The organism is Paenibacillus sp. FSL L8-0494, from assembly GCF_038003695.1.
GTDB lineage: Bacteria > Bacillota > Bacilli > Paenibacillales > Paenibacillaceae > Paenibacillus_AQ > Paenibacillus_AQ odorifer.
Genome location: NZ_JBBOPQ010000002.1, coordinates 1 through 57,671, shown reverse-complemented (window position 1 = coordinate 57,671; position 57,671 = coordinate 1). Strand labels below are relative to the sequence as shown.

The following is a 57,671-nucleotide window of genomic DNA, read 5'->3' as shown; positions in this document are numbered from 1 at the left end:
AATTGCTATGAGATCGATTGTATATATGTTCTGGTAGTGGCAAAGGGTTTGCAGTCGTTCCTATTATGAATTTTTCATATAGTGCGAAATTATAAATAGCAAAGATCTTAAGCCAGCGCATTCATACGTAGTCCTATAAATCTACTTCTAACGCACACCGTGGAAAAAAGGATCCTTTGCATGGTTTAGATGAATTACCCCTCTAATAGATGGATTTTAATTGTTTATGAATACAGAAAAAGCCCACGATCTGCCTGTACAAAGACAAATCGAGGGCTTGTAAACACTTGAAAAATAGATGACACTATGGTAAATTAATATATATCAATACCATAAATAAGGTATTAAGAAATACCCCAGGTCATTGTTAAAGCACTGATTCACCGATGTCCAGATCGGTTGATTCGGCACCTAGTATCAGAGCTCCAACTCTTCTACTAGAAGCTTTTTCAATGGCTATTTCTTTGTCAAAAGAACAATTTAAGTTATCCACATTTTAGCACATAAGGTTATAAAAAAGAAGAGAAAAGTTGTTCACAGCCTTGCTCCACACCTATATTTTGTCGGAATTTTGCTTATTTTTTCTAAACATGCACCATAAAAACGCAAGCCCTGATTCTACTAAAAATACCCAACCTAAAACTGGTGTTGTCAAAATTTCCATTCTACTCTCTCCCTTTGTATGTTATTCTGGAGAGGCGTGGTACCGGCAAAGTTTCACGCCTCTTACAAGTCGATTGCTCCTACGCATTCGGCTTTTTTGTTTTATTAATAAGATTGTGTACCTGATCTAATTGCTGTGACTTAGATACGACTACATAAGAATTTAACGCATAAAGGTTACTTAGTTCATACATTTCAGATTGAAGTGCCTCAAATTGATCGTAAAGTGATTCAAGTGAAACCTCGGCCATGTAATCACCTCCTCTTTTATTTTATTATACCATCAAAACATCTTTTGTAAATGGTTTTAGGTATAAAAAATAAAAAAAGCTTTGTATTTAATAAATCATACATACAAAGCTTTTTAAGGTTATATTTATGGCTCTGGATTGTACTGTCTGCTGGTACTTATGTACATGCTCCAACTACTAGAATCTAGCTGCTCATACTCAGTTGTTTATCATAGTGACCTAGAAATATCGACTTATTCTGTTTCAAAATTTTGATTACAATCACCACATAAAATGTTTAAGTCTTTTTTATATGATCTTACTGAAATCCCACATGATGGACAGGTCCATTTAATAGATTTTGAGCCTGACTCATAACCCATATTAGTACTGCTAGAACTGGCTATTTCATCCGTTCCCCCCCCCTCTGCTAAAGCTTTGAAATAACTATATCCATGACGTGCGATAACGAATATTTCTTTTCTAATCGGCATTTCTCCTATTTTTCGTTTTGCCTCATCTCCAAGTCTCGCATAAGTCCATCCATGTTTAGGATCTGGTTTATCCTCCTTGTATTCAAATCCTAGCTCTAAAACCTTTTGTTTAAAGCGTTTATTATGATATGTACCTTTACGACTGGTATCCTGTATACCTGCGTGAAGGTGGTAGAGATGGACCATTTCATGCAAAACAGTATCCATCGTTTCATAAAAGTCCTGATCCATAAACTCAGCTGATAGATTTAATTCATACATTTGCAATGTCCCATCTTGTGTGCCCCAAACGGGTACTACTGAACACCATCCCATAGAAAGCCTTTGATGCCCGTTTGATTGTATAGTTATAGCTGGTGTAGGTAATACCCCATCAAAATAAGTTTTATTAAACAATTCAAATACGTGATGAAGCTCTTTCGTTATATCACTTAATGTTAAAGATTTTATATCAAACATAGGCTCCTCCTTTTTTTGAGGCATATGCCTCAAAAATATTATTTATAATAGCATATTGATCTATTACTATCAATTTTTCTTCTGCAGGTTCCGGATCTGAGCATTGTTCATGGCTAATTGCTACCGCTCACCGCTGGATCCCCTGCAGCTGCTACTCACGCTCTCCTGGATGCGGTCCAGCGCCCAGGACCAGCTACCGCCGGCGCATCGATCAGCAGCTCACTTATGTGTCTGCAGGTTCCGGATCTGAGCATTGCCCTGGCAATTGCTACCGCTCACCGCTGGATCCCCTGCAGCTGCTACTCACGCTCTCCTGGATGCGGTCCAGCGCCCAGGACCAGCTACCGCCGGCGCATCGATCAGCAGCTCACTTATGTGTCTGCAGGTTCCGGATCTGAGCATTGCCCTGGCAATTGCTACCGCTCACCGCTGGATCCCCTGCAGCTGCTACTCACGCTCTCCTGGATGCGGTCCAGCGCCCAGGACCAGCTACCGCCGGCGCATCGATCAGCAGCTCACTTATGTGTCTGCAGGTTCCGGATCTGAGCATTGCCCTGGCAATTGCTACCGCTCACCGCTGGATCCCCTGCAGCTGCTACTCACGCTCTCCTGGATGCGGTCCAGCGCCCAGGACCAGCTACCGCCGGCGCATCGATCAGCAGCTCACTTATGTGTCTGCAGGTTCCGGATCTGAGCATTGTTCCTGGCTAATTGCCACCGCTCACCGCTGGATCTCTTGCAGCTGCTACTCACGCTCTCCTGGATGCGGTCCAGCGCCCAGGACCAGCTACCGCCGGCGCATCGATCAGCAGCTCACTTATGTGTCTGCAGGTTCCGGATCTGAGCATTGCCCTGGCAATTGCTACCGCTCACCGCTGGATCCCCTGCAGCTGCTACTCACGCTCTCCTGGATGCGGTCCAGCGCCCAGGACCAGCTACCGCCGGCGCATCGATCAGCAGCTCACTTATGTGTCTGCAGGTTCCGGATCTGAGCATTGTTCCTGGCTAATTGCCACCGCTCACCGCTGGATCTCTTGCAGCTGCTACTCACGCTCTCCTGGATGCGGTCCAGCGCCCAGGACCAGCTACCGCCGGCGCATCGATCAGCAGCTCACTTATGTGTCTGCAGGTTCCGGATCTGAGCATTGTTCCTGGCTAATTGCCACCGCTCACCGCTGGATCTCCTGCAGCTGCTACTCACGCTCTCCTGGATGCGATCCAGCGCACAGGACCAGGTATCGCCGGCGCATCGATCAGCAGCTCACTTATGTGTCTGCAGGTTCCGGATCTGAGCATTGCCCTGGCAATTGCTACCGCTCACCGCTGGATCCCCTGCAGCTGCTACTCACGCTCTCCTGGATGCGATCCAGCGCACAGGACCAGGTATCGCCGGCGCATCGATCAGCAGCTCACTTATGTGTCTGCAGGTTCCGGATCTGAGCATTGTTCCTGGCTAATTGCTACCGCTCACCGCTGGATCCCCTGCAGCTGCTACTCACGCTCTCCTGGATGCGGTCCAGCGCCCAGGACCAGGTACCGCCGGCGCATTGATTAGCAGCTCACTTATGTGTCTGCAGGTTCCGGATTTTTGTTTTCTTACGCTCTTCCCAAAAAAAACCTAATTAAGTGGCTTTTGAGGCCAAATAATTAGGTTTCCACTTGTTTAAAGTCGTGAGGGATCTATAGTTGAGTAAAAGTTATCTTTCTCTGAGTTTACGTCCTTTTTTGCTTCAATGCTAGTCACAGCAGAACTTGTATCTTGGTTCTTTTCATCACTAATTTCTGGATCTACGCTTAACTCTGTAGAAGAATTTGAAATCGATAATTTATTTTTCAAATCATCCATAACAGCAATGATATTTTGAAAATCTTTGGAATATGGCTCTAAAAACATTGTTTTTTGAATATCAATATCCGTAATATCTCTATATCCAAAGCGATCAATCATATGTCTAACCAACGTTGTGAGTGAAATTTGAATGTTTCCTTGTGCATTAACCCATTTATTTAGAGACTGAAAATCATTGAGTTTATTAATACGCCAGGACACAAGATCTCGTTTACTGACCTCTTTATTATCCTCGTTCACGACTTAACAACCTCCGAAGGAAAAAACACTCTATCATGAAGTATTGATAAACCTTCAAGATTCATATCTACCGCATACTCTGCAGGAATCCAAAGTACAAAGCAATGCACTTCCTCTGCGAAAGCGACTAGCTCGGAATAAAGTTCCGATTCAAATGTTATACTACCGCCTCCAAGCACCATAAAGTACTCAATGTCCCCACCTATTACTATGTAACGTTCTTTAATAATCTCTAAAATATTCTGCGCCTCTACATACTTAGCATCATCCATAAATGCTATAGCAGATTCATGTAAATTATCATCAGTATTTAACAACAAATCATCAAATCGCTGTCTATTAATTTGTAGGTGACCTCCGAGATCACTTGATAGCGCTTTAGCTGCCTCTTCTGCTGCATGACCCACCCCACGCTGTACACCGGTACAGTTATCTATAACAGGATTAGCACCATGAAGATGAATTAATTCCGTTGTTCCAGAACCTATGTCAGTTAATAAGCCTTTTTTCTGTGCAATTTCAACTTGAGTTAAGTTCGCAATATGTTCTCTGCCCTTTTTCCCTTTATACTCCTTTACTAATTTATCCAGTATTCCAGGGACTTTATTTTCCTTGGGGGTCGGTGCTTCCCTCAATGCATATATTGCAGGTACGCCCTCTTGAGTTATTTTAACGGAAATATAGTTAATTGTAACAGTTACTAAAGAGGTTCCAATATATACAATCACTACATGCGAAGACTTTCCATCTCCGTTATTAGTAAATCTTTTTTCCATCATTGAAGCAGTTGCTGGTTTCCATTCAGAGGCAGGGATTGCTCCTGTCATTTTTGCTTCAATTGATAAGGTTACCGGCAATTTGGCATGTTCTTCGTAGTATTCAGCAATTGCTGCGGCTGCTGTCATTGAGAGATTCATAATCACTGGTATGTCATGCTTATGCTTTTCACCAATTCGTATATTCATATTTTCGGTTTTAGCAATATTTAGATTCGCACGTTTACCTACACTAAAAAATCCCGATCTCTTTAATGCAGGACTTGTAATATTCACGGTTAATTCATCAAATAGATTAGCCATATGTTTTTCAAGATTACCTTCTGCAATAGCTGGTTGTTCAGTAAGCCGTTTTATCGTAGATGGCTGTACCAGTTTTTTACCATTATAATACATCTTGTTAGTAGAGTTTCCAAAATCATTTTTAATATTAGCAACCATTTCACAATCACCTCATTTTTAATTTTTAAATCCTTTCAATTCAAAATGAATTGTATTTGAATTTAATTTGAACACGAAAATGATTCTTCTTTACAAATATATACCAAATCTCAAAAGTAATCAAGTATTTTAAATTCATTTTCAATTCAATTTGAGTTTAATAATGAAATGTATATAATTAAAATCAGTGCTTATCTTAAATATTCTTCATTTATAATTCAATATGAATTCATTTATTCCTATTACTTTTATAAGTTTTTACCACTAATAGACTACAAAAAATATAGTCGGCACTTATTTTCATATTGCATAATTCCCCTCTCAAAAAAGGAACTTTATACCTACAAACAGAGTTAAATCACCTCTTATATTACTTTTAAAGATAATATTCGTCATAATTTATTATTATTTTTAGTAAGTTTTCCATTGCTATCATTGGTTTTATATGGCAATATAACTATTGAAGTTTCATCTAAGCCTATCTAAGTTCATCTATTAAGGTATTTATTAAGCCGGTTTTATCTTACAACATTAAATATGGAGGGAAATAATGGATCACACAAAACTAAAAGGCATCGGAGATTCAAGTTCTATCACAATCCCTAAAAACTATATTGATTACATTTCAGGTGAAACAAAAGCAGTTAATGAATATCACTTGTCTCTGATTAACGAAGCAATTGGAAATCGAAAATTAATACACCTTGTTATGACTGGTATATCACTAGTCGAGAATTTAAAAAGAGGGACTGATTTAATTTCTGTAACACACTGTATTAATCAGGAAAATTACAAAGCTCGGGTAGCAGGATATTTAGAAATAAAAAAAAATGATCAATTACAAATGAATGCTGGGACAATCGCCCATTTGCTAACATCAGTGTTAAATCGAAATTAATACTTAGGAGGTTTTTTTATGATGAATTGCGGAAATTGTAGCCATTGGAACTGGTGTTCAAAAACAGATGGGAAAATCGAAGAAAGTGAGACAGTTTGCAGTTTCTCACCTTCTAGATTCACTGGAAAAATAATAGAAGATCAGTCGGAAGCAGAGATTGACAAAAATTTAATTTCATTTGATGGATTAATAGGAATTATTCGGAGAATCGAAGCTAAAAGCTAAACTATTTTTTTTTGGACATAAGTTTCATAAGTGATAACAAATGTTCTTGATCAGTTGGAGTCAGCTGCCTAAATAAAGTCAGCATGTTAATCTCCGCTGCTGTAGGGGTCAAATCAGAAAAAAATATGTCCCAAAAATCAATACCTACGGCATCTGCCCAACGTTGCAAAGCTGATGTTGTTGGAGCACGCTTATTATTTTCCCAATCAGATAAAGTTCCAACTGATATTCCTGAACGCTCAAATATTTTTTGTTGTGTGAGATTTCTATTTTTACGAATTGCTCTTAATCGTTCACCTATGTATTGCAATAGAGATCCTCCTACAAAATAAGCTGAGAATACGAATTTTAGTTATTTGTAATACATATCTTCTCAAAAAAAGTAATAATGGAACACTGTTATATGGGTAACTTACTATTTTTAGTAATATTCATTGTCATAATTACTTATTTAGATAAGTTTGAGATATGTATTTTTGATATCCATATTAAATCTGTCTATCACGGAAGGAGAAATTAATGCGAAGCGTGCAGATTACCAAAACTAACATCAGTTCGTTACCACTTGACTGGATTTATATACGCTATCAAAGACTTCAAAAAAGTTGTTTAAAATCAGAAGGAGAAACTCACTCTGATGAATTAGATCTAATTAGAGAATACTTTGATTTGAATGGTTACGCTGCGATTTTTGGAATAACTAATAAATCAGATGCTGATCAAATGGAAATGGAAATTCCAACTGCATCACGATCTCAATATGTCCCTATTATAGAAAATCGTTTGCGTGAGCATTATCGATTAACACAAAGAAAACATAATCTTGAGCAGCAGCTGACCGATATTTTGGGTGCATTCTATGTTCTTGATTTACCTAAAATGACTGCTACATATGGAAATATCAGTGGCGTTCAAACAAGGGGGGGAGTATCTTCTCCGATTGAAGATGCAGTAATGAGACCATTTTCTAGAGCTGAAAAAATCAAGGAAGAATTAATGAATGTTGAAGATCGTTTATATGATATGGCTCATGCTCTTAGTGAATTAACTGAGCCACAGCTATCTTTGGTAAGTGCGAAATATTTAGTTAGACGCGAACCCAAAGATGATCAATTAATGAGTGTCTTAGGGTTTGGAAGACAAAAATATTATGAGATTAAAAAAACATCACTAATTAGAATTGCACAAGAACTATCAGTCATATAGTAATTTCCAGTTAAATGGAGGTAGACAGATAATGTACTTTAACAAAGGAGCTTCTTACATAATCAATTATGGAACCTTCGAGAAACTTTCAAAATTCATCCTAAGCGAGAATGGGAATAATCATTTTGTTGATGAAAACGGAGAATTTATTATATCTGACAATTTTTTACTTAAGAAAAAAATCATTGTATCTTCAGCGTTAAAACATTAATTTCCATTGGGGTTCATTACAGAACCCACTCAAAAACACTATATGAGATATCAGATAAGAGATTTAGTCGATACCTCATATAGTGTTTTTTTTGCTGCGTAATAGAGTGTTGCTATTTGAACCATACACCCGATCTAAGAGAGTGTGAGCTGCTGTAGATTCCGGATCGATTCGCCGGCGGTAGCTAGCAGCATCCAGGAGAGCGTGAGCTGCAGGGGATCCAGCGGTAAGCTGCAGCATTTAGCCAGGGCAATGCTCAGATCCGGATCCTGTAGACACTTAAGTGAGCTTCTGATCGATGCGCCGGCGATACCTGGTCCTGTGCGCTGGATCGCATCCAGGAGAGCGTGAGTAGCAGCTGCAGGAGATCCAGCGGTGAGCGGTGGCAATTAGCCAGGAACAATGCTCAGATCCGGAACCTGCAGACACTTAAGTGAGCTGCTGATCGATGCGCCGGCGGTACCTCGTCCTGGGCGCTGTTCCGCATCCAGGAGAGCGTGAGTAGCAGCTGCAGGGGATCCAGCGATGAGCGGTAGCAATTAGCCAAGGCAATGCTCAGATCCGGTTCCTGCAGACACATAAGTGAGTTGCTGATCGATGCGCCGGCGGTACCTCGTCCTGGGCGCTGGAACGCAATCAAGAGAGCGTGAGTAGCAGTTGCAGGGGATCCAGCGGTAAGCGGTGCAATTAGCCAGGCCAACGCTAAAATCCAGAATCTGCAGACAGTTAGGTGAGCAGCTGAAGACTCCGGATCGATACAATGATTTTAATTTATTATGTAATTAAACACTTGATTTTTAATGTCTTGATGGTATAATTAAATCAAGAAACAATTAGAAAAGGGGATATAAAATGGAATGCATTATCGAAATCACAAGAATTACTCAACAAATTGATAAAACAAACTTACCACTCATACGTGTTTGCTCACCTATTGATGCAGTTGAGATCACAAACAAATACATAGTTGACGAAGATAGAGAGGTTCTTCTAATTATGGTTCTTGACACTAAAAACCAAATTATTGCTATCCATCGTTGTCATATGGGATCCTTAAGCGCATCAATCGCTCATCCAAGAGAAATATTCAAGGCTGCAATCTTAAATAATGCTGCAAGTATAATCATAGCTCACAACCACCCTAGCGGCATTGTAACCCCATCTGAAGAAGATATAAAGTTAACACAACGTGTAGCAGAGTGCGGTGAAATAATGGGCATTGAACTTTTAGACCATTTAATAGTAGGGTGGCAAGAAGGCTATTATTCTTTTAAATCCTCTGGTTTATTATAAAGCTGTAAAAGCTATCGGCTTTATAGCCGGTGGCTTTTACTCTAAAATATTATTCGGATAAATTAAAAAATGGAGGTTGAATACTAATGGAGAAATTCACTGATTATTCACATAAAAACCAATACAGATTAATAAAAGCACAACTACCCGCAGGAAAACGAAATGATTGCAATCTACTTCCGGTAGTTTACCTGATGGCAGGAAATGAAGAATTTAGAAACAAGGTAACTCACTTTATAAATTGGAATGAAGGAGAAATTGACTGGAGTAATCTGTTAAATTCAAATGACGATATTGAAGAACTAACAATTTTGATTAAACTATCTGCAGAACTATATAGTCATAAGCAAATGATTTCAATTTATGATTTAATAAATAAGCTAGATAAAAATAATTTTTCTATGGTATTAATGTTGCTGCAAAATATTAAAGAAGGATTCCATTTTAATACCTATGAAATAGATAATCTGGATTCTTATATATAGAAAGGTTGTTTATAATTGATTAAAAAATATGGACTCGCGTTAGATAGTGTTCAATTGGATGAATTTAGAAAGTTAGTCCCAGAAAAAATAAGACGAAAAAGCTTAGAATCATTCATATTGAATGACTATAAATTTTCTCCTTCAAATTCCAACTCCCTTGATGATGAAGATAATGAGATAGATAAAAAACGGGGAAGAGGCAGACCAGCAAAAAAAAACAGCGAGAATTCAATTGCCACGAATATGGCTCTAAGTATCGAAGCAATAACTATTATAGATGACTTAGTTACTAATCTTAAAAATAAAGGCGTTTCGGCAAACCGTTCATCTGTGATGAGAGATGTTATATCCAATTTCAACATTTTCTATAAAGACAAAAGGGACCTTTTCACTTCTCCATCAGAAAGAAAACCAAATACCTTTTATCTGGAAAAAGGTACTCATGAATTTTTAAAAAAATGGACTAAATCAAGAAATCTTAATTATGTAATCGAACAGTTTATTTTAAGCTCCGACTTCACACCATCCTCTATCACTGACGAGGATATAAGTTTTTTGAGAAAGACACCTGAACAAGTAGAACCAATACGAATTAGTATTAGTGAAACAGCCTATTCAGTAATTGATGATATTTTAAGTTTTCTTGATCCTGGGATAACAAGAACCTCAATAATGCGTTTAGTAGTTCAAAGGATAATCCAATTAGATCAAGGAGTAGCTTTACCTAAACTATTAGCTAAGAAGAAACTTGATGCCGCAATAATTAACTATGAAAATATTGTGGGTGTTGACAAAACCCAAGAACTAATTTCAGATTACTTAAACAAAAATTATGATACGGACTAATTCATAAAAGCTAATCATGAAGTCCACATGTAAAGTGTTCTAATGAGCCAGGGCAACACTCAGATCCGGTTCCTGCAGATATACAGGTTTGCAGCTGAAGAAGATTCCGGATCGGTGCGCCGGTGGTGCTTGATCCTGGGCACTTGCAGCATCCAGGAGAGTATGAGCTGCTGCTGTTATGGATTCACGTCCGATTTATGAAAATTCATACCAAAGCCTGAGATTTAAATCGGGCTTTTTTTTTGCATCCCCTCACCTAACCTTTTAATTTTTTTATGCATAAATCCCCCACTAATATAACAACCAATAATCCGCACTACTCGGTATATTCTTAGCCTTTTGTACCTCATCTGGATCCCGGTGGGATGGATTATCTCTTTCCCAACCTGATATAATGCATGCCCTTTCAGGCGGTGTATGTGGGTTCCACTCAATATAGTTTTCTTTCGCTAATTCTTCTAATCCGTTTCTGATATCGACGGGCATACGACCACTTAATCGCTCCAACTCAGGCAATGATGGCAGACATCCAAAATGTCGTGAGTAATGATTAATGATCAACAATAACTTGCGCGGAGTATCTTCTAACATGTTTAACACCTCTCTAAAATAAGAACGTTTGTTTGTATTATATGTGAGCTCTAGATTGTATAGCAAGAGAAATAAACCGTACCTCGTCATAATCAATCAGGTAAATTCCGACTCCGCATCCAGGAGAGCGTGAGCTGCTTCTGCAGGGATTCCAGCGGTAAGTTGCAGCATTTAGCCAAGGCAATGCTCAGATCCGGTTCCTGTAGACAATTAGGTAAGCTGCTGAAGACTCCGGATCGATTCGCCGGCGGTAGCTGGTCCTGGGCGCTGGACCGCATCCAGGAGAGCGTGAGTAGCAGCTGCAGGGGATCCAGCGGTGAGCGGTAGCATTTAGCCAGGGCAATGCTCATCCGGAACCTGAAGACACTTAAGTGAGCTGCTGAAGACTCCGGATCGATTCGCCGGCGGTAGCTAGCAGCATCCAGGAGAGCGTGAGCTGCTGAAGACTCCGGATCGATTCGCCGGCGGTACCTGGTCCTGGGCGCTGGACCGCATCCAGGAGAGCGTGAGTAGCAGCTGCAGGGGATCCAGCGGTGAGCGGTAGCATTTAGCCAGGGCAATGCTCATCCGGAACCTGAAGACACTTAAGTGAGCTGCTGAAGACTCCGGATCGATTCGCCGGCGGTACCTGGTCCTGGGCGCTGGACCGCATCCAGGAGAGCGTGAGTAGCAGCTGCAGGGGATCCAGCGGTGAGCGGTAGCATTTAGCCAGGGCAATGCTCATCCGGAACCTGAAGACACTTAAGTGAGCTGCTGAAGACTCCGGATCGATTCGCCGGCGGTAGCTAGCAGCATCCAGGAGAGCGTGAGCTGCTGCTGCAGGGGATCCAGCGGTAAGTTGCAGCATTTAGCCAAGGCAATGCTCAGATCCGGTTCCTGTAGACAATTAGGTAAGCTGCTGAAGACTCCGGATCGATTCGCCGGCGGTACCTGGTCCTGGGCGCTGGACCGCATCCAGGAGAGCGTGAGCTGCAGCTGCAGAGGATCCAGCGGTGAGCGGTGGCAATTAGCCAGGAACAATGCACAGATCCGGAACCTGCAGATAGTTAGGTGAGCAGCTGAAGACTCCGGATCGATGCCGGCAGTAACAAGGTCCTGGGCGCTAACAGCATCCAGGAGAGCGTGAGCTGCTGCTGCAGAGGATCCAGCGGTGAGCGGTGGCACTTAGCCAGGGCAATGCACAGATCTGGAACCTGCAGATAGTTAGGTGAGCAGCTGAAGACTCCAGATCGATGCCGGCAGTAACAAGGTCCTGGGCGCTAACAGCATCCAGGAGAGCGTGAGCTGCTGCTGTATTGGATCCATGTGTGGTTTTTGAAAAGGGATATGACTTTCTAAAAATAAAAAAAGAGGGTTTGTAATTAGTGGATATTTCGATTAGTTCCGGATATTAGTTCCCATAGATTATCTATAGTGAAATTTTATAAAATCCCTTATTGGTAAAGGGTTCTCTATAGAATTCATTGGGAACTAATATGGGGAACTGATGCGGGGAACTGATTTGGGGAACTAATACGGGAACTAATAATTTTTTATCAATTGATAGTATCTTTTAACTCTGCTGTATGATTTTCAAGATAATTTTGTACTTGTTCTTCATCCCACGCCAGAGTATATCCCATCCTTGGACTAGAAGGAGGAGACAAAAATCCCTCAGCAACTAACTCTTTCATATGCAGTAATATCGTTTCTTTTCGAATTTCAAATATAGAACTAAGATCAGTCGAACTTAATATCCCTGTTCTGCAAATATGATCTTTAATTCCTTCTCTTAATTTTTTTTCTTTGTATAATTCATCTTGCTGACCTGAAATCCATTGACGCATATTTTTGCTAGAATTATATTTTTCGATCAATCCTTGTTCCTGCATTTTAGTTAATATGTTTGCTGCACTCATATATCCTATCCTGAGTTTCTTTTGCAAAATAGCGACGTTAATTCCATTGTTCTCTCTAGCAATTAAAATAGCTTTTTCATATATTTCATCTGGATTATGCTGTCCTTCTGGATTATGCTGTCCTTCTGTATCGTCTGTTTTATCAATATTTTTAGATAGATCAATATCATTTGAGTTGTCCAAAAACTCCTCTTGAACTTTCGCTAATTCCACCAAATCCCCTAATATTTCATTATCTGATGTATCACCAAGATTAGGTTCCGTAAAAATAGATTCGTTACTAGTTACTGTCCTTCTCCAAAATTCCCCTAGTTGCTCAATGAACATAGTGGACTCATCATCGTTTGTACTAATCGCTGCGCTTTGGAATCTCTGTGGACTTCCTCCATTAACAACACATACTCCGTCTCCATTACCAAGTAGTGACGGACCACCAGTATCCATAACCGTTCTATAATCGACACCGCTTTGTAAACGGAAGGCAACTCTTGAGGGTAAATTAGCTTTAATAATACCTGTCACAACATCAACGCTAGGTCTTTGAGTACCCATAATTATATGTATCCCAGCAGCACGCCCCATCTGTAACCCCCGTTGTATTGGTTCCTCAACTTCTGCACCTAAAAGAAGTACTAAATCTGCATATTCATCTATTCCAATGATAATATAAGGCAGCCTTTCTTTTCTTGGATATTTTTTATGGTAATGCGATATATTTCTAACACCTAGCTGTGAAAACAAATCATATCTACGTTCCATTTCTACAATGGTTTGTTGTATTGCCGTTGCAGCACGCCGCATATCTGTGATCACAGGCGTTAGGAGATGAGGAAAACCTGAATACACCGAAAATTCAACTTTCTTAGGATCGATAAGAATTAATCTTAATCTCTTGGGACTTAATATTGTCAATAAAGAAGACAATATGACATTAAAAAAAACGGATTTACCGGAACCTGTAGTACCAGCAACTAGTAAGTGTGGTAGTTTTGCCAAGTCTACAAGTAATGCCTCTCCTTTCATTTTCCTACCATAAACTACAGGTAGTTCAGCATTTTCAGAATAACGTATTAAATCTTGTGCAACATCGCGTAAATATACAAATGCTCTGTCTTCATCTCTATGAGGTATTATGAAAGCAGCCGCACTTTGGTAATCAGATGTTGTGACCTCAAAACTTTGATGTTGTCCTAAATGATTAGCTATATCATCTTTCTTCTTCATTAGCTGGGAAAGTTGAATTTTAGGCGGTAAGCGAAACGAAATTATTTGCAGAGCCGGTCCTGACTCTATACTTAAAATTTCTATATTCCCCTCAAAATTAAAACCCACCAATTCAAGCGCATTAGAAATCTTCTCACTCGCATATTCTCTGGTAAAAACTTTAGAATTGATTGGGCGAGGATTTCGAGGTAACATGTCAAATTGCGGTGGAAAAACCTCACTAAAAGGGATTTCCCTCAAATCAGAGACAGAGGCTGCTACTTGCCCCTCCGCAGCCTCAATAAATATAGTATCATTTGTAGATTTACTGTTAGCTTGATCGCTACCCTGTGAATACTTCTCTTTGCTTTTAAGTACATAATTAAGTATTTGTTTTCTTTTCCTCCAACCTATCCTTGCAACATACGGTAGACCGACAAATAGAATCCAACTCTTTAATGTATAAGATAGGACTTTTTCACTTAACTCATGTAGTGAGGGAGAAAAATCAAATATATAAATTAGACCACATGCCCCAGCTGTTAGCGCTGCTATACGTGTGAAAAACTGTGCGAACGATTCTTTTTGATTAACATCTTTATTGTCCATTTGATTAATCACCTGCTTTCATGTGCTTAAAAAATCCTAACAATCCATTTGCAAGATCATTTGCATTTTCTTTTACCATAGGCCACCATTGGTCTGCCTGAACAACTACAAGATCATAAACATCACTAATGTTACGAATCAGCATTATTAGAAGAAATACACCTATTGCTTTCCACAATAAAGAAGGTACCTTAAATTTGTCTCCATATTTATAAAGTCCCCAAAAAACAATACCAATTATTAATACTAACGTCATACAATCATCCTCCTAATTCTGATAATAACTTGTGAAATTTACGTACACCTATCCACCATCCTCTATGTTCAGCATAATATCCTCGGGGATTATCCATTGCAGACAGCCACTCGATAAAATCTCTTCCATTGGGTCTATCCTGGGACAATTTAATTATTGTTTGAGCTGCAATAGTTGCTGACTGTTCTGTAGTTAGAGTAGCTCCCTTTCCCTTGCACCAACAGCCAAACACATTCCAAGGATTTTTCACAATCTCTGAAGCATGATTATTACTCTCAGGTACGAATGATTGCTCCTGACCGGTAATTGCAAGGAGTAGATATGGATCGACATTCTTTAATTTGGCGGCACGATCAATCATGTTTAGAGTTTCTACGTACCCAAGTGCTGACTTACGCTTCTTTAGATAATCCAATAAAACGGGTATATTTAAAGGTTTATACGAATATTCACCTGGATCCAGCGATGTTCCAGGCGGTTGTACGTAATCAAGAGGGTTCACAGGTTTTCCCGACGATTCAATTTGAAAATGCAAATGTGGTCCCGTTGATCTCCCAACTATTCCCTTGCCTATTCTTGCTATTAGTTGTCCTTTGCTTACGACATCTCCAGTATTCACATACATCAATGCTTCCAAATGACCATATTTCGATACAAGATTATTACCATGATCGATATAAATCACTTGACCGTAGCCGCTAGCCGCACCAGCCAACGTTACAACCCCTGAAGCCATTGCATAAATTGGCTGTAACTCTGTTTTTTCTGCTCCATTAGCAATATCGATCCCTTTATGATACTCAATTCCTCCTAAATCACGGTTTCCAAACGATGAGGAGACACGCGAAATAGACGGCACAGGCCATATATAGGCTGTACCGTCCGTATCTAATTGATTCGGTGCATATAAAGCTGAGTCTGTTGTGGAAGAACTATAAGATAGAGAACCAGGAGTAGAGAATAAGAAAAACGGAAGCAAAACAAATCCGATCACTAGAATCACCAGAGCGATTAATATAATGAGCCCCCAAATATATGGTGCTAGAGATGAAGTAGTTAATAAGATAATCATTCGACGAGTTTTTTTGATCTTATTAATTGTTTCCTGAGTTTTAGCTATCGCATCTGACATAGGCTTATATTGCTTCTTTTAGACCACGAGTTTTGTAAAGAACGTGCTCATCTTCCGGAACATGCATAAACAACTCGTCATATTTCTTGTGATACTCTAATACATAGCAATTCGTATCTTCATTTTCTCTAATCCTATCCTGTACTTCTTCTGGTACATCAGAGTGCTGAGATAACATTCTTACAGCAGAATGTTCCATATAGAAATACACCTTAACATTAGTGTTTTCCCACATACCAACACCTTCAGCTGTGTCAAGAATAATAGCTGGAGTATTTGCCCCTAGTATCATCATTCCATTCCACTTACGTATGGCTGTATACCAATCAAATACAGCTTGTTTTAATTCTCTATTTTTTAATTGCCGTTGACCCTCATCAACTAAAACCGCGCTGAAATATGCCCCTTCGAATCGAAGTTTTTGGATATTAGAATTAACCACATCAAAAGCCATGGACATTTTTAATTGTGCTAATTTAGCTTTTTCATCCTTCTCGTTCCCTTCAGTTTCTCCACTTCCTACCTTATAGACTACTAAAGGAGCATTCTGAAATGTCAAAGGTTCTTCAGACTCGAATACTCCATCATAAATCCCAATAAAATAGATTTTGATTTTGTCATATAAAGATTTAGCATCTTCATTCGTTTGTGCATCTTGCTGTACATCTCTAAAAAACGCCTTAATAGTTGGGCGCTCGCCAGAATATGGTCCGTCCCAAGTTTCTTGTTTATTTTTCTCTATACCAGCATTTTGGAAGACTCGCCTAACAGCCTCACCAGCCTCGAATAGTTCTGTTTTCGTTAAACCATCAGCTAGCATAGAACAAGTACGAATACCAGTATCAATTGCTCTTTGATATCTTGAACGATTATACCTTACGCATTCTTCATCGATTTCTGGTATAGAGGGCATAATTGCTAGTGGTTCAAAGTATCTGCCAACATCAGCAGTATGATCAATGTATACTCCCCCGACTTCTTCGCATAAATCTCTCCACTCGCCGTCAAGATCGAACACAAATACATGAACACCTTCTTCTAACAAAGAGACAACTAGTGCTTTCAAAAAATAACTTTTCCCCTGTCCCGTTTTCCCCAAAACCATCAAATTTTGAGCTCTAGGGTCATTAGGGTCACACAAGTTAATAAAACAAAAACCACCGTCCTCTGTGCGCCGACCAAAGTATAACCCTTGACCATCACTAAAAGATCCACTAGTAAATAGGTATGTTCTTGCTGCAACTGAATCAGTAATAACGCGCCCATAGTGATGCTTATTAAAGAATTCACCGGAGGGTGATTCTTTATCTGACACAGGACTGGTTTGAATTAAAGCTTCTAGTTGTTCACTAAAAAAATTATCAAGTCTTCCATCTAGGTCATCGATCCAATCTCTCATATTTGATTCTGCTGCGTCCAGTTGATAAGTTGTTTCCGCAGATATGGTAAGGAAAGTACTGACCTCAACCAGCTTACTTTTCCCCTGTTGTATCGATTCCTGCAGAGATACTAAGGCATCTCTTGCGTCTATCTCAGATTGACGACCTGGATCTGTAATGGTCATTTCTGAAACGCTTTTTTCAAGTCGTTTATATTTATTTTTCATTGCCCAATTCCATTTAACATCTGATTTGATGTAGCGAATTGTTTTACGAAGAGTTGCCCCTTCTTTGGTGACTAACTCATCTAATTGATCAAGGTACCCTGCTACTATCTCAAGAGGGTATGACTCAATCATTACGACTCTTACAAAATGACCAGTTTTTGAATCTTTACCTTCCATAGTTTTAACTAACTTAGTGTTTTTCTCATCACCAGAGTTCACTAGAGTATGTTTTTTTTCCTTTGACCACTTCTTAATCAAACGTCCGCTATATGTTAATAGCTGTTTATCAACCTTGCTTTTTAGAGAAACCTTTTTAAGTGATAGCTTCTTTTCCTTCTGTTCTATCATTCTTCTACACTCCTTTCACTATGCACAAAAAAAGGACGCGCTTGCGGATCAATAGCAAGTGGTCGCCCTTGGAATAACATTTGATTTGCATTTTGAAAAAAAGGAATCTTCTTATCAATTTCTTTTTTGAAATGTTCTTTAACTAGTGCTGACATTTTCAAATCCATGTCCACATCCACTTGATTTAACCAAACCTCTCCCTTCCAATTGCTGACCTCCGTTTCCCAACGCATCCAATGGTGATAATCGGTGTCAATTATAGCTATAGTGTCATATTGGTTAGTTAAGTAACTCCGCCCTGGATAATTCCATGGTAGATCTATAACTACTGCTCCAACCCTTAACCTGGAATTTATTAAATTCTGAACTTCTTCAATCTCAGGAAATTCAAGTGGTGTAAAAATACTTAATCCTGAAACTTGGCGAGAACTCCAAGACTTCCACTTGGCGTACTCTCCATCAATTTGTAGTGGGTTTATTAGAGTTAAAGTACCAAAATGAGGCGAGAGATCAATTAGCGAAACAGTTCGCTCGTTGTCACTATTAGCAACAGCGATATTCGCAGCCACAAATGATTTTCCTGATGAGGTAGGAGATGTAAAGATATTCACTCCTACCAATTCTTTTGTGATTTTTTCGTTTTCTACAACAATTTCTTCTTCCTCAATCTCAATTGTGGACTCTACCTTAGAGCTCTTTTTTGGAAACATATAGATCAGTTTTTTTAATTTTGGAAAATGTAAATCTTTCAAATCCAATAATTTATGCTTAATGAAATCAAGATATTTGATTATTCTAATCATTATGGTCAAATTAGTTACCGGAACAACAATGTCTTCACTTTCTACAGAGTCCGCTTTAGATTCGTTATTTTCCCCCACAGCATTGTCCTCCATTGTTACTGCAGCCTCATTATTAACACTCAAAATTTCCGGATCCTCCCCATGTTCTGGCTGAAAAATAAAATCATCTTCATTTTTCCTAAGATCTATATCATTTGTTGGTATAACTGCATCTTCCCTTTGTCCTTCGATAGCCAATACAACGGATTCAATTAAGGATTTTTGAGAATTAGAAGGTTCATCGTTTGTTTCTTCCTCTTCTTCTTCCTCTTCCCATGTACCTTGTGAGGCTTTCCATTCTTCCCAAACCGTTCGATCCCAGTGACGACTTGTAAGCTCAGGAATTGAAAATCCAGATATTATTGTACACTCATGACCACTTTGTATAAGCCCGTTAAGTACCCTATCTTTCCTTTGACGCAATTCGGCAATTAATCTATGCCTTTTTAACTCTGCTTTAGACAAACCCTTAGGTTCATCCTCTCTTTGGCGAATCATGAGGTCGAATTCACTGATAGACAAACGTATAGTGTATTCACTTCTTTTTGCAGAACCAGACTTCGCTAATTCTTCAAACAGCTGAAGCCTCTTTACTTTTCTCCGCTCAATACCTTCAGATACACTTCTTTTTTCCTTTTTCACATTCCATATCTCATGCCTGAAATCAGGAATTTGTTCTTCTGTAATATCACATTCAAACCCTTCCCTCACCAATGATCTTAGAAAAGTTTCAAATCCACCGATTCTTTGCTTTTTTTGAGAAAAGACAGCTGTTTCCCATGGCGGTGATTGGACGTTTAGCATAATGTGAATTGTTTTTCCACTTCTATAAAACCATCCATCTTCTGTAACCCCCAATAAAGAATCCATACTATCTCCAGATCCTTCTTTTGGGTGCTTGATATAATGTGTCAAACGTCTAAAACGATAGGACCATTTTAGGATCCTTGACATCAGAATGGTAACAAAAACTGTAATTAGCCATAGCAGCTTTATGATAAAGGATATGGGTAATAGGAATACCGTGGTACCCATTAAAAATGTAACCCCAATGACCCAACCTATGTCACTCACTGAAAGTCCCATAAATTGAATGTCTTCTCGTATATCAGCAAACATACTAGCGCGGAGCAATTCGTTTTCTCGCTCTTGATAAGATTTTTCGGTCACCTTTACACCCCCAATTTAACTTTTATGCTTGTTTATCATTTCAGCTTGGAAGTTCTCAAAACTCCCCATGTCCATTCCCGGTATGGGTGCTTGACCATAACTTACAGGTTCTCCGTCAACAATCACTTTGATGTTCCCTTCTCTGGTCCTCCAGTATGGTGTTCTTCCATCCCTAAATTCTTCTAATGCCGATTTGAATGCCGCCTCCAGATCTTTTTTCACGATTACATAGGTATTAGTTGAATCAAATTGCAAACCAGCAAGTAAATCTTTATTTTTACTTTTTGATTTAATATGATCTTCAAGCGCCGGCATAAAACGATTACCTTTAGGTAAATCCAATCTAACTAGTTCTTCTGGTTTTGCCAGTATTTGCTTAAAGGTTTCTTCTGCTGCTGATACATGTTCTTCTGGAATCCAAAGGGCACCATTATCTAGAAGGATTTTAGAAACCCACGGTATTTTGTCTACTTGTTGAATCAATTGCTTATATGCTTCTGTTGCTACATCTGCTGAAAGGGCAGCTTTGCGGTAAGTAGGTAACAGGGTTTTAACTTTTTTAAGCTCTGATTTTGATGCTTCTGTACCATCTACATGTGTTTTTAAAGTCTCGGTATCAATAAACAGACCATTTTTATAGTATCCTCGCTGTACATCAGAGGCTGTGGCTGTGAATAACATTTCTCCATTGATTCTTTCCTTTATTTCACCTGTATCCCCTTTAAGAGTAAGCTTACCTTCCCTTGCATTCCAATTAACTCGTTCACCATATTTGGGTTTGATTTCACTAATTAATCTGGACATATCTGCTCTTTCACTACTCTTTATATTTATAACTTCAGCGTGTTCAAACTTGTCTTTTTGCAACGTTTTAGCAACTGTTTGATTGCTTTCAATAATACGCACATCTTCAAGTTCCAAATGACCACTACCAACGGATACCATAGTTCCTGTTGAAACTAAAGCTTCCGGTTCAGTATATTTCACTCCTTGGATCGACTCTGATATCCCACCCGTTAATTTTGAAGCAACCCGATTTCTACGGGCACCTTTTTGTTGAGTCTGCATTCTTTTTCCCACTTCAGCCATACGACTGCTTTTTTGCTTCAAAGAAAGGGAGCTTTTTTGTAAAGAATCCGCACCTAATCGTTTACCGACACTGTTCATTGCTGCACTTGTTCTTTCCCCCATTTTCCCGAATTTTTCAATCGTGGCTCCCCCATTTAAAGTCATTGGTTGTTTAATAGCTCTGAAAAGTGGTCGTACCCAAAACACGAATATTAATATTACTGTGACCAAAATGCTTAAGATCATAAAGACTAAAGGCGACACTCCTATTTCGCTTGAAAATCCAGCCCCCTCACCATAATCTGTCTGAAGACGAACAAATATCCCATACTGGATAGCTGATATAAGCCCTACCAATAAGGTGCGAATATATATATTTATGAATCCAATCAGCGTTTCAATTTTTCCGGAATATGCAGTGTATGAAATCCAAATTGCAACGAAAATAGCCATCATCATTAATACTAGAACCTTCAAAACAGATATAAAGAAAAGAGGTACTACTACTATGGTGACAAACATTAGCAATGTGAATATTCCACCCTCTGTTGCAACAACAATCTCACCTAAGGTTTTACTGGCATATATAGCGTCCGTGATTCCATCAGCCCCAAGAATTAGGGACTTTAAGATTTGATCACCTTTTAATCCTTCATATAAAATATCAGTTGTACCTATAATTCCAGAAAGAAACTTTTGTGTAATCCAATTCATTAAAACATTCAAGAAGTTTAAAACCGTTAAACTCAATAAGCATGCTACGAAGCTTACTATAAAAGCTTGAAGCATCTTCTTAAGATCCTTTTTCCCATGTATAACATTCCAGGCTAAAACTAGTGATCCAGCCAATATTGCAGCCAAACCTATAATTGAAAATATTGACCAACCAGAATAGACAAGTGATATCTCAGCTACTCGCGGTGAGAATAAATAACTCTTAGCAAAAGCACCATATAAAGGGCTCATCATCTCATCAACCCAAGAAACAATTAGACCTTCTATAGCATCGTGTATTAACTTTCCAGACATCAAATCCTTGAACGTTTGGTTCATTTGTTGAAAGTCTTCCATCAAGGCAGATACCCAATCAGGCATATACCATGGATTATCCTCTTTAATAGGTTCACTTACCCCAGGACCAGGTGTTACAGATGGATTAGGAGTAACAACAGGTGTAGCTACCGGTGCATTCGGTGGATAATTGGGAACAGGCGCAACAGCAGCCGCTAGAACAACATTAGACGAAACAAAGTTTAAAGTTAAAACTATCACAAGCATATAAAGTATTGATTTTATTTTCATTTAACATTCCACCCCATAATCTGCAGAAAGTTAGTTAATTTTTCGAATACAAGGAGCAAAGTGCCTGACATAAAGAGAAAAATAATGAATAATGAAATGATCATCCTTTTCCAAAATCTAACATCATTTATGCTAGCCTTTGCTTTCCGTACATTAATCAAGAATATAATAATTTTTATAATCCAATAGACAAACGCAGCGGTACATAATATTGTAGCTGCTCCACCTACCAACAATAGAAACCAGTCTAATGCTGTAACATCAGATTGTTTAATAGTGTATATTTTTTTCATCTGATCGATATAATCCTTATCCAATTCACCACCGCCTACGATTCAAGATAAATAAAAGGCAGATCCCCTCTCGGGAATCTGCCTTTTTTAAAGTTATTTAGCAGGAGTACTTATCTCGTTTGTACCTATATCCTGTTTGCTTGTCCAATCGTATACGTTTTCTAATACATTCAAGAAAGCGCCTGAGGTGAACAAGAACACTATTAGAAGTGTAATCGCAAGTTCTATCCAAAACTTCTTGTCACCCAAGCTTGCTTTTGCTCTTCTCACTTTAATTAAATACTTAACAACATCCACAATACACCATACTAGCAATGCAATTATAGCAAGAGTAAGGGGAATCATGATGATATAGAATAGAAAACCCAAACCATCTAATACTTTCCAGTTGAATTTCAACATACTTTTCATTTTTGTTACTGGGTTTTCATCATCCGCATACGCTACAACCGGTAAAAGAAACACAGCTAAAAAGAGAAGTATTGAAAAAGCTTTACTTCTTTTCATAAAAAAACCTCCCCATTATTCATTTTTAAATAAATATTCTTGGTACCTTATGATATATTGTTAGCTTGTCCATAGTGGCAGCACCCCGCATATCTCCACCCATCTGGAGTTTTTATTAGAGTTAGATAAAGATAATGTCCCTCAACAATGCCTTGAGGCTCACCAATTTGGATTAGATCCCCTGTTAATATAGATGGAGATACATTGGTGAAATGATTTACCATCTCCTCATCCACTAAATCATTTACATTTAAGTATTCTCTTAAATTACCTGTCCAATTTTTGTATGTTTTCAATTTTATCTCCTCCTTTATTGTAAAAAATTGAGTGTCTTAAAAAAGGTTACGTTAGGTAATGCCTGATTTGTAAGTATGTTCACCCATACAATTAGACTAGAGCACCAGCAAATACGAGATATCCAGCGTTCAACTGTCCCGCCATTTGAAAAGAGATGTAGACCAATTTTAAGCTTTGGAATTATTAACGAGTGAATACCGTCACTGCCAAAACAATCTCCAACTAAATGCGCCCACCAACCGGTTAAAAAACCGATTGCCAAAATTTGAACGGTGTCAGATTGTTGGAATGAAAATGAAATAATACCTAGACTCATCACAATTGCATACTCTGGTGTATGAATTATCCCTCTATGTTTGACTACAGGTAACATCAGAAATCCCAATCCAGCAAAGGCAGTTATCCAATGCAAACCATACAAACTATACATAGCTAACAGAGTTATACCGACTCCACTTAAAACAATATTTCTCATATTGGCCAACATAAAAAATATCAAACTTCCCACAAGACATATCAGCGCATTTTTAGCAGCTGGTAGAACGCTTAAACGCCAGTCCCCTTCATATAATCGCAACGCCAGAAGGATTACCCCAACAACAAGCATTAATACTGAAACAAGTCTAAAGAACCGCCTTTTTTGTACAGAAAATTGAATATGTTGACTTGCGGTACTTGTTTTGTGATCTAAATCTGGTGCAAGTCCTCCTGTAATTGCAGCACCAACACTTAGTATAAGAAGAGGTCCAATATATTCGTGTGATGGGTTCCAGAGTTTGCTATGCAACGCTGTATAGAAGCTTAATGATCCTGCTATCGCAGCGAGAGCAACATGCCCTTTTTTATTCATATTTATCACCTCCCCCCATGTTTATTAGAGACGAAAAAAACGATCTCCCGATATTTGGAGATCGCTTTGACTATCAACTATTATCTTTGGATCATCCGGTCTCCCTAAATAGTATCCTTGTGCAAACCGCACGCCAATTTTCATTAGTTTCAATAATTGATTTTTTGTTTCAACTCCTTCTGCCACAAGCTCAATACCCAATTCAGAACACATATCAAGAATGTGTTTAACAATAATTTCTATTCGGGGATTTGTATCCACTTGTTCGATTAATGTTAGATCCAATTTTAACCATGTGGGCTTGAACCAATCTAAAATTAGTCGATTAATATTTGAAAAACCAACCCCGAAATCATCTATAGCAAATCTAAATCCACGATTAGCAAGATCCATTAATGAATCGCGTACCGGATTAGTGATTTCCGTTACCTCAGATACCTCAATAATTACTTTATTGGGATCTATGTCAGCTAATATAATCCCGCCATGTTCAAAAGTTTCAGAACGAATATTAATAAATAATTTCTGATCTGGCTTCAATAATGGAATTCCTTTATTGATAGACTCACAGATTGCCCATTTATCAAACTCCACTCTATTACCAGCATAATAATCAAATATTTCAGATGCTGTTTCTCCAGAAACACCACACACTGTAGATTCAAAACCTATATTTCGATCTATGATAATATCTCTAATTGGTTGAAAAAGAACCTTCTTTAACATATCCTCCCTCCTTAAATCACATATTAAAAAAAGCCGAACTTCTTCTTGTATTTTTTTCCGGATATAACCGATCCCAATATACCCTCTAACACCTGATCACTATCTTGTTGTGTTTTATATACATCAGAATGCGGTGGAATTGAGAACACCAGCCGATCTTTCAAACAATCAGCCGTCTCTTCTCTACTACTTTCACTTGCAAGAGGCAATACAATTTTCCATCGATCTTGGCGTGTGGTTGAATGCCTTTGACAAAATTGCAGCAGTTCAACCATTCGCCATTCGGCACCAGAGGCACAAAGAATTGGAACCTTTGCTTGATTAAATAGTTTGAATGTGGCATCTGAATTTAGGCTACCTAAATCCATAACAAAAAAACGAAAGTTTTCAGTAGCAGCCTCCGCTAATTCTGATGGTATCCCTGAGAAATAGGTTACATCATTAATTTCGAAACGCGATTTATTATTCACCTCACCCCGTTGAATATATTCTAAATACCTAAAACATGGTCTTGTTCCTCCTTCCCACAAAGCCACCTTTGTTTTAAAATTCTTCGCTAGAAAATTTGCTACAAGCAAAGCAGTATGTGTTGATCCAGCACCTTCATAGATTCCTCCCACAGCAATAACAATTGTCTCCTCACTGACATCATTCATTACAAATCGATTGTTAGGAATAGGAATTAACACTTCTTCTTTCGCAATGCCCATAATTGGCGAAACCTGAAGCTCAGATAATTTATCCTGCCAATCTAGCATAGTCCATACTGACGTTGCACCTTGAGAACTCCAATATCTCGTTTTCTGTGCGGAATCTTCTGTACAAACCACAATTATTGGACAAAAAGCATCTTCAGCTGAAATTAAAGAGACTGCTTCGCTTGCCATAGACTCTTCAACTAGTAAATAATCAGGGCTTAATACTACTGTCAGTTCCTTTAACTCGTCCAAAGATTCACATTTGCGAATTTTTAGACTTGAAGAGTTTAATCTAGTAGGGTTTAAACCATACAACAAAACATTCAATTTCAGAGCACCTCCTAAATAAAATAAATACAAAAAGGGTCACCTAATTTGCTAGGTGACCCCTCTATCCATCTCTAATAGCTTAACACAGTTTTTATATTTCAACGTACTCAAAAAGTATGATAGAAGTATGATCTACAAATTTTATCTCTAATTGTAGTTCAGTTAGCTCCCTGTGCCTTGAATGGTTGAGCATTAGTGGGTTTCATTGGTGTCACTCTACTCCTTATTGCCTGATAGGGTTTCAGGGATTACTATATCCGTTAAGTAATGCTCAATGCCTCTTGCTGTAGCCTCGACTTGACCAGGTGTTGTTTCATAATTTTCAGTGATATACTCCACTAAAAAACGATAAAGTTTACTGTTTGACATGTTTACTTCCTCCTTAGTTACTGTAAATGTAATAGTTCAAACGAACCAATCGATGGCGCCTAGCTGCTTGAGCAACCAGGCTTTAAAAATTTTGTTTGATTTATGCTAGATTTTTCCTTTCACTTCCGGATTTATTATTCGTTTTAAAAAGATCTATTTCTAGACCTTTTCTATTTTTACTCAACTGTACTCCTTCTTTGAGTCCTAACTCATAACATATATCTATCACTTCCCTGGTATGACTCAAAAATATATCTTCTAAGTTAAGTATGACTTCTGAAGGAACTGATGTTAACGATTGTATACTATCCATAAATTCCTTATATCGATATCCACCTTCGTTCTCCAGGATGCCATCAAATATTTTCGCAGTTCTCATTTCTATGACTTGCTGTATTATTTCCACTATTGCATTTCCCCTTCACATGATCACTTGTACCTAGTTAATTTAGCATAGAAACTTTGTGTAATATGTCGAATAATGAACGCCTATTTTGCAAATCAATACTAGTATCGATTTATCTTGTAATCTAAGCTCGACTTGTGGTAAAATTCATGATTTTTCCAAACAAAAAAAAGCCACAGCATTTAGTGAGACTTTTTGATCAAGTGATATACAATATCTTTTTTGTATTTTGCCATGTCAGTAGTTGACCTATCTAGGAAGTGCAAGATCAAAGCGAATTTATTTTCTTCTACATAATCCACAAAGTTCAGATTAACTAACTTACCAGTATCTAACATTAAGTAATCATTAAAGACAGCTCTGCATGCCTCTAGAGTTAACATCTCGCTGAAATTTCCGAACATTGTGTGAAACAGGGGAACATGATAGTTTTTTTTAGGTTCCCACACATCGATAAATTTAATGTGTTTTTTGTCGAAATATGTAACTTCCCCTGTTTCTTTCCCCTTCTCAACTTTTGTGCCTATCAAGAATTCATCTTTCGCTTGCGATAGTCTACTATTGTTTTTCGAACAATCTTTTAAATTTTTCACAAGATTTCTCTTGTATTTTGCCATATTAGTAGTCGAACCGTCCACAAAATGGAGAGTGAGTGCGAATCTACTCTCAGTCACATCTATCACAGAATCCATATTAACCAACTTACCTGTATCTGCTTGCAGATATTTCGGAAAAGCTACTTTACATGCTTCCAATGTGGTTAATACCCCATACATTTCAGAGCCACTATGGAATCTAGGAACATGATAATTTTTTTTAGGCGACCATATATCAATATAATTCACACTCTTTCTCTCTACAAAAACTACGTTACCCGTTTCTTTTTCATTAGCAATCCCTATACCTAATATTAATTCATTATCCATTTTGACTCATTCTACTTTTTATCAGAAATCCCAATTAATAGTTTCTTTAGATCTTCAGGCATCGGTTGATTTCCCAAAAAAGTTTTTTCTTTAGGTCCATTTTTAATTGCACTTTTTTCCAACATTACAGATATCTTTTTCATCAACATTTCCCCCATAATTTTCTAGCACCTCCTTTCCACGGCAGGATTAATATTGCTTGTAAGAAAAAAATCAATGAAACTGTAGATAATTGAATATAGAAAGCTATTATAACTAACACGATAGATATTATTTTTGCTTTCCTCATCCAACTCTCAGGATGGGTATTCCCAGTAAATACATTAGGTGCATAAAATAAATATATTATAAATGAAATACTTAATAAGAAATCAGTACCCAACGTATTCAGTCTAACCATAGGCACAAAAATAAAAATAGCTACAGAGCTTATAATACAAGACAAATAGCTTTTCATGTGAAGTCCACCTGAATACTTCCTTATACAAACAAATGAAATCATTGCTACTGTCGAAAAAATTAAAGTACCATTTATGTAACTCAATAAGAGAGTCAATAAAATAATTATGTAATTATTCAATTTACGACCTATTTCATAAGCCATAATATCAATACTAACAGTCACAGATTCAAACTGTTTTATCTTAGAAGCTATTAAAAGTGCCAATCTCTCAATCATCCTTGCTGATCTCTTTTCTGTGAAAAATAATAAGATATGCTATAGACTATCAGAAATGATGGAATAAGAAAAAAAGCATAGAAGTTAAAAGTTATAACCAAAGCTAATGATACGCCTACTAGAGTTGATAACGTGGTTAACAATAGAGCCTTGTTTTCCCCACTAAAATAATCTTCTTTAATGCTGAACTGATGTGGAGGTCTAATAATAAAAGAAAATCCCCATCCAAATAAATGAAATAAAAACGCCGCCAAATATGAAACGATAATAGATAGTATTTGAATTAACTGTATTTGAAGATCACGGGTTTGAAAGACTACATTATACTCTAAAGTTCCTGCGAAAATAAATCCATATAATATAAAGAGTTGAACTATAATATATGCATTTAGACTAGCACTGGTTATTAATGAACTATAAAACAGCTTTATTTTAAGACGATATCTAAAAAATAGAATGAAGAATATCACTTGTATAGGTAGGTCTAATGTTGGAATACCTATGACTATTCTCATTAAATAAGAGAACAACGATACTCCTAAAGACATTAACGCTATGTCTTTTATGTATTCCCGAAATGGAAGCCTGTAAAGTTTAAGAGCTAAAATAATTACTGCAGATGCATCAAATACTCCTAATAATAAATAAATCATTGTGCTCAACTGATAAATCACTTCTCTCTATTTTTATGATTACCAAAACAATTATATAGGTCATTTGCACCATTTTGAACTATCATTTTTCACATATATCTCAGAAAAAAATTATAATTTGTAAGATTTACAAGTAACAGGTTTCGGATCTGTGCATTGTTCCTGGCTAAGTGCCACCGCTCACCGCTGGATCCCCTGCAGCTGCAGCTATGCTCTCCTGGATGCTGCTAGCCCAGGACCTTGTTACCGCCGGCGCATCGATCCGGAGTCTTCAGCTGCTTACCTAACTGTCTGCAGGTTTCGGATCTGTGCTTTGCCCTGGCTAATTGCTGCAGGTTCCGGATCTGTGCATTGTTCCTGGCTAAGTGCCACCGCTCACCGCTGGATCCCCTGCAGCTGCAGCTCATGCTCTCCTGGATGCTGCTAGCCCAGGACCTTGTTACCGCCGGCGCATCGATCCGGAGTCTTCAGCTGCTTACCTAACTGTCTGCAGGTTTCGGATCTGTGCTTTGCCCTGGCTAATTGCTGCAGGTTCCGGATCTGTGCATTGTTCCTGGCTAAGTGCCACCGCTCACCGCTGGATCCCCTGCAGCTGCAGCTCATCGATCGGGAGTCTTCAGCTGCTTACCTAATTGTCCGCAGGTTCCGGATCTGTGCTTTGCCCTGGCTATTCGCTGCAGCTTATGCTCTTCTGGATGCTGCTACGCCCAGGACCACACTGAGTTACCTGAAGTTACGCAGATTCACATGAACTCCGCTTAAATAGCCTGATAGATTTGCATAAATTATTTCCTTCACAACAAAAAAACCGCAAGCATTAAGCAGCGGCATTATTAAGGAACTACTTTATAAGTAACTGCTTCAATACTCCCTTTGATTGGACGAACACATAAATTCATTTTCGATAAGATTTACTTCGCATCCAAGCTCTTTAAGTTTTTTTGCAATAGAATCAGCATATCTACCGGAGAATACAATTAAACCTGTATCATCTTTTGAAGGTAGGGCTGTAAAAATATGTTTTATAGTACGTAATTTATGTATTCGATCCATCTCAGTTATTTTTTTCAATTCTCCATCCGCATTTTCCCAATAACCATCTGGAGCAAATACCCCCCCGTAACTTCTTTTAAAATCAGCTGGTTTTGAATCGTTATTGTCCCCCATGTTAAGACCTCCATACTTTATGATCTGATCTTATATGATATTGAATTACCAATCGTAAGCTCTTGGATTTGTGTCATGGTCACAGTTTACGCAATGGTAAGTCCCATCTTTCCTTATGAAACAATCAGGATACCCGCAATTACAAGTAACCCATTCGCACTCACATTCGGGTTCAGTTTCTTTAGCACCACAACCCATACACACCTCATTAACACCCATTTTCTTCATTGTTTCACTCCTTCACAGTTTGCATCTACTGACAAGCCCTCTCGTACTATACAGTCGTTTTAAAAACCATCACTCCATTTAATGATAAGCCAACAAATTCTTGCATCGTGTAAAAATTACCATCAGAAGCAATAAAGCCATATGGCACTTTGCATTTTTTTGCACCGAATTCTTCCCAACATTCCTTTGCAGCACTCCTAAACCCATTGTTGCCCCACTTGCGTCTTTCTTTTGCAGACAGTTCCTCCCACTGGACATATAAATGGTCCGCACCGTTACCAATATCAAAAATAGGCTGCCATCCTTTATTGGCGTTGCACCATTCACTTGCAAGCTCTGCCGTCTTCTCCATAGCTTGATTCTCTCCTATGCGTTAACTTCGCTTTTCACTTCGTACTGTGCATCATCTAACGGAACAATTTCTGTCAAAAGAAAAAAAGTATTAGACTTTCGAGGGCATTAAGCTAACGGGCACGATAGTTCAATGAAATTTTGATTAAAGAATTGGGGTTCCCTAATTCTTTTTTTATATCATTCAAATACACACTTGAATATAATCGAAAAATAGCATACTATATTCAAACCAACACTTGAATGATAATGGAGTGAGAAAATGGATAAAAAAGATACTTGTGAGATTTATTGTTACGATGAAGAAAAGGTTAGTCGCATACAAAGTGATTTGCAAAAGATTGATATATCTAATGTTGCCCAATTGTTTAAAGCCATAGCAGATGAAAATAGAGCAAAAATTACCTATGCATTGTGTAAGGATGAAGAGCTATGTGTTTGTGATATTGCAAATATTATTGGATCAACGGTTGCGAATGCTTCCCATCACTTGAGAACACTTCATAAACAAGGGGTTGTGAAGTATAGAAAAGAAGGAAAATTGGCATTTTATTCATTAAACGATGAACAAATTAAACAACTAATTTTTATTGCTGTTGCACATGAGAAGGAGGATAAAGTAAATGTCTGATCAACAAACAAAATTATCCGAACAAGAAATGAAAACCTATAGGGTTCAAGGATTTACCTGTACAAACTGTGCAGCTATCTTCGAAAATAATGTCAAAGAGTTACCTGGTGTTAAGGATGCAAAAGTAAATTTTGGAGCGTCTAAAGTTTATGTTACAGGTACGACAACAATTGAAGAGCTTGAAAAAGCTGGATCATTCGAAAATTTAAAGATTCGTGATGAAAAAGAACAAAGAGTAGAGCGTGAACCCTTTTGGAAGCAAAAAGAAAACATAAAAGTATATATTTCTGCGATGCTACTTGTTATTAGTTGGTTTTTAGGAGAGCAATTTGGGGAAGAACATCTTCTTCCGATGATTGGTTATGCAGCGTCCATTTTAATTGGTGGATATTCACTATTTATTAAAGGTCTAAAAAATTTAAGCAGATTAAATTTCGATATGAATACGTTAATGACCATTGCTATTTTAGGGGCAGCGGTAATTGGTGAATGGGGTGAAGGAGCAACAGTTGTTATTCTTTTCGCTATCAGTGAAGCATTAGAGCGTTATTCAATGGATAAGGCTCGTCAATCTATTGAATCATTGATGGATATTGCTCCAAAGGAAGCATTAATTCGTCGTGGAAATGAAGAAATGATGATCCACGTTGATGATATTCAAGTCGGAGATATTATGATCGTAAAGCCTGGTCAAAAATTAGCCATGGACGGCACAGTCATTAAAGGAACTTCAACGTTAAATCAAGCTGCGATTACAGGTGAAAGTGTTCCAGTAACAAAAACAATTGATGACGAAGTGTTTGCAGGAACATTAAATGAAGAAGGATTGCTCGAAGTTCAAGTATCAAAACGAGTTGAGGATACTACGCTTTCTAAAATTATCCATCTTGTAGAAGAAGCTCAAGCAGAACGTGCACCTTCTCAAGCGTTCGTCGATAAATTCGCCAAATACTATACACCAGCTATTGTTATCTTGGCTCTGTTAATCGCTGTTGCTCCTCCTTTACTATTTGGCGGTGATTGGAGCGAATGGATTTATCAAGGTTTAGCTGTATTAGTGGTTGGTTGTCCGTGTGCATTAGTTGTTTCAACTCCGGTTGCCGTCGTTACTGCAATAGGAAATGCTGCAAGAAATGGTGTTTTAATTAAAGGTGGTATCCATTTAGAAGAGGCAGGAGCCCTTAAAGCGATTGCTTTTGATAAGACAGGGACATTAACAAAAGGTATTCCTGCAGTAACAGACATAGTGACGTATAGTGGAAATGAAAATGAATTAATGACGGTAACTGCAGCCATAGAAAAAGGATCGCAACATCCACTCGCTTCGGCCATCATTAGAAAAGCAGAACAAAATGGATTGAACTTTAATAGTGTTTCAGTTGAAGAGTTCCAATCTATTACAGGTAAAGGCGTAAAAGCAATAGTAAATAATCAAATGTATTATGTTGGAAGTCCAAATCTTTTTGAAGAACTGCATCAAACAATAGATAGTTCAATTAAAGAAAAAATCACTCATATGCAAACAGAAGGAAAAACCGTAATGGTGTTAGGAACGGAAAAAAAGATCCTTTCATTAATCGCCGTAGCAGATGAACTGAGAGAATCCTCCAAAGAAGTTATCACTAAATTGAATAATATTGGAATCGAGACAGTGATGCTGACAGGTGATAACCAAAGAACCGCCGCAGCAATTGGAAAAAAAGTTGGTGTTTCTGATATTAAAGCTGACTTACTACCCGAAGATAAGTTAAATTTCATTAAAGAACTTCGAACAAAGCATCATAGCGTGGCGATGGTCGGGGATGGCGTGAACGATGCACCAGCACTTGCAGCTTCCAATGTTGGTGTAGCGATGGGTGGTGCTGGGACTGATACAGCCTTAGAAACGGCTGATATTGCATTAATGTCTGATGATTTAAGTAAATTGCCGTATACCATTAAATTAAGCCGTAAAGCTTTAATCATCATCAAACAAAATATTACCTTCTCTTTAGCGATTAAATTAGTGGCATTACTGTTAGTTATGCCTGGTTGGTTAACGCTATGGATAGCGATATTTGCCGATATGGGGGCAACACTGATTGTGACATTAAACAGTTTAAGGTTATTGAAGGTTAAAGAATAAATGTAGTTATGTAATCAATGCAGTAATCCATTAAGCTAACGGGAAACTTTAGTTCAATAAACCAACAGTAGTCTAGACTTTTTTTCTCAGTTTAAGACAGCTGTTGGTTTTTATATTGGAGCCCTCAAAACGAGTTCTTTTGGAATTCACTAGTGAGCAGTTTGCGTCAACTTCGTACGGCGTAATAAAATTCAGTGCATAAAACGCCGCTTAAAAGTTCGAATCATATCATTTTCATCTGTCGTAGCGTGATTTGTGCAATATAAATATTGTTCACCCTGTTTCCATTCTTCATAAATATTATCTTTATACTTTTCACGGTCTGTCCAAATCTCAAATGATAGTGTTTTATACTCTTTGTCACCTAACATTACAGATGAATCAACTCGCACAAGCAAATTATCTTCATACTCCAGTATTATCGTTTTAATTTCATCCATTTCCATGCACTCTCCTTTTTATTTAGTTTCTTCGCTATATGTGTCCACTAACTAGTAAACTCGGAATGCGCATTAACTATTAGTGGTTACATCATCAAATTTAGCGGCATCCTTTTTTAGCTCAGACATAGGTTTTCCCTCAACCTTTTCTGTGCATGGATCGCAAATATCCGTATAGAAGCTTTCGTAATGGTCGAACAGTTTCCCACATTTATCACATGTGCTCATTCTCTTCATCTCCTTCGATATATACGTCTTACTCCCTCATACTTCCCACAAAATATTCATTGAAAATTACTAGAGATCCTTATTGAATTATTTCCAATCCAGTAAAGAAAGAAAATTACGAATCCGACAATTAAAAAAGTTTTTGTCCACCGTAAAACGGGTACATCAAAATCACTATCTTTTGAAGGATCAACTATATTACATAATATTGTTACAATTATAGTTACTCCTATTAATATCATCCATACTAATGGAGGCATCGATTATTTCTCCTTTTATGAACAGTGTGCGTCTACTTCCGACCACAAGATCTTTCTCCACTCTTTTGCCCTATCTTAATTTTTTTCTATCCTCCTTTTCCCATTCTTTTAAAAGCTCACGATACTCAGAGTCTTTGTATTCTGTATATTTCTCGTCAAATACAAGTGTATCAAAGTCATAGTAACCATCAATTGGTTGTTCTGAGTCCGGACAATTTACTTTAATTCTCGATCCTTGAACATACGCTATATAACGCACATCACCATTTTTCAAATCAAAATTTTGTTCCCAAGCCCTTCCAAAAACAGGCAAATCCCTAGGTGTAATAAACTTGTCATGCCCCAACAGTTGTTTAAAAAGAGCTTGAGCTCGGGATTTTGTGAAATTCAATTTCGACAATTTAGTCACTCCTAAACTAGTTCATTGTTTTGTTTCATTGATGCAGAAACACATGCTTTTGTCTCAGCGTCTAAGATCGCAGCTTCGAGACAAAATTTACATATATCTAATATCTCTCTGCTCTTTTTCTTCTTTTCCATGTATCTTTCAACCTCCTTACAAACGAATTATTCATTTTTTTCATTGAACGTTTTGCCGTCCCAAATATATCTTGCTTTCGGAACATTAATCTTAGGAGCAACCTGTTTCCTTGCTCTAATTAAAAAGAATATCTCGGTTACTCCCAACACAATTCCAACCGTAAAGACAATGTTTAACCATGTATCCATGCTAATCCGCTCTCCTATCTTAAGTAGCCCTTTAAAGTTCCAGATGAGCAGCAAGGTCTTTAATTTCCCATTTCTCCGTTATCATATTTCTCTAAACACTCACTGCAGATATTTCCGGTGTCCTCATCACCTTCACATTCGCAAATCGAACATAGATACTCATTTTCTTCCAACGTATTGCACGCCCCTTTTCATTTTGTTATTTTCTTGAATTATCTATTTATTTTGTCCAGCCGATCCAACTACACAGCAGCCTTCAGATCCTCGACACCAGGAATCATGTAGATAATTCTATTCTAGCGTTACTGAAATGGCATATTCCAACTTATCGATTCCGCGGGGCTCTCTAGATCCTCAATGCCTAGCGTGGTATTTATCATGTACCGTCTTCATATTCCTTTACACGCCGGTAGAAAGTAGTTCGTTTCATTCCGATTTTTTCCATAGCTGCTGTCGCGGTTAAATGACCAGATTTCCATTCCTTATACACATAGACGAAATCATCATTAATTTCTTTTTTAGGTCTACCAAAGGTTACCCCTGCTGCTCGTGCAACCTCTATCCCCTCTGCTTGTCGCTGGTGGTTTTTCATCCTCTCCTGCTCTGCTACATAAGCAAGCAGACTTAAAAACTGATCCTCCATTACTTTTCCAAAAGAGCCCATGGACTTAAACTTTCGGGAATCGAATAATACCTCATTATCTAAGCAAACGATGTCGGCATTCACTTCACGAGTAATGTACTTCCACTCGGCAATGATGCCATCATAATCTCGCCCCAACCGATCTAATGCGTCCAAATATAACAAATCACCTTCACGGATCAACAGCCTCATGGCTTGATATTTGGGACGAATGAAATCTTTTCCACTTAATTTTTCAACAAATATGTAACGTTCCTCAACTCCTAGTTCTCGAAATTTAATGATTTGTCGTTCTGGATTTTGATCTTTAGCCGATACCCGAACATAGGCAATCTTCATAGCAAATAACTCCTTATTATGTTTCAAAATACATCTTTAGATTTTGGAATGTCCCTAAAGTAATTATACCATATTTACGAACACTATAATAGCCATTTTTAGAGTATTCGTAAAAGCATGCCTTTACGGAATGTCTTCAGATATACGCTAGGTAAATCTACTAAACAATTCTCTCTATTAGAAAAATATCCCTTATTTTCATTTGCTTTCATATTTTTGTTGGTATAATATGGAGACGTTACCAAAATTATAATTCAAAGGAGGGATACTATTTAAAGAAGTGCAGTGATACTACTTTTCACATTCACCAACATGTAGTGAGAGCGAAAAGAGACAGTGATTTCAAACCGATTGTCGATAACCTTTTACATTCCTTCTCGTATTCGTTAATTAACGAACTAATTTAGTATGGTCTTTTAAATCTTATTAAGGTGGTGTACTTCGTGAAACAACTATCATTTTCTAAGAAAACACTCTTTACTATTGTTGGATCTCTATCTATTATTGTGATTTTTGCTAGTTCAACCTCTTTTGCAACAATTTTTTCTGGAGGAAGAAGTTCAGCCAATTTTAATGCATATTATGATTCTTCTGTCGCGTCATACGGCTACACTAGCCATTATGATACTGCACGTGCAGATTGGAATGCCGCATCCAGCAAGGTGAACATTGGAAAAACTACATCGACTAGTGGAAACCCCGATAAATATTATGTTGGTACTACGTCGAATGAGGGCTTATTAGGAGTACATACTCCTTATAACTCTTCTGGTCAGAATGTAAATAATAGCGATACATGGGCATACTCAACTGTTGCAATTTACCACAACCAGATGAATGATTTTAGCATGACTACTCCCGAAAGAGTTTCAACTGCAACTCACGAAGTTGGTCATTCATTATCTCAAGCACACCCGGAGACATCTCAAAATTCTGTAATGAAATCAGGTATTCAATCTTTTGGTGTCCAGACTTGGGACAAGCAATCCTTAATTGCCAAATGGGGTAATTAAAAAAATACCAATGAAAATTGGAGGGAGTACTACATTATGAAAAAAAACAAATTAGGTATTTCTGTATTGTCAGTGGGAATATTGATTGCTTCAGCCAGTCTATTTTTCATATTCACGCAGGATTCTTCAAGATCAACTGAGTTAAATGATTCTAAAATCTCATTAGAAGCTTCTTATGTAACTTACGAAACAGTAAGTGCCTTAGATTCAGGTGCAGAACTAATCGTGATAGGTACTCCTTTAAGAGACTTTGATGATCGAAAACATATCGTTACAACTTTCGATGATGGTGCCTTACAAGACTTTTACACACTTACTGATATACAAGTTGATGAAGTGATTAAAGCTCCCAAAGATTCAACATTGGCAGCAGATGAAGCTCTAACTATCATAGAACCGATTTCTTATATTGAAGGTGCAGAGGGCAAAAGAAAAATTACTTTTGAAGATTACACAGAGTTGAAACAAAATGAAAAAAGTATTATTTTTCTTAAACAAAATTCACAAGGAGAGTATAGTGTAATTAATATGGATCTCGGGAAGTTTTCTCTAGAATCTACAAGTCAATTTTTAGGTACTTCAAAAACACAAGACTCGAAAGAAAAATTCCGACAATCAGTATTAGAAAAATACAACTTATAAGAAGAACTAATTCCCCATTTATTCCAAAGAAGCAGCTCAAATATGAGTTGCTTCTTTTTGTTTACTGACAAACGTTTTAAAGACGTTGGAATACAAACTTAGGAAGAAATTTTTCTATAAAAGCCTATAAGATGCATATCAGCTTGGAAACGCTCCTCCTAATATTATCGGTTTGTGAATTTTATTTGAAATTTAAAGGATGATAAAGATGGTTATTTCTTATCTTGGATTGCCACACTGAAGACAGAATAAGTTGCTAAGGAGAGCCGACATTTCTGCAGCGTCCCTTGTTTTCTAACCCATTAGTTGTGAATCTATTATAAAATATAAAAAAATTGGTAACATTTCTCAAGTATAAAACGTCTGTTAGGATATATTAAATTAAAAAAGGGGTTCAGATATTCATGCGAAAAAATATTTCTTTATTTCTGATCATTGTGTTGATGCTAATAACTACTGCTTGTAGTACGAATGAAAAAGAAGAGGTTAGTTCTCAAAGTCAACCGAGCCAAGAGAAATTAATAGTTGCAAAATTACAGAACAGAATAACTATTCAGGATTACGAACTCCAAACCAAAAAAGATATAATTGCTACTTTCAATGATTCCTCTGTCACTGAGGTATTCATCAATGCCATTAAGGGATCAGAAAAAATATCAGGGACAGCTAATATAGCTCCTCCAAGGTATGAAGTTATAATTCAAAAAGATGGTACTGAGAGTTCATATTATTTATGGATCAACATTAATAGCCAAACCAGTAACGCGATGTATATGAATAAAGGTGATACAGAGACTGCGTACAAATTATCACTCGAAAAAACCAATTCATTAAAAGAAATTTTTAAAGAGATAGAGAAGTGAACAGTATGTGATCAACATTTACGAATTGCTACATCAGGTATGTCGTGATTGCTAAGGTAAACGGAAATAGTTCCTCTTCAGGGGATGCTACGTCAGCTGGTAGATTCTTGTTTGCCACCTGATAGTACCCAGTGCATTTGAACAAAAATGTATGTTATACTTAAATTAGTAAGAGCATTGCTTAATTTTTTCACAATAAATGGTTCTGTGTATAATTTATTAGCTTATGGGAGCACACTGTCAACAAGATTGTTTATTATCTTGGGGGTAATGAAATGTGTTTCAATGAGGAGGAAAATGACATGAGTACTATTCAAGAAAGACTGACTATTGCTAATGAAAAAGTGGATTCTGTAATTGACGATCTCTGGGCCAAAGGTGAAAAGAACTTAAAGAGATTAGAATCAGAATACAAAAAAAGAATAGAGGGGAGCGAAAAGGATTAGCTACTTACAAAATGTAGCATCCCCAATCTATGTATCATAATCGCGGAGATTTATATACAGTCCTTTATCCTTTTGATGATATGGACATTGAGAAATTAAGACCAGCCATAATCTTAGAAACCAAGGATAATCATTCTCTTGTCATTAAAGTAACCTCGCATGAGGAACGGAAAAATGATGGTGGGGATGTAAGTATCATCCATTGGAAAGAGGCTGGTCTTAGTTCTCCTTCTGTTGCAAGATGTTCTGACTTTGTTCCACTGCATCATGATAAAATCAAAAAATTTCTTGGTACACTACGACCTGAAGATATGATCAACGTTCTCGAAAAAATCTATCGTGACAAATAAGAAATAATACATACGCATAAAAAAGAAGCTAGCTGAATTCAGCTAGCTTCTTTTTTATGTTCTCTAATATTGCTTAATACAGTTCATGGTTTTATTTATTTTGCTTTATATCCTTCCTTTAACTTTTCTGCTACTTTCTCACGAAATACTGAAAAAGCAGTATCTTTATTATCTCCTTGATACCACATGTCTGTTATAGTCTGAGGGGTTTCACTAGACCAGCCCACCGTCCATATACCCGATATTTCATTAATGACCAGATAACCAGATTCTGAACCCCTTGTCATTCTCCATTCAAAATCATTAGTACTCATTCCGTCCCCGCCTTTATCTCTGAATATTTCAAGGGTTATATTGATTCAATCAGTGTAGACCATACGCGATCCACTACAGCTGTAGCTCATGCTCTCCTGGATGCTGCTAGCCCAGGACCTTGTTACCGCCGGCGCATCGATCCGTAGTCTTCAGCTGCTTACCTATCTGTCTGCAGGTTCCGGATCCGATCATTGCCCTGGCTAATTGCTACTGCTCACCGCTGGATCCCCTGCAGCTGCAGCTCACACTCTCCTGGATGCTATTAGCGCCCAGCCGCAATCTCTACACCAGGATCTATATAGACTAATAAGCCCTTTAAGATTCAGGAACTACTTTATAATAAACTGCTTCAATACTACCTTTAATTGGACGTGCACAAGCTCCAGTTCTTTTTAAATCAGAAATAATTATTTTTGCCTTTTCTTTGTCATGGAACCCCTCTAACATTTCTTCAGGTGTTGTATATTTTTCGAAACGTTTTCCGAAATAAATAGCAATTTTCATTTAAATCACTCCTTCTCTTCTTCAGCTTCATACCTAACTGTCATTGTTCCTGGCTAAATGCTACCGCTTACCGCTGGATCCCCTGCAGCTGCAGCTTACGCTCTCCTGGATGCTGCTAGTATCCAAGACCAGGTAGAGGTTAGTTCTTATTTACGTAATATTTACCGGCTCGACCTTGGAATATGCCGTAACTAGATGGGCAAAGAGTCAATTTATAATCATTACTAGCGTTATCACCTATAGTAAAGGAACCATCGTTCCAAGATCTTACCTGATCCACGTTTATCCCTAGATAGTCAGCTAACGCCGTTCGTTTATCATCGTCGCAAAAATCCACTTGATCCATTATTGTTCATCCTCTCAGATATTTATAAGTAAAAAAAACTGATTAATAGATCAAATTGATCCATTAATCAGCCTTTTCCAAATCACTAACCCTAAAGAAAGCCAGGTCTATTTAATTAAATTCCTGATGCAAGGGTGAAAGTAAACTGTGACCGGTATGTTCCTACTCGCAACCCCGTTTTTGCTCCAACTTGATAATTACTTCCACTTCCAGTTGAAACCACCTCAACTTTATCTGGAACTCTCAACATGTAGGACATTGGAATTTGATATTGTCCCATTCCTTGGAACTCCTCTGCTTTTGCTAATACTACTGGTTCAGCATTGAACACATAAGTGCCATTTAAGCTCAAATTAGTGTCTTGACCTGCCATTACTTTGGAATTTGAAACATCTACACTTAAAGAATTTGAAGGCATTTTAACTACCAGGTTATTCTCACCCAAGCTATTGTCGATTACTGGATCAGAAATGAAATCTGTTACCTTTAATGAGTAATTCCAGCCGGCTCCCGTCCCCCGTGAATCTTCAATAATTGAATTTGTCACACTATTAAGAACCTGATATTGATTTGTAGTACTAATGGTTACTGTGTCCAGCAGTAATCCATTAAATTGAGAGGAAAACCCTCCTGAAAGAACATTAAACGTTACATCTTCAGAACCGATTGGATTCCCCCAGCTTGGGTCCACCGTTGGTGCTGGTGTCACTGTTGGCGTTGGTGTCGCTGTTGGCGTTGGTGTCGCCGTTGGCGTTGGTGTCACTGTTGGCGTTGGTGTCGCTGTTGGCGTTGGTGTCGCTGTTGGCGTTGGTGTCGCTGTTGGCGTTGGTGTCGCTGTTGGCGTTGGTGTTGGTGTTGGTGTTGGCATTGGTGTCGCTGTTGGCGTTGGTGTTGGTGTTGGTGTAACTACAGGAACAGAAGTCACGGTTTCGGTAGCTTCCCCCAATAAAGCATCTGTAGTTTTATTCTTAATTGTCGCCTTTACTATGTGAGTCCCTTCAGAAATCTTTACAGGTGCAGTGTAAAGCGACTCCACCCCATCAATAGATACGTAGACTTTTGTGGTACTTGTGGGAGTAGAACCAATATCTACAGTTATAATGTCATCGCTAATTAATATCTTTGGATATCCTGCTGGGATAACTATAGGAGTATTTGTAAAAGTTTTCGTGAGTATTGTACTGTAAGTCGATCCATCGCCTGCTCTGGCTTTGAATGTTATAGAACCCGATTGTGTAATTACAATAGGTGCAGTATATGGAGTCCATGTTGTTCCATTATCCAGTGAATATTCCTTAACTGAACTTGTACCATAATCCACTGTTAGTGTGTTTCTATTATAACTATCTAGAATTTGTGAAGTTATGGTAGGCTCGTTAGGTGTAGTGGGAACATATCCCTCTGGTGCTATATTTGTCAAGCCAGGTATCTTCGAGCCTACACCCGTTGTCGGGCTAAGACTGTATACATTACCTGCTTTAGTTATACCTAATAAAACAGAGTCGCCTGTTCCAGCTCTTGGCTCAATAAAGCCAGCAAAAGCCTCTCCAACTACACCAGTTGTCTTGAATGTAGCACCCTTCCAGTAAACTAGGTCATTACCTGCCCCTCTAGAGGGCACTAGTGCATAAAAAGCTCCCATTCCCATTGTTTTATAAGTAGCGCCTTGTAGACCAGCGTAACCAATATCTGCGACATCAGTTAGCTCGTCATTAGGTCCGTAAACTCTCTTAGGCGCAGGATAAAGGCTACCTGCTACTCCTGCATAACCGCTATTATTCTCACCATACACAAAAATAGTGCCGTCTTCTTTTAGGATAAGATTTAAGCTTGTGAAGTTCGTAGATGTTGTTTTCTTGACCCCCGTGGTCAGAAGTTCTTTAGAAGAGAAGAAAACTCCTCCTGTGGTGTCTGGATACCACTTAGCCATGTTAGATTGACCCCATCTGTATAGATTTGATCCCTCTAGTGAGGTATACAACTCAAAATACCCTGATAAAAGTGAAACGTGAGTTTTCAATACCCCATTAGGATCCTCATTGAAAGGTACTAACGTTTTAGCGACATTCGATCCATCACTTCCACCATCAGACTGGTAATGGCTAGTGTATGTGTATGCTTTCCCATCTGCAATAAAATATCTTCTTGACTTATCAAAGTGATTATATGCAAAATTATAACTTCCATCTGCCTCTTTTTTGAGAGATCCATCAGAAGTCAACATTACATTGTTCACAAACTTCAAGTCAAAGGATCCATTCGTAAAAACAGGCATTCCAGTATGTGGCATAGATACTCCAGTATTGGCATTGAGTCCCAACAAATTGTAGCCCACAAAGAATACATCTATATCTCTCACAAATATAACACTCATGTCAGAATACACTAATATCTTCTTGACTCCATTAAGGTCGGTACCGTCTGTGCCATTCTTGACAAAACCAGGTGTGGTTCTATCTGCCATACTCCCTGCCCCTAACTGACCTTTGATTCCTTCTCCCCACGCATGTACTTTACCATCACTTGTAAGTGCGAAGTAACTGGGTGCTAAAACACCTGATACGTACGTACTACTTAACTTATAAGAAATCAAGGATGTGTATTTCAAAGCACTTATTTTAGTATTTGTAGAAGAATTCCAAATGTATCCGTCTCTGTCTCTATAATATCCTGGTACACGGTCTAGGATATTAGCATCGTACGGATACTCCAATGTGTTATTGTGGAAATAAGCTTTCGACTGATCAGAAAATGTAACTGTAAAATATACGTCATTATCTTGAGCGTATGTTGTAGTTACATCAACTACAGACTTAAAAGATGCACCCTGTGCCTTAGGTGCCATTCCAGAAAAGGTTAATGCCGGAACTAGTAACATTAAAACTAAGAAAAATATAAATCCACTCTTAGTCTTCTTATACGCAGTGTGAGTTTGTTGTTTCCTCATTGTTTTCCTCCAGTATTTGAATTTATATTCCCGCTGTTGCAGTGTAACTAAATGTTGAGGTATAGGTACCTTGTAGCAAACCTACCTGTTGACCGTTACTACCCATAATCAGCTTAGGAACGTTCAAGGTGTAATTAACTAAAAATTGATGAGTTCCCGCCCCTTCAGAGGGAATCACAGCTACAATACGACTGTCTGCTGAAGAGAGCACCTGTTGATTTGCTAACTCTCCCTTGGCTCCTTGGAAATCAATTGGTGTCCCGACAATAGCACTTTTGTACAAGGTTGAGAACGATACAGCTGATGCAGGAATGACAAATTCAACTGCCTTTCCACCTACCATTTTTGTCAGTTTAAAATCGGAAGCTCTGAGTACAACACCCCAACCAGCTGCAGTACCACGCGCATCTAGTACATACAAATTACTGTTAGCAGCTGAACTCTGGTTCTGCTTCAAATCAAGCGTTACATCCGTAAAGGTTGGTTTCGTTTGAGTTATTTGAAGCCCCGCACCAGTTACCACAACTTCTGATTCACCTGTATCTGCGGCATAAGCAGACATTGGAGCTGCTAAGGCTATCAGCATTAAAATACTTAATAATACTTTTTTCATGATTCTCCTCCTCGAAAATTTATCTTTGTTATAAATCAGCCTACACTGCGAACATCACCACCTCCTTTCAAGACAATAAAACAACAAAAAACGAACCCTAAAAAATATAGAGTCCGTTCTTAATAATTCCTTCTTAGTTTTCTATTTGCTTATCTACGGGTTTAATAACCTCCGGATCAGACTCTTTCTCTTCTTCCTTTTCCTTTTTCCGTTTCCAAAGCAGTAACAACAACCAAAAAAACAAAAAGAAAAAGATAACAATAATTATGATTACTAAAATAACTACCCAAAGATGAAGCTCTAACCAATCCCAAAATGTTTGAGTTACTTCTATTTTTCCGTTTTGTATTAAAGCCTCTTTAGATACGTTAGATTGCTCAGGACTAATAGAAAACGAAAAAGTACGACTTATTGTTTTTCCGGAAAAAGTCGCTTCATAATACGCCTCGTATGTGTCTGGTAACAAAAGAGTCTCATTCACGATATAAACCATATCTGCTGTTGTCCCACCATAGATTGACTCTGCAGCGTAATCCTGTTTATAGATTATTTGACCTTTACTATCATTTATACGAATTTTACCTTTAGGTTTTTCAAGTATAGTTCCTGAATTACTGAGCTCCACCGTCAGCCTGGAATATCCCGAACTAACATAATCATGTTTAAAACTATCAATACTCATATTATGCTTCGCCTGATCTGCTTTGTATTCCAGAACCATCTGCACGCCACTTCGGTTAACCACATCAATGGCTAATGATGCTTGCTGCCCCTGAATGTTAGGATTCTGTTCTGTTGCCTTGATCAGCTCTTCAGCAGCAATAACGCCGACATACTGACCTGGAGTAATATCCGCTGGTACAGTCAATTTATAAGTAAAACTGCGTTCTTCTTTTGGCTTCAGAGTGAATTCATTCACTCCTTGCGGCTCCAGCCATTTTCCCACGAGCTTAAGTTCCTGATCCTTTTCCGAAAAGCTTCTCCCCCCATTCTGAGCTGGTAGAGCATCTGCTGGATACATTTTAATCTTCACAGGATTGTCTTTTGCATTTCGAATGAAAAAAGTATATTCCCGAGTGTTACCAGGCTTGATCTGGTCTTTATAGTAACCTCGACCTTCTTCCACTTCTTTAGTTGGTGAAAGTACAAATGAGCTTTCTGCGTTTGCCATCCCCACCAAAAAAACACACCAGATCATCAAAACGGATGAAATGATTTTGAAATAACCGGTCCTTATTTTCTTCATTTTTTCTTTCCTCTCTAACTTCTTAAATTCCTGAAACCAATGTGCAAGTCATTGTTGATGAATAACTTCCGGTTAACATGCCTATTCTTCCCTCAGGTATTGACATCCCCTGGGCGTTCTTAATATCAAGTAAAGCCGGTACGCTGATATTTAGATTAATAGCAGCCTTAAATGTACCTCTACCAGATCCCTCTGAAGCCTGAAGAACAGTCTGCGAGTCCGAGAAAAATCCAGAACCTAAGAATATCCCCTCTGGATTCCCCTCACTAGCCTCTAAATCAGTAACCGTGAAAGCAACATAACTTGACGGGAAACTTGCGGTTACGTGACGATTATCCGAGTAAGATCTAGTCACAATAAAATCCTGCATTGATATATCGTATTGCCACCCACTTTCTGATGAATTCCCAATCTCCACAGTAAGAGTTTTCGAAAGTGTTACTCCAGACATATCAATACTGGGAGAGTCTATTGAAGGTACAACCTTCAGTAATTGAGAAGAGTACACTTCAGTTATTACTGTATCTTTCTCAACTTTATAAACATCATCTAGGACACTCATCTCCACATTCATCTGTTCATCTGAACTCACATGATTTTCTTCTACATTATCGGCAAGCACCTCTGTTATTGAACCGATATTAAGAAAGCCTCCAACAGTCAGAAAAAAGATAATAAATATGTATATCCAAGTTTTTTTCATTTCAACAACACCTTTCATCCAACATAATGTGTGTCAGATTTTCATTTCAATGAGACGCTTCACAGAGAGTGAAATGGGCATATCAAGATCTGTTTGAAAATATTGACTAGCCTCACGTAATGCCAATGAATAAGCTTCTTCAACATTCACATTGGAAGCACGGATATTTCTCACAGCAAGTTCAACGATTTTTGAATTAATAATACTATTCTCCATGTTCATTCTTCCTTTCAAAAATAGGTCAAGTTCTAAATCAATAAAGTAAAATAACGCTACAAAAAACCCCAAACGTCAAGAATGGAGCTAATGGGATTGACTTAACATTTACTCTATCTTTTAAGAGTCGGAAGATAAGATATAGCATCGCAGAGATGCTCATCCCCATTATCACAAAGAGTGTGTTTTCCAAACCAAGAACCAGTCCAATCAATGCAATTAGCTTAATATCGCCAGCACCAATCGCGTTTGAGTTAACAAAAAAAAGAATTGTGAATATTAAAGCTGGTATGAGCCCGAAATAAAACTGGACATCAAACATTCTGATTACGAAGATCAATATAAGCAAAGGATGAATGATTTTGTTTGGAATTCTTCTTGTCCTGATATCCGTATAGCTAAATATCATACAGATTAAAATTAGAGCAATAAGCAGCAGTATAATATTCACCTCCAAATCAAAATAACAATAGCCATATCCGAGGATATGGCTACTGTTAACAGAATTAATTACTCTTTAAATTTTGAACATCATCATACATTGAACCCCATATTTCAACCTTCTTTTCAAAACATACTTTCAATCCAGTCATACCTGATTCAGATGAGTATACTTTTATTGTGTAGGATCCATTAGGTGAGTTAACAGCAGTGAAAAATTTCCTGTCATTATATACTTTCCCTGAATCCGATTTTACGCTTTGTATTGGCAACTCCCAAGTTGCTGTATTATTATTACCCGAGGTTTTTTCCATTTTAATAGTTTTAACCAGAGTACCTCTCGTATCATAAACCATCGCATACATTGCGTCCGGACCTTTAAAGCTTCCACCTATCGGCTCTGCAGTATTATTCAACCCCGTTGGTACTTTTGTTTCCCAATCATTGCTATAGTCAGTATTCACCTTAACCTCAAAACCATATCCTGCCCGAGTAATCATATTAGGATCTTTAGAAGATTTATTTGCATAAGGTATGATTTCCCATGATCCTCTACTTTCCCGATCAGATTCTTTAGGTTTCTTGAGGTCCGTTGCAATCCCTTGCTTTGTAGTAACTGTTGAGGTTACTTTCAACTCTTCTTGATACGAGACACTTCTGTTTTCCCAAATGGGATCACTATAGTCAGTGTAACTATATGAACTATAGTACTCTTTCCCATTAATATCTTTCCAGGTGTAATAACTAGTCTTAGTGTGATATCCCGTTATAAGACTATATGTTACTTTCCAATCCCCTTCTAGCTTAGGTGAACAATTTCCGTCACTCGATCCAGAACGCCCGTTTATTGTGCATCCAGTAGATGCAATATTGTTTGAACGATCCTTATCTTCAACCTCATTCAGTGGATCTACATGAACTGTGATATTGTGTACTCCCTCACCACCAGACCAAGTAAACCCGCCGACAGTAGCCGTTTGATTAGCCAATAGATCTTTTCTTAGCTCATGAATTTGGTTTCCATTATCATAGAAACGAATACGCACATTAGATTTACCATTATCACCGATATTTTTAACTTTAGCAGAAATTATAGATGAATCTCCAACTACTAACGTTGAAGGGGCTGCCCTCACTGATTGGGCAACCAAGTCAGTTAATGGTTCAGCCACTTCGATTAACCACTCACCACTTATTTCATTGTTAAGATATGCTGCAGCTGGTGACTCCAGCGCACGATTCTGATGATTTGGATTGTTGATCGTTGCTTTCGCCTTAATATAATATTTACCAGGCTTTTTCCCAACATCGATTTTACCTAGAAAAAAGGATAATGTTGTACCATTGGTTATAGTTTGAGGTAGCGCCGTCTGGTTACTATACATAGTGAACTCGCCAGTCACTGCACCACCGATTTTCATTTCTGCAGTATTAGGGATTCCAGCTACGTTAACTGAATCAGAAGTGATAAAATCTTCTCCATCATAACGAACTTTAGCCCATAACTGACCACCTTCTGTAAGCGTTAATTCAGTTGGTTTATAGTCCATAGGTGTATTGTCAGCCAGTGTCAAACTCTTAATAGCGGTTCTGCCATAACCATCCTCTACAATAATATCAACGTCTTTCCCTAGAACTTTAACAATCTTCTTAGCTTCGAAATTGAGAGTTTTACTTAAGGTATCTTCAGTAGTATTTATCAATTTCCCATCTGTTAAGGAGACAACGTTACTTAGATCCGGAAAAGCTCCTTTAGGCGCTGCAACTACACGAATATTACGTTCACTATAACCTGAAGCAGTAAAACTTATTGTCAAATTATTACCCTGGACAACGTTCAATTCAGGCCAAGGTGAACCACTGTAATAAGCGGTTCTCTCAGTTTCAGATGTTTTTTCAGTTTTCACAAATTTTATTCCCAATCGCTGTACTATTCCCGATGTACGAATGAGAGGGTAATAGTTTTCCAATTTATAAAAAAAGGGATGCCCTTCTTTAAAAATCGCATCATCAGCACTTAACATGAAATTATCACGATAATACTTTAGTTGTTTAGTACTTACAGTTAGATTATTGGAATTAATTGCATCAAATAATGTACCAAAGCTTGATGCACTTTTATACACCAAACCAAACCCATTCTCTTTATCAAAATCTTCCCCTGGACTATTTTTCACATTGAAAACATCATAATTATTAATAATGCTTGATTTATTATTTGGAAAATTAAAAACACTTTTCCAGCCCGTTAACTTCCACACGTTCCCGTTAACATCTTTATCAATGGCTGGAATATAACCATTAAGCGCAGTCCCTTCATAGTCATAGTTCCAGAGAGGCACATATTTTTTCACCATTGGATCAGCTGACGCAGCGCTAGACACTGCACCGAATATAACAAAGAAGCATGAGATAATTAGCATTATTTTCCTTTTCAAACGTAACCCTCCTCTTTTCTCTTAGCAAAAAGACCCCTCATTTTAAAGGGGTCTTTTTGCTAAGATTATGATTTTTATTCGACTCATAAAAGCAGATTACTTTAAAGATTGGGCTGCTTTAATTACTTCAGACAAAAGGCTCTCATTTTCTCCGTTTTTGACTACTGCATCTTTCTTATGTTCGGAAAAATCCCTTACAAGGTTTGAATCTTGAACATCAAAAATAACTGAAAAGTTTTCCCAAAATGCATTTGTAGGATCTACCATCGAGAAAGAAACAAATCCCTTTCCTTGTCCAACAGCAAAAGTATATTTATTCCCTGGTGTTAACAAACTACCACCGCCAGGATTATAATATGTTCCCTTCACATCTTTCGGAAGCGTAAAAGTAACCACGCCGTTTGTAAGGCTTATATTATCCACAAACAAAACTTTTCCAAGGTCTTTGTTTTCTTGATTCCAACCGAAATCCTTATTAGGCTGCTGTGATCCATTATCAACTGGTTTCTTTGTATCAGTTGTAATACTCACAATTCTTTGTTTCTGATCCCATCCGACTTGAGCTCCTAAAGCCTCTGACACAAATCGCAGTGGAACAAAGACACGGGATTGCTGTAAACGTGCCGGAACATCAAGTTTTTTTATAACAGTATCCACCACTACAGAAGTGCTGTTTACCTTCATTGTAATCTTTTTATCACCTTGTTGAACTGTAACTACTCTTTCTTTGCTATAGCCCACATTTGCGCCCAATGCTTCAGACACAAATCGAATAGGAATCATCACCCTATCACCTTCTGTATAGGGTTTTGCATCTGGAAATGTGACGTTTTTATTATTCACCTTTACCGTGACTCCCTGAACTTGGGCAGCAGAAACACCAGCAATACCAACAATATTAAAGAGCATGAGGAGAGAAATTATCAACTTCATACTTTTATTCGTTTTCATTTTGATCACCCTTTCCCTTATTTTCATACGGTACTACTTCATAAAGATTTTTAAATAATTTATTAATTGAAGTTGTTGCTTCATTAAATATTTGTTGACTTTGCTGCACCTTTTCTTTCCATTCAGTACCACCAAAATCATTCACTTTCGCACCTAAAAGCTTTATTGCTGTTCGTATCGCTTCTGAACTATCTACGTTGTTTATTTCACAGTAATTTTGTAGTATCTTAGCTGATTCATCATCCAGCCTCAATCCTGTTCGTTTGACCTTCGGATTCTCTGCTGGAGGTCGCCCTCTATTCCTTTTTTTCACTTGGTTTAAAGGCGTTTCTTTCTCCCTCATCATATCACCTTATTTTATGTCATACCTAATTATAATTTTTGTCTGACATAAAGTAAAGATAATTTTCAGACTATTAAGATTTTATACCTACCGGAAGTAAGTACACCTTTCCACTCTCCTGGTATTCCATGATAGCAGCGGCTTGCTCAACGGTCACTTCAAGCACAACTACTACTGGAATGAGACTATTACCTGATGCTGCATCAGGTGCTGTTCCTTCTGAATTCAGGCGCTTTAAGACCTTAATATTAGTTAACTTTGGATCTACAACTTTTTTGCTAAGGTTTGTAGCCTCATCCCTTACATAAGCGATAACATCGACATAGACACCAGGTTTAGCGTCATCCCCTGCAGATCGGACTAAATCAGTGGCTATCCCGATTTCAGTCATTCCCTCTTTAAGACCAATACTACTGCCAACTTCTGAATTCAAGGATGTCGTATTATAAGTTGTCCTAACCGGTTCGTTATTTCTAATACCAAACTCACCTGCATAAAGATCACCGAATTTGAGATCTTCAGCATCAAGAACCGCATCTGTTGGAATTTCACTCAGAACTATTTCGCGATATTGCAACTTGTCTTTTGTTATTTCGGTAAATGGTGCAATGTCCTGTTTGGCTACAACAACCCTTTGCGTTTCTACCTGTTGAGATATATTTCTATTTTGAACGGTGTTAACTCCGATTAATATTACAAGCCCAATAACGATAAATGAAAGAGCCCGTGTATATTTGTTCCAAAATCGCTTCAAAAGATTACGCCTCCTCGTTAATGTGTTCCTTTTTTTCTGTTATATATAAATACTCTCATACGCTATTCTTCGACTTAATGAAAGAGGATAACTTATTTCTTTTATTGAGTATGAAATCCTTGTTTTGAACTCAACCTGAATCCAAGGGATTCCATCTGAATCATAAGAGATCTTTAAATCTAACTGACTTCCGCTCATGTATGCATTCTCCATCAATGGATCAAGGTTCATATAGCGAATAAATTCACGCTTCACTGCACTCCTCAGCATATCTTCATCAAGTGTTACCGTACCTTGTTGAGCATCCGTTACAATTCCTGACTCAATTATCCCAGCATCAATTGAATGCTCGAAAGCCCGTCCTGACTTGGCGTATAGATAGCTAACTGAATATGTGTCAAAGGAGAAAATGAAAAAGAATGTCCCTATTAGAATAGCCCCCCATAATTTCATCCACATTTAGTTACCCTCCTTCTCTGATCAGCTTATGGGCAAGACCTGTAACCTTAACGTTAATGGGCAAGCTAAAGGTTAATCCTAAAATTTTGGCAGCATAAATATCTACTGTCCTTGATGCCTTTATCTCTAATACGTCCCCTCTCTGTACAGTCTGTGAAGTAGCTTGGAAAGTTACCTTCGAAGGATCCATACCAGCCCTTACCAATAAATCATTAAATTGTTGTCTAGTTTGTGCGTTAGCGCCATTTTGCACTTTCATTACTTGCAAAACTTCATTAGCAGCACTGTTAATAATGCCCTTGGCCTCTGTGTACTGCCATATTGACAATCCGAACATGACAAAAAAAGTAACTATTAGAGAATAAAAAAGGATAGAGACATGACTGTCCCCATCCTCTCTTTTTATCAAATTCTTCATTTCTCTTCTCATAAAATCAGCTAATTTCATTGACTTTGCTGGAAATTTTACCGAAAATCAACGGAATCAGTGTATCTTTAAACAGTACAAAAACAACAACAATCAATATAATAGCTACTAATGTAACTACAACCCAATTCACGCCATCGCCTTTATCTCCATTGATAAGGGACATACTTTTAGCATAAAGTTTAGCACCTACATTTTTAAAATTATTTTTAGCTTTTCCGATGATACTAGACATATAATATCTCCTCCATATTTTAATTTTTTAAAGTGCAGCTAGACCTGCAAAAAGTTTAAATGCCATCAAACCCATAAAAATCATGTCATGAAAGATTAGAATCCCGTAGAATAAATTCATTTTTTCGGGATTTCCTTTAGTGAGCTCTATCAGTGAAAGTCTACGTAAATCCCTTAAATCATTTTTTATTGAGTTTAAATCATCTTCCCCTTCGTGGAATCCTTTCTCCAAAATAACATTGACTACAGATACAAAATCGTACATTACTGGAAGATCAATATCTTCTGCAAAGATTTTCAGTGCGTCTTTCATTAACATCCTGTCGCTATTAGCAATTAAACGCTTGAGCATTTGCCCAAGAAGTTCGCTACCTTGATTACTGGCTGCTTCGAATATACCTTTTAAGGGCTTACCGACCTCTAGCGCATTAATCATTTTGCTAATGAGATTTGGAAGATCCCTAATCAATAAATTCTGCCTTTTTTTGTGCTGTTTTGAAATATCATTAATATCGTTCCAAATTAAAAGCCCCACTGAAAGTGGGACTAATGTATAAAGTATTGGCATATGCGTCACTACTGGTAACAACACCATTATTGGAACAAACAGTAATGATTTTAGTATCGTTTTTGCAATGAAATATGGGTAACTATCCTTTTTATTCAGAGTCAAATATTTTGCCCTTGTAGCTTCTCCAAATATTTGATCTAACCATTTCCATTTTTCAATCCGGTCCGAAAAAAGAACAAGAAAAGAATTTTGTTCCATTCTCCGGATTTCTTTCTCGTCCATATTAAGAAAAACAGCCATTTTTGTTATTTTTTTTTGCCTATCAAATCCAGGCAAGATAATAGACAGCACTGGCAGAGACATGATTAGTATCACAATTGAAAACAAAAATGAAAGATTCGTTTTTTTCACCTCCTTTAATTAATTTATAAATAATGTTCATTACAAGTTGTCTAAATTTAATCTTAAATACTTATCCCTGCCCAAATATGCGAAAAAAGTAGTCAACAATAAGGTTCCAACCAATATTTTGCCTGGTGTAGTCAATAAGGTTAATGACGAACCAATACTCTCCATATTTTTTTCAAGATAAGCGAATAAAAAAATTATTGCCCATCCTGCAGGAAAAATAACGAAAAACTTATTTCGTTTAGTCCTGTTCTCAACATCAATAGTTTGGAGCAAGGCGATGTCACTCTTAATATCATCATTTGACTCCTTAATACTTTTAATGGACTTCGTATGGAACCCATCAATATTCCCCATTATTATCTTTTCACATAGATCATCGAACTTCCGAAACTGAACTTTAGCACTCATTTGCTTTAGAGCAGTTCGTGGATCTACCCCAAGTAAAAGAGAATTATACAGATTTTCAAAAAGTGGTTTAGTGACACCAGACATTACTGGCAAAGACATTTCTAAAGATTTTTGAAGAGATTTGCAATCCCTCATCATGGATACTAAAAGTCTTACATTTGTGGGCAGATTAAAAAGCATAGCCTTTCTTCTAGAATATTTTAATTTTGAAAAGACTAATCGCGGCACAAAAAAACCGATAACTGTTCCGACTACTGCGAACATTAGGTTATCGGTTATAAACGCGATTGAAATTCCTACCACCATTGAAATTATCATAAGAATAATATAGTGCTTTAGCTGAAACTTTAAGCCTAGATCAGTGGCTTGATCCTTTACACTATCAAAACCAAAAGCATTTCGTAGCCGGTTACTCCTCACTTCACTTTTTTTCTTAGGTAATAAGCTGGATATACCATAAGTTATAACAATAACTGCAAATGCAATAAGTGCAAAACTCATATACCCTCCACCTCACACCAGCGATGATATTCTTTTTCATCAGGTTCTTCTGATTGAATTTTTTCCAAAAAGCTTGTTGATTTAATCTTATTTTTAAACTCTAAAACCTGAGTCGTGGGGTTATACTTGAAAATTGTATTTAAAACAGGCTCCTCTGTTCCTTTGTAACTAATCAGTTCACTTATTTCCATCAAAACTCTCACACCAGTTTTCTTCGATCTTTTCTGAAATAATATAAGATCCAAGGAACCAGCAACTTGCGCTGCAGCTGCATTAGTATTCCCGTTAAGTTGCAATAACCGTACACCTGCTTCTGCTGCGCTATTGGCATGAATGGTTGTCCAAATAACATGACCTGTATTCATGGCAATTAAAGCTTCAGAAGCCGCCTCTTCATCTCTTATTTCGCCAATAGCCAACACAGAAGGCTTTAACCGAAGAGTAGCCTTAACTAATTTTCCAATACCATAACTTTTGTCTTTATCCTCAATATTTTTAACTAACAAGGATGGTAAATTGGGATAATCTTTATATTGCAATTTGCTTGCATACATCAACTCCTCAGAGTCCTCAATTGAAATGATTCTAGTAATCTTTGGAACATATTGAGGGAACATAAGCAATTTAGCAGTTTTACCACTGTTTGTTCCGCCAGCAACCAGAGTATTCGCCCCCATTTTTATGGCGAATTGAAGAAACTCGGTTCCTTCCAGGCTTATATTTCCATAGGCTATACATTCTTCGTCTGTGTATACGTTAGGAGGAAATTTTCTTATTGAAATAAGAGAGTGACCACCACTCACCCCTGAGTAATGTTTATTATCTGCAACAGCACAAATTCTAAAGCCTCGATAGTTAGCATCAATAATTGGTTCATTACTCGACAATGGCTTTCCTATCGGCATCAGCATTTTGTCAATGGTCTGTATTAAATGCTCCGTACCCTGAAATTTTATATGCTCCATATGGACATCTTTACCATTAATTTCTGCAATGACCTGATCAGGACCGTTGATTTCGATTGAACTAATGGTAGGATCATCTAAAATTTCCTGGATTACACCAAGCTCTGTAATTTCTTTTTGCACCATTTCAATAACATCAGTGATTGGCATCGTAAAAACAAAATCCGTGATACTTCTCACCATATCAGCAATCAAATATTTAATTTTTTGTCTTTTATCTTCGTTTGTCAGTGAACTCACATAATCATCTAAATGCCCCTCAGCGAGTTGTCCTCTTATTCTTTCAGTAATAGATGTTATGTTCTTCATTTCCAAGTCCGAAAGTTCTGTCTTTGCTTCTCTTAAATGATATTTAAGAGTTAAATGATCCATTGGATCAATCAGCCCAATATTTTCATTTCCTGTTTTGAGGCTATTTCGCGGACTCCATTGAATTCCATTAGGCTCAATTTCCGAAAATTTTTTGGCTAGTTCGCTGTGTTTGGTATAAATTGCGATATTATTAGATTGCAAATGATTAGTGGCAGAAAATAAAATCAGCCTTTCTTTCTCTATACCAAACACTTCATTACTTTTTTTAGAAAAAGTATAATTATTCACGAATTCAATTTCACTCAAACTATAGAAAACAATGATATCTGCAACTTTCATTCCATACAAAGTTGCTGGATGAATCATTGTTCCTTGACTAACGAAAAAAATATAATCATACATACTGGAAAGTTTATTCTTTAAATAAAGCGGTAATTCGATCAATGAACTGTTGCTGTTAATTCTTCTAGTAACAGGATTTTCAGGGTTAGATCGTGGATTCATCAATATATAATCACTGCTATCATTCTTCGTGTAAATATATTCACTCATTTCAGCTGGTGCATTGCGGTCATAGTCCAAGAGTAACTGATCCATGGACTTTTCCTTATCAATCTTGACCGCTTCTTCACCTAGCGCATAAGCTATCCGTGGAATACCAAGACATGGAAATTCAACAATGATACTTTTTTTATTTTTTGGAAGTTGTCCAATTGTCTTTTGCAAATATCCGATAGTATCACCACCACCAGGATTTGCAATCATCAGTGTTCTACTATCCGTTTTAATTTCCGACATATCTTTCATTTTTCCTTTCTATAATCCTATTTTATATAGCTTACTTCAGTAGCCTTATATCATATCCTGTAACCAAACAATATCTTCAAATCCTGTAAACCCTCCAGCATCTAAAATCTCTTTGAGAGCATTTTGACCACCTATCGGATTATACGGGCAATTAGGGCTATGACAAAAAGCCAGATACCCCAACTTAGGATGTTTAAATGCGTATCCGCGCGGCATAATATAACCGCCACTCACCTTAAATTTTTGTGTTCCCAACTTTACGATCTCCAAAGCATCATTAATTAATTTGGTAGCCTCTAGCAATTTTATTTCCTCCTTCTCTCGCCTTTAACATCATTAAAACAAAAGGAACAGCACTATTAACTGTGCTGTTCCTTTTGTTTTAATATCGTCCACATTTCTTTAACTCTTTCTATTGATTGAATTCCACCTTTCCAAAAAATAGATGAATCTAATTTGAATAACTCTTCTTCAAATTCTTTTTCAGCTACTTCGTAATCACTATCGATCATAACTACTCGCTCTGGATTTATATTTTCATCTGAAACAACGGCACATGCCTCTTCAAGATTCATTCTCTGACTCAGCAGTTTCAGTTTTAGTAGCGCAATCATATCTTCATCAGTCAATTTTCTTCGTTTCTCTTTACGCCCGAATTGATACCCAGCATTCTCTAAACTGTAAACCCAGCGCCTCGCAGAGCTTTCAGCAAGTTCTAAAACTTCTGCCGCCTCTTTAAAAGACCAGATTCCCATGTTACCCCCCTCTTTAAACAAAAAAAGCGCCTACTATCGGCACCTTCACGCTTAATATGATTTTCGAAAGAAGTATCACTTCTTAACTCAATGTCCCTCGTGTAACTGCCTGGTGTCAAAAATTATCATGTTATAAGAATATCACGTATTTCAGCCTGTAACGTACCTAAAAAGTATGATACAAGTATGATTTGAAATATTTAGCTGTAGCAGCATCCAGGAGAGCGTGAGCGGTAGCAATTAGCCAGGGCAAAATGCTCAGATCCGGAACCTGCAGACACTTAAGTGAGCTGCTGATCGATGCGCCGGCGATACCTGGTCCTGGGCGCTGGATCGCATCCAGGATAGCGTGAGTAGCAGCTGCAGGAGATCCAGCGGTGAGCGGTGGCAATTAGCCAGGAACAATGCTCAGATCCGGATCCTGCAGACACATAAGTGAGCTTCTGATCGATGCGCCGGCGGTAGCTGGTCCTGGGCGCTGGACCGCATCCAGGAGAGCGTGAGTAGCAGCTGCAGGGGATCCAGCGGTGAGCA

At 37.8% G+C, this 57,671-nt stretch carries 64 protein-coding genes; 13 read left to right on the top strand and 51 right to left on the bottom strand.

Annotation, left to right across the window (positions count from 1 at the left end; genetic code table 11):
* Positions 1-743: 743 nt before the first annotated feature.
* From NYE35_RS31345 to NYE35_RS31330, 4 genes are all read right to left on the bottom strand, one after another.
* A complete protein-coding gene (locus NYE35_RS31345) occupies positions 744-914 on the bottom strand; it encodes an aspartyl-phosphate phosphatase Spo0E family protein (protein ID WP_341122600.1) in 171 nt (56 codons plus the stop codon).
* Positions 915-1,147: 233 nt separating this feature from the next.
* On the bottom strand, positions 1,148-1,846 hold the full coding sequence (locus NYE35_RS31340; RefSeq protein ID WP_341122598.1) for a SprT-like domain-containing protein: 699 nt from the start codon (positions 1,844-1,846) through the stop codon (positions 1,148-1,150).
* 1,663 nt (positions 1,847-3,509) lie between these two features.
* Positions 3,510-3,935, bottom strand: coding sequence for a hypothetical protein (locus NYE35_RS31335; protein WP_341122597.1), 426 nt, complete (start codon positions 3,933-3,935; stop codon positions 3,510-3,512).
* On the bottom strand, positions 3,932-5,152 hold the full coding sequence (locus NYE35_RS31330; RefSeq protein WP_341122595.1) for a ParM/StbA family protein: 1,221 nt from the start codon (positions 5,150-5,152) through the stop codon (positions 3,932-3,934). The genes NYE35_RS31335 and NYE35_RS31330 overlap by 4 nt, the downstream gene beginning before the upstream one ends.
* Positions 5,153-5,702: 550 nt before the next feature.
* Between NYE35_RS31330 and NYE35_RS31325 the strand changes: the two genes are divergently transcribed.
* Positions 5,703-6,050 (top strand): hypothetical protein, encoded by a 348-nt coding sequence (locus tag NYE35_RS31325; protein WP_341122593.1) that lies wholly within the window; start codon positions 5,703-5,705, stop codon positions 6,048-6,050.
* A gap of 18 nt (positions 6,051-6,068) precedes the next feature.
* A complete protein-coding gene (locus NYE35_RS31320) occupies positions 6,069-6,275 on the top strand; it encodes a hypothetical protein (protein WP_341122591.1) in 207 nt (68 codons plus the stop codon).
* Position 6,276: 1 nt separating this feature from the next.
* On the opposite strand, the gene NYE35_RS31315 is transcribed toward NYE35_RS31320, so the two are convergent.
* On the bottom strand, positions 6,277-6,585 hold the full coding sequence (locus NYE35_RS31315) for a helix-turn-helix domain-containing protein (RefSeq protein WP_076139094.1): 309 nt from the start codon (positions 6,583-6,585) through the stop codon (positions 6,277-6,279).
* A gap of 209 nt (positions 6,586-6,794) precedes the next feature.
* Between NYE35_RS31315 and NYE35_RS31310 the strand changes: the two genes are divergently transcribed.
* The 4 genes from NYE35_RS31310 (at position 6,795) to NYE35_RS31295 (ending at position 10,316) form a co-directional block, all read left to right on the top strand.
* Positions 6,795-7,481 carry a hypothetical protein gene (locus NYE35_RS31310; protein ID WP_341122590.1) on the top strand — a complete coding sequence of 229 codons (687 nt, stop codon included), beginning with the start codon at positions 6,795-6,797 and terminating at the stop codon, positions 7,479-7,481.
* Positions 7,482-8,544: 1,063 nt separating this feature from the next.
* Complete coding sequence (locus tag NYE35_RS31305) at positions 8,545-8,985, top strand: JAB domain-containing protein (protein WP_340953077.1); 441 nt, start codon at positions 8,545-8,547, stop codon at positions 8,983-8,985.
* Positions 8,986-9,071: 86 nt separating this feature from the next.
* The gene (locus NYE35_RS31300) at positions 9,072-9,470 is read left to right on the top strand and encodes a hypothetical protein (protein ID WP_340953073.1); all 399 of its coding nucleotides are present in this window, start codon (positions 9,072-9,074) and stop codon (positions 9,468-9,470) included.
* A gap of 15 nt (positions 9,471-9,485) precedes the next feature.
* Positions 9,486-10,316, top strand: a complete 831-nt coding sequence (locus tag NYE35_RS31295; RefSeq protein ID WP_341122589.1) for a hypothetical protein — start codon at positions 9,486-9,488, stop codon at positions 10,314-10,316.
* A 291-nt stretch (positions 10,317-10,607) separates the two neighbouring features.
* Here the strand turns inward: NYE35_RS31295 and NYE35_RS31290 are convergent, their stop codons facing one another.
* From NYE35_RS31290 to NYE35_RS31190, 21 genes are all read right to left on the bottom strand, one after another.
* Positions 10,608-10,907, bottom strand: coding sequence for a hypothetical protein (locus tag NYE35_RS31290; protein WP_341122588.1), 300 nt, complete (start codon positions 10,905-10,907; stop codon positions 10,608-10,610).
* A gap of 1,535 nt (positions 10,908-12,442) precedes the next feature.
* A complete protein-coding gene (locus NYE35_RS31285) occupies positions 12,443-14,617 on the bottom strand; it encodes an FtsK/SpoIIIE domain-containing protein (protein WP_341122586.1) in 2,175 nt (724 codons plus the stop codon).
* 4 nt (positions 14,618-14,621) lie between these two features.
* Complete coding sequence (locus tag NYE35_RS31280) at positions 14,622-14,873, bottom strand: hypothetical protein (protein WP_341122585.1); 252 nt, start codon at positions 14,871-14,873, stop codon at positions 14,622-14,624.
* A gap of 4 nt (positions 14,874-14,877) precedes the next feature.
* Entirely contained in the window at positions 14,878-16,005 is a 1,128-nt protein-coding gene (locus tag NYE35_RS31275) for a M23 family metallopeptidase (RefSeq protein WP_076138884.1), read from the bottom strand.
* Positions 16,006-16,009: 4 nt separating this feature from the next.
* Positions 16,010-17,959 carry a VirB4 family type IV secretion system protein gene (locus tag NYE35_RS31270; protein WP_341122583.1) on the bottom strand — a complete coding sequence of 650 codons (1,950 nt, stop codon included), beginning with the start codon at positions 17,957-17,959 and terminating at the stop codon, positions 16,010-16,012.
* The gene (locus tag NYE35_RS31265; RefSeq protein ID WP_341122581.1) at positions 17,956-19,971 is read right to left on the bottom strand and encodes a hypothetical protein; all 2,016 of its coding nucleotides are present in this window, start codon (positions 19,969-19,971) and stop codon (positions 17,956-17,958) included. The genes NYE35_RS31270 and NYE35_RS31265 overlap by 4 nt, the downstream gene beginning before the upstream one ends.
* A 15-nt stretch (positions 19,972-19,986) precedes the next feature.
* On the bottom strand, positions 19,987-22,341 hold the full coding sequence (locus NYE35_RS31260; RefSeq protein WP_341122580.1) for a hypothetical protein: 2,355 nt from the start codon (positions 22,339-22,341) through the stop codon (positions 19,987-19,989).
* Positions 22,338-22,658, bottom strand: a complete 321-nt coding sequence (locus tag NYE35_RS31255; RefSeq protein WP_341122578.1) for a hypothetical protein — start codon at positions 22,656-22,658, stop codon at positions 22,338-22,340. Before NYE35_RS31255 ends, NYE35_RS31260 begins: the two co-directional genes overlap by 4 nt.
* Before the next feature lie 69 nt (positions 22,659-22,727).
* Entirely contained in the window at positions 22,728-23,141 is a 414-nt protein-coding gene (locus NYE35_RS31250; RefSeq protein WP_341122577.1) for a hypothetical protein, read from the bottom strand.
* A 47-nt stretch (positions 23,142-23,188) separates the two neighbouring features.
* Complete coding sequence (locus tag NYE35_RS31245; protein ID WP_340953058.1) at positions 23,189-23,437, bottom strand: hypothetical protein; 249 nt, start codon at positions 23,435-23,437, stop codon at positions 23,189-23,191.
* Between the two features lie 14 nt (positions 23,438-23,451).
* Positions 23,452-24,288, bottom strand: coding sequence for a metal-dependent hydrolase (locus tag NYE35_RS31240; protein ID WP_341122575.1), 837 nt, complete (start codon positions 24,286-24,288; stop codon positions 23,452-23,454).
* Positions 24,289-24,312: 24 nt separating this feature from the next.
* Positions 24,313-25,014 carry an EAL domain-containing protein gene (locus NYE35_RS31235; RefSeq protein ID WP_341122574.1) on the bottom strand — a complete coding sequence of 234 codons (702 nt, stop codon included), beginning with the start codon at positions 25,012-25,014 and terminating at the stop codon, positions 24,313-24,315.
* A 23-nt stretch (positions 25,015-25,037) separates the two neighbouring features.
* Positions 25,038-26,039, bottom strand: a complete 1,002-nt coding sequence (locus NYE35_RS31230; RefSeq protein ID WP_341122573.1) for a hypothetical protein — start codon at positions 26,037-26,039, stop codon at positions 25,038-25,040.
* Positions 26,040-26,258: 219 nt separating this feature from the next.
* Positions 26,259-26,411 carry a hypothetical protein gene (locus tag NYE35_RS31225; protein ID WP_178944259.1) on the bottom strand — a complete coding sequence of 51 codons (153 nt, stop codon included), beginning with the start codon at positions 26,409-26,411 and terminating at the stop codon, positions 26,259-26,261.
* A 100-nt stretch (positions 26,412-26,511) separates the two neighbouring features.
* Positions 26,512-26,817, bottom strand: a complete 306-nt coding sequence (locus tag NYE35_RS31220) for a hypothetical protein (RefSeq protein WP_341122572.1) — start codon at positions 26,815-26,817, stop codon at positions 26,512-26,514.
* A 182-nt stretch (positions 26,818-26,999) separates the two neighbouring features.
* Positions 27,000-27,743 carry a hypothetical protein gene (locus tag NYE35_RS31215; protein WP_341122571.1) on the bottom strand — a complete coding sequence of 248 codons (744 nt, stop codon included), beginning with the start codon at positions 27,741-27,743 and terminating at the stop codon, positions 27,000-27,002.
* 11 nt (positions 27,744-27,754) lie between these two features.
* The gene (locus NYE35_RS31210) at positions 27,755-27,886 is read right to left on the bottom strand and encodes a hypothetical protein (protein ID WP_341004424.1); all 132 of its coding nucleotides are present in this window, start codon (positions 27,884-27,886) and stop codon (positions 27,755-27,757) included.
* Positions 27,886-28,422 carry an accessory gene regulator B family protein gene (locus NYE35_RS31205; RefSeq protein ID WP_341122569.1) on the bottom strand — a complete coding sequence of 179 codons (537 nt, stop codon included), beginning with the start codon at positions 28,420-28,422 and terminating at the stop codon, positions 27,886-27,888. The genes NYE35_RS31210 and NYE35_RS31205 overlap by 1 nt, the downstream gene beginning before the upstream one ends.
* Positions 28,419-29,084: a hypothetical protein gene (locus tag NYE35_RS31200; RefSeq protein ID WP_081386683.1), complete on the bottom strand. Its 666-nt coding sequence runs from the start codon at positions 29,082-29,084 to the stop codon at positions 28,419-28,421. Before NYE35_RS31200 ends, NYE35_RS31205 begins: the two co-directional genes overlap by 4 nt.
* A gap of 852 nt (positions 29,085-29,936) precedes the next feature.
* Positions 29,937-30,242, bottom strand: a complete 306-nt coding sequence (locus NYE35_RS31195; RefSeq protein WP_341122568.1) for a hypothetical protein — start codon at positions 30,240-30,242, stop codon at positions 29,937-29,939.
* 274 nt (positions 30,243-30,516) lie between these two features.
* Positions 30,517-30,822: a hypothetical protein gene (locus NYE35_RS31190; RefSeq protein WP_341122566.1), complete on the bottom strand. Its 306-nt coding sequence runs from the start codon at positions 30,820-30,822 to the stop codon at positions 30,517-30,519.
* A 261-nt stretch (positions 30,823-31,083) separates the two neighbouring features.
* Here NYE35_RS31190 and NYE35_RS31185 point away from each other — a divergent pair, with 261 nt between their 5' ends.
* Positions 31,084-31,452, top strand: coding sequence for an ArsR/SmtB family transcription factor (locus tag NYE35_RS31185; RefSeq protein ID WP_341122564.1), 369 nt, complete (start codon positions 31,084-31,086; stop codon positions 31,450-31,452).
* Positions 31,445-33,577: a heavy metal translocating P-type ATPase gene (locus tag NYE35_RS31180; protein WP_341122561.1), complete on the top strand. Its 2,133-nt coding sequence runs from the start codon at positions 31,445-31,447 to the stop codon at positions 33,575-33,577. Before NYE35_RS31185 ends, NYE35_RS31180 begins: the two co-directional genes overlap by 8 nt.
* A gap of 191 nt (positions 33,578-33,768) precedes the next feature.
* On the opposite strand, the gene NYE35_RS31175 is transcribed toward NYE35_RS31180, so the two are convergent.
* From NYE35_RS31175 to NYE35_RS31155, 5 genes are all read right to left on the bottom strand, one after another.
* Entirely contained in the window at positions 33,769-34,017 is a 249-nt protein-coding gene (locus NYE35_RS31175; protein ID WP_341122559.1) for a hypothetical protein, read from the bottom strand.
* Between the two features lie 558 nt (positions 34,018-34,575).
* Entirely contained in the window at positions 34,576-34,905 is a 330-nt protein-coding gene (locus NYE35_RS31170) for a hypothetical protein (protein WP_341122557.1), read from the bottom strand.
* An 11-nt stretch (positions 34,906-34,916) separates the two neighbouring features.
* A complete protein-coding gene (locus NYE35_RS31165) occupies positions 34,917-35,045 on the bottom strand; it encodes a hypothetical protein (protein WP_341122555.1) in 129 nt (42 codons plus the stop codon).
* A 27-nt stretch (positions 35,046-35,072) separates the two neighbouring features.
* Positions 35,073-35,234: a hypothetical protein gene (locus NYE35_RS31160; protein WP_341122553.1), complete on the bottom strand. Its 162-nt coding sequence runs from the start codon at positions 35,232-35,234 to the stop codon at positions 35,073-35,075.
* Positions 35,235-35,610: 376 nt separating this feature from the next.
* The gene (locus NYE35_RS31155) at positions 35,611-36,216 is read right to left on the bottom strand and encodes a recombinase family protein (RefSeq protein ID WP_341122552.1); all 606 of its coding nucleotides are present in this window, start codon (positions 36,214-36,216) and stop codon (positions 35,611-35,613) included.
* Positions 36,217-36,659: 443 nt separating this feature from the next.
* Between NYE35_RS31155 and NYE35_RS31150 the strand changes: the two genes are divergently transcribed.
* The 5 genes from NYE35_RS31150 (at position 36,660) to NYE35_RS31130 (ending at position 39,530) form a co-directional block, all read left to right on the top strand.
* Positions 36,660-37,229, top strand: coding sequence for a hypothetical protein (locus NYE35_RS31150; RefSeq protein ID WP_341122551.1), 570 nt, complete (start codon positions 36,660-36,662; stop codon positions 37,227-37,229).
* A gap of 36 nt (positions 37,230-37,265) precedes the next feature.
* Complete coding sequence (locus tag NYE35_RS31145) at positions 37,266-37,871, top strand: hypothetical protein (protein WP_341122550.1); 606 nt, start codon at positions 37,266-37,268, stop codon at positions 37,869-37,871.
* 404 nt (positions 37,872-38,275) lie between these two features.
* Complete coding sequence (locus tag NYE35_RS31140; RefSeq protein ID WP_341122548.1) at positions 38,276-38,734, top strand: hypothetical protein; 459 nt, start codon at positions 38,276-38,278, stop codon at positions 38,732-38,734.
* A 302-nt stretch (positions 38,735-39,036) separates the two neighbouring features.
* A complete protein-coding gene (locus NYE35_RS31135) occupies positions 39,037-39,180 on the top strand; it encodes a hypothetical protein (protein WP_341122547.1) in 144 nt (47 codons plus the stop codon).
* 29 nt (positions 39,181-39,209) lie between these two features.
* Positions 39,210-39,530, top strand: coding sequence for a type II toxin-antitoxin system PemK/MazF family toxin (locus NYE35_RS31130; protein WP_341122546.1), 321 nt, complete (start codon positions 39,210-39,212; stop codon positions 39,528-39,530).
* 95 nt (positions 39,531-39,625) lie between these two features.
* Here the strand turns inward: NYE35_RS31130 and NYE35_RS31125 are convergent, their stop codons facing one another.
* The 20 genes from NYE35_RS31125 to NYE35_RS31035 form a co-directional block, all read right to left on the bottom strand.
* The gene (locus tag NYE35_RS31125; RefSeq protein WP_341122545.1) at positions 39,626-39,844 is read right to left on the bottom strand and encodes a hypothetical protein; all 219 of its coding nucleotides are present in this window, start codon (positions 39,842-39,844) and stop codon (positions 39,626-39,628) included.
* Between the two features lie 316 nt (positions 39,845-40,160).
* Positions 40,161-40,349 carry a hypothetical protein gene (locus tag NYE35_RS31120; RefSeq protein WP_341122543.1) on the bottom strand — a complete coding sequence of 63 codons (189 nt, stop codon included), beginning with the start codon at positions 40,347-40,349 and terminating at the stop codon, positions 40,161-40,163.
* Between the two features lie 461 nt (positions 40,350-40,810).
* Positions 40,811-43,642, bottom strand: coding sequence for a hypothetical protein (locus tag NYE35_RS31115; RefSeq protein WP_341122541.1), 2,832 nt, complete (start codon positions 43,640-43,642; stop codon positions 40,811-40,813).
* A 22-nt stretch (positions 43,643-43,664) separates the two neighbouring features.
* Positions 43,665-44,255 (bottom strand): hypothetical protein, encoded by a 591-nt coding sequence (locus NYE35_RS31110; RefSeq protein ID WP_341122540.1) that lies wholly within the window; start codon positions 44,253-44,255, stop codon positions 43,665-43,667.
* A gap of 133 nt (positions 44,256-44,388) precedes the next feature.
* The gene (locus NYE35_RS31105) at positions 44,389-45,501 is read right to left on the bottom strand and encodes a WxL protein peptidoglycan domain-containing protein (RefSeq protein ID WP_341122539.1); all 1,113 of its coding nucleotides are present in this window, start codon (positions 45,499-45,501) and stop codon (positions 44,389-44,391) included.
* A gap of 22 nt (positions 45,502-45,523) precedes the next feature.
* Complete coding sequence (locus tag NYE35_RS31100) at positions 45,524-46,204, bottom strand: hypothetical protein (protein ID WP_340953129.1); 681 nt, start codon at positions 46,202-46,204, stop codon at positions 45,524-45,526.
* A gap of 33 nt (positions 46,205-46,237) precedes the next feature.
* Positions 46,238-46,420 (bottom strand): hypothetical protein, encoded by a 183-nt coding sequence (locus NYE35_RS31095; protein ID WP_076138957.1) that lies wholly within the window; start codon positions 46,418-46,420, stop codon positions 46,238-46,240.
* Positions 46,421-46,457: 37 nt separating this feature from the next.
* On the bottom strand, positions 46,458-46,871 hold the full coding sequence (locus NYE35_RS31510) for a prepilin peptidase (protein ID WP_445321975.1): 414 nt from the start codon (positions 46,869-46,871) through the stop codon (positions 46,458-46,460).
* A gap of 55 nt (positions 46,872-46,926) precedes the next feature.
* Positions 46,927-49,299, bottom strand: a complete 2,373-nt coding sequence (locus tag NYE35_RS31090; protein WP_341122537.1) for a CARDB domain-containing protein — start codon at positions 49,297-49,299, stop codon at positions 46,927-46,929.
* 96 nt (positions 49,300-49,395) lie between these two features.
* Positions 49,396-50,250, bottom strand: a complete 855-nt coding sequence (locus NYE35_RS31085; protein ID WP_341122535.1) for a copper amine oxidase N-terminal domain-containing protein — start codon at positions 50,248-50,250, stop codon at positions 49,396-49,398.
* Positions 50,237-50,596 (bottom strand): hypothetical protein, encoded by a 360-nt coding sequence (locus tag NYE35_RS31080; RefSeq protein ID WP_341122534.1) that lies wholly within the window; start codon positions 50,594-50,596, stop codon positions 50,237-50,239. The genes NYE35_RS31085 and NYE35_RS31080 overlap by 14 nt, the downstream gene beginning before the upstream one ends.
* Before the next feature lie 70 nt (positions 50,597-50,666).
* Positions 50,667-51,347, bottom strand: a complete 681-nt coding sequence (locus tag NYE35_RS31075; protein WP_341122533.1) for an RcpC/CpaB family pilus assembly protein — start codon at positions 51,345-51,347, stop codon at positions 50,667-50,669.
* A 39-nt stretch (positions 51,348-51,386) separates the two neighbouring features.
* Positions 51,387-51,806 carry a hypothetical protein gene (locus tag NYE35_RS31070; RefSeq protein WP_076273382.1) on the bottom strand — a complete coding sequence of 140 codons (420 nt, stop codon included), beginning with the start codon at positions 51,804-51,806 and terminating at the stop codon, positions 51,387-51,389.
* Positions 51,807-51,810: 4 nt separating this feature from the next.
* Positions 51,811-52,224, bottom strand: coding sequence for a DUF4320 family protein (locus NYE35_RS31065; protein WP_341032454.1), 414 nt, complete (start codon positions 52,222-52,224; stop codon positions 51,811-51,813).
* A 16-nt stretch (positions 52,225-52,240) separates the two neighbouring features.
* Positions 52,241-52,468 carry a hypothetical protein gene (locus tag NYE35_RS31060; RefSeq protein WP_341122532.1) on the bottom strand — a complete coding sequence of 76 codons (228 nt, stop codon included), beginning with the start codon at positions 52,466-52,468 and terminating at the stop codon, positions 52,241-52,243.
* A gap of 27 nt (positions 52,469-52,495) precedes the next feature.
* Positions 52,496-53,341, bottom strand: a complete 846-nt coding sequence (locus tag NYE35_RS31055) for a type II secretion system F family protein (protein WP_341122531.1) — start codon at positions 53,339-53,341, stop codon at positions 52,496-52,498.
* Between the two features lie 78 nt (positions 53,342-53,419).
* Positions 53,420-54,298, bottom strand: a complete 879-nt coding sequence (locus tag NYE35_RS31050) for a type II secretion system F family protein (RefSeq protein ID WP_340953109.1) — start codon at positions 54,296-54,298, stop codon at positions 53,420-53,422.
* Positions 54,295-56,373 (bottom strand): CpaF family protein, encoded by a 2,079-nt coding sequence (locus NYE35_RS31045; RefSeq protein ID WP_341122530.1) that lies wholly within the window; start codon positions 56,371-56,373, stop codon positions 54,295-54,297. Before NYE35_RS31045 ends, NYE35_RS31050 begins: the two co-directional genes overlap by 4 nt.
* 54 nt (positions 56,374-56,427) lie before the next feature.
* Complete coding sequence (locus NYE35_RS31040; protein WP_340953105.1) at positions 56,428-56,685, bottom strand: 3-isopropylmalate dehydratase; 258 nt, start codon at positions 56,683-56,685, stop codon at positions 56,428-56,430.
* Positions 56,686-56,741: 56 nt separating this feature from the next.
* Positions 56,742-57,137: a hypothetical protein gene (locus NYE35_RS31035; RefSeq protein WP_341122529.1), complete on the bottom strand. Its 396-nt coding sequence runs from the start codon at positions 57,135-57,137 to the stop codon at positions 56,742-56,744.
* Positions 57,138-57,671: the final 534 nt, after the last annotated feature.

Bases quoted from the DNA above. Each gene is read 5' to 3' on its own strand.
- NYE35_RS31345 (WP_341122600.1), bottom strand. From the start codon at position 914: ATGGCCGAGGTTTCACTTGAATCACTTTACGATCAATTTGAGGCACTT.
- NYE35_RS31340 (WP_341122598.1), bottom strand. From the start codon at position 1,846: ATGTTTGATATAAAATCTTTAACATTAAGTGATATAACGAAAGAGCTT.
- NYE35_RS31330 (WP_341122595.1), bottom strand. From the start codon at position 5,152: ATGGTTGCTAATATTAAAAATGATTTTGGAAACTCTACTAACAAGATG.
- NYE35_RS31325 (WP_341122593.1), top strand. From the start codon at position 5,703: ATGGATCACACAAAACTAAAAGGCATCGGAGATTCAAGTTCTATCACA.
- NYE35_RS31320 (WP_341122591.1), top strand. From the start codon at position 6,069: ATGATGAATTGCGGAAATTGTAGCCATTGGAACTGGTGTTCAAAAACA.
- NYE35_RS31310 (WP_341122590.1), top strand. From the start codon at position 6,795: ATGCGAAGCGTGCAGATTACCAAAACTAACATCAGTTCGTTACCACTT.
- NYE35_RS31305 (WP_340953077.1), top strand. From the start codon at position 8,545: ATGGAATGCATTATCGAAATCACAAGAATTACTCAACAAATTGATAAA.
- NYE35_RS31300 (WP_340953073.1), top strand. From the start codon at position 9,072: ATGGAGAAATTCACTGATTATTCACATAAAAACCAATACAGATTAATA.
- NYE35_RS31290 (WP_341122588.1), bottom strand. From the start codon at position 10,907: ATGTTAGAAGATACTCCGCGCAAGTTATTGTTGATCATTAATCATTAC.
- NYE35_RS31285 (WP_341122586.1), bottom strand. From the start codon at position 14,617: ATGGACAATAAAGATGTTAATCAAAAAGAATCGTTCGCACAGTTTTTC.
- NYE35_RS31280 (WP_341122585.1), bottom strand. From the start codon at position 14,873: ATGACGTTAGTATTAATAATTGGTATTGTTTTTTGGGGACTTTATAAA.
- NYE35_RS31275 (WP_076138884.1), bottom strand. From the start codon at position 16,005: ATGTCAGATGCGATAGCTAAAACTCAGGAAACAATTAATAAGATCAAA.
- NYE35_RS31270 (WP_341122583.1), bottom strand. From the start codon at position 17,959: ATGATAGAACAGAAGGAAAAGAAGCTATCACTTAAAAAGGTTTCTCTA.
- NYE35_RS31260 (WP_341122580.1), bottom strand. From the start codon at position 22,341: ATGAAAATAAAATCAATACTTTATATGCTTGTGATAGTTTTAACTTTA.
- NYE35_RS31250 (WP_341122577.1), bottom strand. From the start codon at position 23,141: ATGAAAAGAAGTAAAGCTTTTTCAATACTTCTCTTTTTAGCTGTGTTT.
- NYE35_RS31240 (WP_341122575.1), bottom strand. From the start codon at position 24,288: ATGAATAAAAAAGGGCATGTTGCTCTCGCTGCGATAGCAGGATCATTA.
- NYE35_RS31235 (WP_341122574.1), bottom strand. From the start codon at position 25,014: ATGTTAAAGAAGGTTCTTTTTCAACCAATTAGAGATATTATCATAGAT.
- NYE35_RS31225 (WP_178944259.1), bottom strand. From the start codon at position 26,411: ATGTCAAACAGTAAACTTTATCGTTTTTTAGTGGAGTATATCACTGAA.
- NYE35_RS31215 (WP_341122571.1), bottom strand. From the start codon at position 27,743: ATGGATAATGAATTAATATTAGGTATAGGGATTGCTAATGAAAAAGAA.
- NYE35_RS31210 (WP_341004424.1), bottom strand. From the start codon at position 27,886: ATGAAAAAGATATCTGTAATGTTGGAAAAAAGTGCAATTAAAAATGGA.
- NYE35_RS31205 (WP_341122569.1), bottom strand. From the start codon at position 28,422: ATGATTGAGAGATTGGCACTTTTAATAGCTTCTAAGATAAAACAGTTT.
- NYE35_RS31195 (WP_341122568.1), bottom strand. From the start codon at position 30,242: ATGGGGGACAATAACGATTCAAAACCAGCTGATTTTAAAAGAAGTTAC.
- NYE35_RS31190 (WP_341122566.1), bottom strand. From the start codon at position 30,822: ATGGAGAAGACGGCAGAGCTTGCAAGTGAATGGTGCAACGCCAATAAA.
- NYE35_RS31185 (WP_341122564.1), top strand. From the start codon at position 31,084: ATGGATAAAAAAGATACTTGTGAGATTTATTGTTACGATGAAGAAAAG.
- NYE35_RS31180 (WP_341122561.1), top strand. From the start codon at position 31,445: ATGTCTGATCAACAAACAAAATTATCCGAACAAGAAATGAAAACCTAT.
- NYE35_RS31175 (WP_341122559.1), bottom strand. From the start codon at position 34,017: ATGGATGAAATTAAAACGATAATACTGGAGTATGAAGATAATTTGCTT.
- NYE35_RS31165 (WP_341122555.1), bottom strand. From the start codon at position 35,045: ATGGAAAAGAAGAAAAAGAGCAGAGAGATATTAGATATATGTAAATTT.
- NYE35_RS31160 (WP_341122553.1), bottom strand. From the start codon at position 35,234: ATGGATACATGGTTAAACATTGTCTTTACGGTTGGAATTGTGTTGGGA.
- NYE35_RS31155 (WP_341122552.1), bottom strand. From the start codon at position 36,216: ATGAAGATTGCCTATGTTCGGGTATCGGCTAAAGATCAAAATCCAGAA.
- NYE35_RS31145 (WP_341122550.1), top strand. From the start codon at position 37,266: ATGAAAAAAAACAAATTAGGTATTTCTGTATTGTCAGTGGGAATATTG.
- NYE35_RS31140 (WP_341122548.1), top strand. From the start codon at position 38,276: ATGCGAAAAAATATTTCTTTATTTCTGATCATTGTGTTGATGCTAATA.
- NYE35_RS31135 (WP_341122547.1), top strand. From the start codon at position 39,037: ATGAGTACTATTCAAGAAAGACTGACTATTGCTAATGAAAAAGTGGAT.
- NYE35_RS31130 (WP_341122546.1), top strand. From the start codon at position 39,210: ATGTATCATAATCGCGGAGATTTATATACAGTCCTTTATCCTTTTGAT.
- NYE35_RS31125 (WP_341122545.1), bottom strand. From the start codon at position 39,844: ATGAGTACTAATGATTTTGAATGGAGAATGACAAGGGGTTCAGAATCT.
- NYE35_RS31120 (WP_341122543.1), bottom strand. From the start codon at position 40,349: ATGAAAATTGCTATTTATTTCGGAAAACGTTTCGAAAAATATACAACA.
- NYE35_RS31115 (WP_341122541.1), bottom strand. From the start codon at position 43,642: ATGAGGAAACAACAAACTCACACTGCGTATAAGAAGACTAAGAGTGGA.
- NYE35_RS31110 (WP_341122540.1), bottom strand. From the start codon at position 44,255: ATGAAAAAAGTATTATTAAGTATTTTAATGCTGATAGCCTTAGCAGCT.
- NYE35_RS31105 (WP_341122539.1), bottom strand. From the start codon at position 45,501: ATGAAGAAAATAAGGACCGGTTATTTCAAAATCATTTCATCCGTTTTG.
- NYE35_RS31100 (WP_340953129.1), bottom strand. From the start codon at position 46,204: ATGAAAAAAACTTGGATATACATATTTATTATCTTTTTTCTGACTGTT.
- NYE35_RS31095 (WP_076138957.1), bottom strand. From the start codon at position 46,420: ATGGAGAATAGTATTATTAATTCAAAAATCGTTGAACTTGCTGTGAGA.
- NYE35_RS31085 (WP_341122535.1), bottom strand. From the start codon at position 50,250: ATGAAAACGAATAAAAGTATGAAGTTGATAATTTCTCTCCTCATGCTC.
- NYE35_RS31080 (WP_341122534.1), bottom strand. From the start codon at position 50,596: ATGATGAGGGAGAAAGAAACGCCTTTAAACCAAGTGAAAAAAAGGAAT.
- NYE35_RS31070 (WP_076273382.1), bottom strand. From the start codon at position 51,806: ATGTGGATGAAATTATGGGGGGCTATTCTAATAGGGACATTCTTTTTC.
- NYE35_RS31065 (WP_341032454.1), bottom strand. From the start codon at position 52,224: ATGAAGAATTTGATAAAAAGAGAGGATGGGGACAGTCATGTCTCTATC.
- NYE35_RS31060 (WP_341122532.1), bottom strand. From the start codon at position 52,468: ATGTCTAGTATCATCGGAAAAGCTAAAAATAATTTTAAAAATGTAGGT.
- NYE35_RS31055 (WP_341122531.1), bottom strand. From the start codon at position 53,341: ATGTCTCTGCCAGTGCTGTCTATTATCTTGCCTGGATTTGATAGGCAA.
- NYE35_RS31050 (WP_340953109.1), bottom strand. From the start codon at position 54,298: ATGAGTTTTGCACTTATTGCATTTGCAGTTATTGTTATAACTTATGGT.
- NYE35_RS31045 (WP_341122530.1), bottom strand. From the start codon at position 56,373: ATGTCGGAAATTAAAACGGATAGTAGAACACTGATGATTGCAAATCCT.
- NYE35_RS31035 (WP_341122529.1), bottom strand. From the start codon at position 57,137: ATGGGAATCTGGTCTTTTAAAGAGGCGGCAGAAGTTTTAGAACTTGCT.